Here is a 57,671-nt window from a genome sequence, read left to right as displayed (position 1 = left end):
AAACCGGAGAAATTATTGGATTAACTAATATTCCGCATCAACTCGGAATTGATCCCCGTTCACCTCAAGAACCTACTGCATCAAGTCTAACCGGAGATCCCTATTGTACTCAAGGGTTTACCTATACCTTTGCAATGGAAGCAACCGCCGATCCCCAAACCCACGAAAAACCCTCCTTCTATGAACAATATGCACCTTATTATAGTTATGAATTACCCCGATTAGCAAATTTTAATTTAGTCTATACCTATCGGCGAATTCATAGTATAAAACCCAAACAAAAACGCTCTACGAATCCCCGTGAATGGCCGATTTATCCAGGGGATATTTCCATGCAAAATTGGACATGGGGAAATGATTATCGACCCGGAACATCGCAGGATAATTTAATATTAACACAATCGCAATTAGAAGCAACAGGTCAACGGCAACCCGATGGCTGGAAAGGCGGGTTAAGAACAGAAACTTTAAGAAAAGGGGAAGAAAATGCTTTAGGTTTTTTCTATTGGTTAGTAGCAGGAACAACAGACTCCCAACTGGGTGAAGGTGTTAAAGAAAAACATCCCAATTATCGCTATTTATTCGGCTTAAACTCTCCAATGGGAACCGTTCATGGCTTATCTAAATATCCCTATATGCGAGAAGGAAGGAGAATTATTGGTCGTCCCGCTTATGGTTATAAAGATGGATTTATGGTATCAGAAATTGATATTTCTCGAAATAACTTTCGCCAAGATTGGTATAGTGATAATTTAACCCCAGAAGCCTATCGTTTACTTTGGTTAAACTTAGGAGGATTAGATAGTTTACCCGTGCTTTCAGGACAAGAAACAATTGCTGATATTCAACCCCGTTCTAGGGCTACAATTTATGCAGATACCGTTGGAATTGGTCATTATGCGATTGATTTTCACCCCTGTTTAACCCAAAGTCCACCGGAAATTCCAGGGAATACAGAACGGGAAGGAGAACGTCGAGGACAAGGACAAGCTTATCCGTTTCAAATTCCGTTAAGAGCCATGATTCCGCAAAAAATTGATAATCTATTAGTAGCGGGAAAAAGTATCGCTACCACTCATATTGCGGCGGCGGCTTATCGGGTTCATTCCTTTGAATGGTCTGTTGGGGCGGCGACGGGAACAACCGCAGCCTTTAGCTTAGAAAAACAACTTTTTCCCTATCAATTAGTGGATAATTTACCCTACCGTGAACCCTTATTAGAGGAGTTACAACGGTTATTAGAAAGCAATAATAATCCGATTTTATTCCCAGGAATGTCGATTTTTAATCAGTCTTGGGAAGATTGGAAATAAATCTTGACTATATTTCTATCTATTGAAACTATCAATAAAGGAACAAGAGATAGTATCCTAGTAATAGCAACGATATAATTAAACCATCATGAGATTAGAAGAAGCGGTTGAATTTGCAGAAAATCCAGAACCTCGGTGTCCCTGTGTGCTGTTGTTGGATACCTCCGCATCGATGCAAGGGGTTCCCATTGACGCCTTAAACGATGGACTGATGGCGTTTAGAAATGATTTAATTCGGGATGAACTCGCTAAAAAACGAGTAGAAGTGGCGATTATTTCCTTTGATAATCAAGTTAAAATTGTACAGGATTTCGTTACCGCCGATCAGTTTGAACCTCCAGTATTAACTGCTCAAGGTCAAACCTTTATGGGGACTGCTATTAGCCAAGCGTTAGATTTAGTAGCGGCGAGAAAATCAGAATATCGGAATAATGGGATTACCTATTATCGTCCTTGGGTGTTTATGATTACCGATGGTGAACCTCAAGGAGAAGCTGACCGGGTGACAGAACAAGCTACTAGACGCATTCAAGAGGAAGAATTGAAAAAACAGGTCGCATTTTTTGCCGTTGGCGTAGAAGGGGCAAATTTAGATCGGTTGGCTCAAATTGTCCAGAGAACCCCGTTAAAATTGAAGGGGTTAGACTTTCGAGAAATGTTTATTTGGTTATCAACAAGTATGCAAACAGTTTCTCATTCTAAAGTCGATGAACAGGTGGCTTTACCCCCGCCGGGATGGGGAACAGTTTAAGAATAGAAAATGTGAGTGTTTAAACAAGTTAATCATTAATAATGAATCAGGTTTGTAATTGGAAAATTATATCAGCATCAGTGACAGGAAAAAGTCATGAAAAGCAGGATCTTCCCTGTCAAGATGCTCACGGTTTTAAACAGTTATCCCCAGATTTGATAATTCTGGCGGTTGCAGATGGGGCGGGTTCGGCAAAATTAGCAGATTTGGGGGCAAATATTGCTGTCAAAATAGCGTTAGAAACTCTGGAAAAACAGATCAATTTAGGTGATATTAATACTGAAAATATCCCTTGGCAAGAGTATTTAAAAGAGGCTTTAAATAATGCTAAGGTGGCTATTGAGTCGGAATCTGTTACCCAAGAAACGGAAATTCGAGAGTTAGCAACTACCTTAATTATAGGCATAGCAACACCGAAATTAGTCGCCGTTGCTCAAGTAGGAGATGGGGCTATTGTTGTGGAAGATAAGAATGGAACTATTCTGGAATTAACCATACCTACCAGTGGAGAATATCTGAACGAAACAGTCTTTTTAGTTTCTCCTAATGCGGTTGAAAATGCCCAATTTAACCTCTGGTCAGGACAACCTAAATATTTAGCTGCTTTTTCCGATGGCTTACAAATGTTAGCCTTAAAAATGCCCGAAGGAAAACCCCATCATCCCTTCTTTTCTCCTCTGTTTAAATTTGTAGAAACCATCACCGATGAAATTGATGCTCAGGAACAATTAATCGGGTTTTTGCGATCGCCTCGTGTAACCGGACGAACCGATGATGATCTAACCTTAATCTTAGCGAGTTTTAACTCTTAATTATGCTTAATTACGTTAATATAATTCAGCAAGCCCTAAGTTATATTTTCTAGTTATTGAGGTTTTTCAATCACTTTAGCTGGTATTCCCACCGCAGTAGCACCAGGGGGAATATCACAAAGAACCACTGCATTTGCTCCTATTTTGGCATGATCTCCAATACTGACAGGCCGTATAATTTTCGCACCGGCGCCAATATCAACATGACCTCCGATTTTTACTCCTCCCACAATAGTTACTTGTTGCAAAATCAAACAATTAGGCCCGATCATTGCGCTAGGATGAATCACAATTCCATTGGGATGAATTATAAGTAACCCCCCCTGAATTTGGCAGTTTAAAGGAATATCCGCTCCAGTTACACAACTCCAAAATCGGTAATTAAGGACATTCCAAGCACAGAATAAGTCACCCAATAACCCGCCATAGGATTTCCACTTTTGATATTGACGTATTGATTTCAGTAGTTGACGGCTAGGAGACCACCATTGTTTTAATTTTTCCCGTTCCCAATCTGGTTCTGTACTAGAAATTTCATTAGCCATATAAAATCGATTGAAAGCCAATTGCCAATTTAAAAACTCTATCTCTATAATACTAAAATAGCTCCCCACTCGCTAGGGGAAATTCCGTCTTCTTTCCATTGTAAATAGGAACCTCGTTTTCCTTTGGGTCTTCCCAATACCACTAAAACATCCGGTGCGTTAACAATATGCGGTTTTCCTTCCACCGGATACCAGAATAAATCTCCCGCTACAAATACATTAGAATTATCAGCAAATAACCATTCTAAATTCTGTTCAATTGCCACAATCCAGTTAAATTGTTCTGTGTTATTTGCCATCGGTTTTCCATCACTTTCGGGATAGATAATTTCCGTTAGGTTGACAGTTGCAGGTTGAGAAACCATAACTTCAATCAAAACAATAATCAGGATAGTCTAACCGTAGCATAATTTCTCAACCGTCAACAGCCAACCGTCAACCGTCAACAAAATTACAAAACGCCTTTANGTTCATGAACGGTTATTACTGGTAGAGTCTATTATTCATTCATTGTCTCAAGAATTGCGTCCTCGTCCTGATGTTCCTGATGGAATTACAGAACGTCTGCGGGGAATTTTAAAAACAGATATAGCTCCACCTAATGATATTGAGGGAGAAACGCTAAAAGAAGAATACTTGACGGAGAAATATTTAAAATGAGAGTGCTGCTAGATACTAATATTATTCTTGATCATTTACTAGAGCGAGAACCTTTTGTTAACTCCCCGATTACTATTTTATCCGCAGGAGAAGTATTAGCTCGTTTATCTTAAATTAAACTTTATTAAAATCTATTTAAAATTATTTGTAGGGGTGGTTTCTGAATTAAGATATAATTGAATAAACAAAGAGGAAAAATCAACCATGAATTTACAAGAATTAAAAAATGCCGCTNTTTCAACCGCCATTCTTAACGCTCTCGCAAAAGCTTTAAAGCCAGCTTCAATAATATGATGGGAATTAATTCCATCTAATTGACGTAAATGTAAGGTCATTTGACTATTATTAACAATAGCCACAAAAAATTCTCGGACTAATTGAGTATCATAAGTTCCGACTCGTTGCGTCGGAATTTCTAACCCATACGTTAGATGAGGACGACCGGAAAAATCTAAAGCAACTTGAACTAAGGCTTCATCTAAAGGGGCGATAAAATGACCAAACCGAACAATTCCTTTGCGATCGCCTAACGCTTTAGCAAACGCTAAACCCAATGTAATTCCCACATCTTCATTAGTATGATGATCATCAATTTCAATATCTCCAGTGGCTTGAATATCTAAATCAATTAACCCGTGAGACGAAATTTGATGCAACATATGATCTAAAAATGGAACTCCTGTAGACACATTACAGGCTCCAGTTCCATCTAAATTAACAGTAACATTAACATCCGTTTCTCCCGTTTTTCGGTGTACCGTTGCAATTCTAGGAAGAACATCTAAATTAGAATTTGAGTTAGTAATAGAAGAGCGATCGCTAATTTGCATAATCAGGGAACAGGGAACAGGAGGGAAATTGTAGGGTGCGTAAGCGATAGCGCACGCACCAACAGTCAACAGTCAACAGTCAACAGTCAACAGTCAACAGTCAACAGCCAACAGTCAACAGTCAACAGTCAACAGTCAACAGCCAACAGTCAACAGTCAACAGCCAACAGTCAACAGTCAACAGTCAACAGTCAACAGCCAACAGTCAACATCCTACATTCCCATGATGCAATAACCCGAATCGACATACAGGATTTGGCCCGTAATACCACTGGATAAATCACTACAGAGGAAAGCCGCAGCGTTACCGACTTCGGTTTGGGTCACAGTCCGTTTCAGGGGAGCAATTTCTTCAACGTGGTGAATCATATCTAAAATGCCGCCAACTGCTGAAGAAGCTAAAGTCCGAATCGGGCCAGCCGAAATGCCATTTACCCGAATCCCCAATGGCCCTAACTCCGCCGCCAAGTAACGAACATTCATTTCCAAAGCCGCCTTAGCAATACCCATGACGTTGTAATTGGGAATCACCCGCACACCGCCGAGATATGTTAGGGTAACGATACTACCGCCCTGGGTCATTAAAGGTTTAGCAGCAGCGCTCAGTTGTACCAATGAATAAGCACTAATATCTAACGTGCGGGTAAATCCGCCACGAGATACATTGCTAAAGTCCCCTGAGAGTTCCTCTTTTCCAGCAAAAGCCAGACAATGAATGAGGATATCTATCCGTCCCCACTGGTCGCGGATGGCGGTAAAAAGCTCCTCAATTTGAGCATCATTCTGGACATCACAGGGCAAAAATAAACTAGGGTTGAGGGGTTCAACCAACTCTTTGACCTTTTTTTCAAAACGACCTTTCTCGTCAGGAAGATAGGTCACTCCGATATTAGCTCCAGCTTCGTGAAGCTGTTGGGCAATGCCCCACGCAATTGAGCGATTGTTGGCAATGCCCGTAACCAGTGCGTTTTTTCCGTTCAAATTCAGCATAATAGATTATTCTATATGCAACTGGTATCCTTCTCAAAGGCATTCATTTGTCCATTCCCCCCAAGGGCTTTCCTCTGAATCCTTCGCCAGAGCAGGACTAATCGGAGTAGCGATTTAGCGGGAGTTGACCGGGGGAAGAAAGATGATGCAATTAGCGTAAACTGAAATACGGAAGATATATTAGGGCATTGTTAGTGCAAGGGATCGGGTCGTGACGTATGATAGACCGTTAGCAGAAGTGTTCCGCAGCATCGGCGGAGGGGCATTCCCACCCGTCGTGGAAAGCTTTGAACGGGGCAAGACGATCTTCTTTCCCGGCGATCCGGCGGAGCGCGTCTATGTTCTGATTAAAGGTGCGGTAAAACTGTCCAGAGTCTATGAAGCTGGAGAAGAGATTACTGTTGCTTTACTTCGAGAAAATAGTGTATTTGGTGTTTTATCTTTAATTACAGGTCATCGGTCAGATCGGTTTTACCATGCCGTCGCCTTTACCCCTGTAGAACTACTCTCGGTTCCCATTGAACAAGTTGAGAAAGCCCTAAAAAGTGATCCCGAATTGCCAATGGTAATGTTGCGAGGATTATCATCTCGAATTTTACAAACAGAGATGATGATTGAAACCTTAGCTCACCGAGATATGGGATCAAGATTAGTCAGTTTTCTTCTAATTCTTTGTCGAGATTTTGGTGTGCCGGGTAAAGATGGGATTCGGATTGACTTAAAGCTCTCCCATCAGGCGATCGCAGAAGCCATTGGTTCAACACGAGTGACTGTTACCCGTTTATTAGGAGATTTGCGGCAAAAAAACATGATCTCGATTCATAAGAAAAAGATCACAGTCCATAATCCCGTTACCCTAAGCCAACAATTCACCTAGTCTATTCAAGGTTTTGCTGATGAATCTTAAGATGATTCAGGTCTTTTCCTGAAAATAGAACCAGAGAGAATTTAGCTGAAGTTCAGAGGAAAAACTCAGAATTAGAGGGGGTCAAATCCATTTAAACTACAGTGTTAAATTTTTGATATGACCGCAGGAATTATCCTGGTTATATCTATCTTAGTTCTGGGAGGCGTAATTGCCACTGTCAGTGATCGCCTGGGAACGAAAGTTGGAAAAGCCAGGCTGAGTTTATTCAATCTCCGCCCCCGTAACACTGCTATGGTCGTGACAATTGTAACGGGCAGTGTGCTTTCGGCATTGACGTTAGGGATTTTATTTGCCTCCAGTAAACCCCTACGTCGGGGCGTTTTTCAAATTGATCAAATTCAAACTCGACTCAATGATGCTCGTAAAGATTTAACTCGCGCTGAAGATGAAAAAAAACGAGTAGAAACCGATTTAGCTAAAGCCAGAGTCGAACTGAATACCGCAATGACTCAGTTGAATGGGATTAATCAATCCCTACAAACCGCTCAGTCTCAAGCGATTCAAACAGCAGAAGAATTACAACGAACTCAAAGTCAATTGGGAGATCTTCAGAAACAATTGCAGGGGATTCAATCGGAAAAAACAGCAACAGAAGCTGAACTGAATCGGACAGAAAATCGTCTCCAAGGGGTGTTTAAACAAAAACAAAGTTTACAAGCAGAAATCGCTAAACTCAGAACTGAACGTCAAAACCTAATTCAACAACGAGAACAAGTTAAAGCTCAAATTCAGGCTCGTGATCGGGAAATTGCTAAACGAGATCAAGAGATGAAACAGCAAGATCAAGAACTCGAACAACAGGAACAACGAATTACGGAACAGGATCAAATTATTGCTAAACGAGAATCTCGTCTGCAAGAATTGGAAACGGAACAGGAAAAATTAGAACAGCAAAAACAAGTTTTAGCCCAGCAAGTAGAATTGGTTGAACGCGATTTTCAACTGTTACGAGAAGGCAATGTTGCTTTAGAACGAGGACAAATCTTAGCCAGTGGATTAGTCAGAATTAATGACCCCAAAACCTCTATCCAAGCGGTTAATAGACTCTTACAAGAAGCGAATATTCAGGCGATTGAATCCGTACAATTGGCGAATAAAAATGCCAATCAATCACGGGTAATTCAAATAACTAAAGTAGAAGTTGAAGATTTAATTAATGAAATTGATGATGGTCGGGATTATGTGGTGCAAGTGATTTCGGCTGCTAATTATTTAGTCGGTGAAACCAAGGTTTCTGTTTTTACCAAAGCCGAACCTAATCGCTTATTATTTACGACGGGAGAACTGATTGCTGGAACAACTTTTGATCCCTCCACTTTATCGAATAGTCAGTTACAAAAACAATTGCAACAATTGTTAGATGCCTCCAGTTTTCGGGCGCATTTTGTTGGGGTTGTCAATGGAACAGTGCAAATTGGGAATGATAGAATGGATACATTAATTCGTTTTTTCCAACAATTGCAAGACCATAATCAACCCTTAGAAATTCAAGCCGTTGCCGCCGAAGATGCCTATACGATTGGGCCGTTACGACTGGATTTATTAGCGCGTCGCAATGGTGAGGTGATCTTTAGTACCCGTCAACAGGAATCGCTTAATAATCCCAATGAATTGCCAAATCTATCGCCGGAAAAACAGAATGATTTAGAAAATTCGACCTCTCAATCTAATTCTATTGAACAGGAGAAAAAATAAGATGATTTTAGGTTTTGATCCCGGTCGAGAAAAATGTGGAATTGCGGTGATGGGTAAGGATTCACAATTATATTATCATCAGGTAATTTTAGCGTCGGATGTTTCTACCATAATTCAATCTCTGTGTCAACAATTTGCGATTGAGATAGTGGTGATGGGAGATCAAACCACCTCAAAAATGTGGAAACAAAAACTAACTGAAATTTTACCAAAATCTCTATCTATTATTCAAGTTAATGAACGATATTCTACCTTAGAAGCGCGCGATCGCTATTGGCAAATGTATCCCCCCAAAGGCTTAACTCGTTTAATTCCTAAAGGAATGCGAACCCCACCCCGTCCGATTGATGATATTGTTGCGATTGTGTTAATTGAACGATATTTAAACCGGATTTAAGAAATTAAGCCATGCTATCATTTAATCATAGATTCCTAATTCTTTCGCGTAACTGTATTAGATCGGGATGTTGATTAATATCAAGATTCTGAATTGCCCATTTAAAAAATTCTTTATTTAAAGAAATATATTTATTCTGTTGTCTTTGCATTTCTTTCTGAATATCTTTACCATGAAACCAAATTAAATACTGTTTCTCTATCCAAAACTCTTCTTGATCAAACTGTTGATGATACAAATTAAGCCTGTTTTCAAATTCTTCTGGTGTGACCGTCTCAACAGCTTGTCTAAATTCGCTAATCATTTCTAAAGCTTGAGTTTTGCAATCTTGTAGAGTTAATGAATTCGGAAGTTGACCACTCTTTCCTGTCCAGGTGGTTCTAAGCTGTCTCCGTGCTGCACCCATATTTGTTAAATCGCCTAAAGCCCATCGTACTGATTGATAATTTTTTAAGCTCATAGCACTATTTTGAATCCATTCTGAAATTTTGTCAATTCCTGGGGAGTCTCCATATGCCCATGTAGTGGTAGGATTTTCTTGCCTTCCTTGGAATTTTTCTAACCAATAGTTATGAATCAAATCAGCATCTAAGAAATAATTTTCAATACAAGCACGATAACTTAAAAACCTTGATTGATTATTGGCAAATAGAAGTAACTGAATATTAGAAGTGGGTTTAACATCAAAATCTCGATCACTAAAAAAGATATAGGGTTGATTTATGGTTTCATATCGAGCAAAGTATCCTTGAGAAAAAAGTGAAAAATTAAACTTACCTCCAACAGGAACAATTGTATTAAAGCCTGATATATCTGCAATTATTTTGCTCAGTAATTGATAATCTAAGCTGGTATCTTTTCCCTCACAAAAAATAATCTTTCCACCACTAACAACACTCATAATCACGCCTCCAAACGAATAATATATGCTTCAGGAACTAACTGCTCTATATAATCAGAGTGAGTTGTAATAATAAATTGATTATTTTTGCCCAGTTTGGGTAAAGCTCTGAGTAACGCCTGTTGCATGGGTGGATGTAAGTGCAATTCAATTTCATCAATTAAGATAACCGAGTTATGAATATTCCAACTGGCAAAGTCGATCAGCATTGGAAAAGTAGCACGCTCACCCCCAGACATCTCTGAAATTTCATACTGATTTCTGCCATCATAGAGATAAAACCAGGGCTCACTGAGAATATCATCAACCCCTTCTCGTAGAATAGGGCCTTCAAAACTACGTTCTGGGAAAAGGGTTCGATAAATTTGTTCTATTTCAGCATATAAATCTTTCTGTCCAGGCCGTAATTTCTCAAATTTACCATTAACAAAATCCTGATGAAACTGTCGCCATTTGGATAAGCGATCGCGGATAATATCATGAGTAATTTCGATTTTTATATCGGGATCTTCTGGTGTTAAGCTTGTTGAGGTTCGCTGTTCTGTATACCAAAGAATTGTGCCAACTCTTTCAAAAACCTGAAAACCTTCAGATCGAAGCAATTGTTTAGCATATTGTCGTCCTTTAAATTGAAATAATTCAGCAGCAGTATCCGCCTGAACTCTTCTATCTCGCCACTTGAGATTTACAATAGATTTCTCAGTCGGAGACATTAAATTACGCCCCATCTCTTGCAATTTCTGGGTGAATTCTCGAACTGCTTGCAATTCTGATCGAGAAAATTGTACTTTTAAACTAACTTCCGGGTCAAACTTGCCCCAATTAGCCCCTAATAATTCATAATTAAATCCTGGCCATTCTAAATCTGAAAGTGTTCGTAATCGCCCTGTTGCTTCCCCTAACGTTGCTGCAATTGCCTGTAAAAGACTGGTTTTACCAGAACCATTCATTCCGATAAGAACGATCAGATCCCGTGCTAATCCCGTTTCGGGATCAGTAAAATCAAATACTGGAGAAGTCCGAAATTTTTTAAAATATTTTAACTCTACAGATTGAACTTTCATAATAAAGTTAAGTTGTTATTTCGGTTTAATACCCTAATATCTGTCAAAAATACCACCAACAAATCGGGTATGTCAAGTTCTACTCCTCTGGTTGTTTTTGTGAAGTTAATGCTTTTAACGCTTTAACTTCCTCCTGTAATAATTTAACTTGTTCTAATAATTGTTGATTACTTTCGGTTAAAACTTTCGTTTGACTGCTTAAATAAGGGTCACTTTCCCACCAATTAATCCCAATTTCTCTAGCTTTATCCACCGAAGCAATTAACAGCCGAATTCTAATATTGAGGAGTTCCGTTGAACCAACAGAAATAGAAATATCCCCAGCGATAACAATACCTTTATCTAATACCCGTTCTAAAATATCGGCTAAACTCGATCCTTGAGTCGATGTGGGAACACCGCGTTGCAGATTTGAGGGACGTTGCTGTGAGTTCATGGCTGAATTAATTCTCCTTCTTTTTGCACAGCAAAGAAACGGTTATCCTGCTGTTTGAGATAACCTTGTTTTAACAGAGTGCGTAACACATTGGTTGTTTGGACTCGATTTAATCCTAACGCAACTTCAATTTCCGAAACCCTTGCTCCTGTAGATTGTTGTAAATATTGATAAACTTGTTCCTCAATTCCTAAGTCGTTTTTTTCCGTTAATAACGTTTCCGAGGATAGCAAAGCACTATTAGCAGAAAAGTCGCCATTAGTGAATACGGTTTTGATCACTTGTTCTAATTTTTTTTGTGCTTCCATTGAGGATAAGGCAGTACGAGATAATAATATATCTGCACAAACTTCGATAAAATCTTGACTATCTGCCTCAATAGCAATTTCATGTTCATGGCAGATTTTGGCAATAATTAATCCGGGTCTTAAACCCGATGATTTATCAATATGGGGACGGGGAGATTTTCCATTTTGAACAGGTTTAATTTCTTTTTTATGGGTGGTTATTTCTAAATAAATTTTGACTAATTTAATAATTTTTTGAGCATCCTCTGTAGAAATGCCGATTTTCTGGACTAAAATTTCTTGCTGGGTTTCGTCATCGGGTTCTGGCATATCAATGGTAATTAACCGATCTAATAACGCATCTTGAGTACCATAAACCCCACAATATTCTTCCGGGTTGGAGGTAAAAATGGCTCTAAAATGAGGGTTAACCCGAATATATTCTGAGCGACTATTATTAGGAGGTAAGACTAATAATTTTTCTTCTAAAGCCGAAAGTAAAACGTTATTAACTTCGGGACGAGAACGGTTAAACTCATCATAAACCAGGGTAAACCCTTCTTTACACGCTAAGGTTAGACGAGAATCAATCCAATTTTGGCGTAATTCGTCTTCTAATTTAACCACACTATGAATAAAGTTATCAACAACTTTTTTGCGAGTATAGCCGAGTTGGTTGCCAATTAAATCAGAAGACTTGAGTTCGTCATCCCCAAAAATTAAGACAATAGGACGATTTAATAAATCCGCTAAGTGCATGGCGAAAGTCGTTTTTCCGGTTCCGGCTGGCCCCCGTAAATGCAGAGAAAAGCCACTTTGAAGATACCTCAACGCTCGAATGGTAAGTTGTTCAATTGCTGGAGTATTGACAAAGCCTTTAGGACGAGCTTGAAGCACAGTAGTCATATTTTTAATACAATTAACAGCTTAAATGCTGCCGAGTTCAGACGTGATCGGCAGGCTTAATAAAATGTTATCGCAGGGAACAGGGAATAGAAACTAGCAAGGGTGAGGAAACCTCGCTCCTACTATTTTTTAGAGGAAATATAAACGCGATCGCGTTGAGAAATACGTCCCTGTTGTAATAATACCCGAATCGCATCGACGGTCTGCACCCGATTAATTCCTAGAGCTTGTTCTATTTCCGCTAACCGAGCGCCGTTTTGATGGCTTTGGATATAGTTGTAAACCTGTTGATCGGGAGTCACAGGTTCAAGCTGAAAGGCGGGAATAGTGGGTTGGGGTTGCACCGAACGGGGTGCAGCTTGGGGTTTAGAGGTGAGCTTGGTTTTTAAAGGAGGTTTTGAAGATGGCGCAGATTTGCGAGTAGCGATGGGTTTTTTCCCAGGAATAGACCGCTGGGGGGTGAGAACTAGGCGAGGTTCCCGACGGGAATTTCCCCAAACACTTTGTTGCAGTTTCTGGTGATAGTTTTGCAGTTCTGAGCGAAATTCTCCCAGATCTACAAATAACGCCTTCACACTTTCTTGTCTATCTGTCCGACTCTGTTGCAGTTGTTGCTGTAACCCTTGCGCCATTTGCTGGTGCAGGCTGTCTAACTCCCCCAAATACCGTTGTACCTCCTGGGATAGGGTTTGACGAAACACAGCTAAGTCCTCAAGTAAGGGTTCTCTGGCTTCAAGTCGCTGTTGCTGATAGTCTGCTAACAGGTCGGTGACGGTGTTTCCCAGGTCTTCCCGAAATTGGGATAACCGTTGATGCAGGTGACTTGCTATTTCAGAACGTTCCTGAGTGGTGTGTTGCAGAAACTCCGCCACCTCTTGGGATAACTGCTGAATAAAGTCTTGGAGTTGCTGCTGAATTTCTTCAGCGACTAACAAACGTTCTTCTCGATGGTTTGTTAACAACTCTTGGGTTTGTTGTTGCAAATTCGTGACAAACTCTTGTCGAACTGCTTGATCGTCTAAGGCTTGATTTTGGCGCTCCTGTTGCCACAGTTCGAGTGTTGTTTGAACGTGCTGTTGACGTTCTTGAACCGTCTGTTGGCGCCCGATCCGTTCTTGTTGCCAGTTGTCTTTTAAAGCCATAATTTCCAAACCGATACTTTTTTGCTAACATTTGCTAACAAACACATAAGTTAAGATACTCTCTCAACCAAGGCGTATCAACCAATGCACGAAGGAAGATCCCTCGCGCACCATTTAGATCTCTGTCCATTTTTAACTGGGTGGAGTTTGACTTAATCGTTTTTGCTCCACCTAAATTATTGATAATTTCACCTGTCCATGACACCGTTTTAGAAGTATAGGCTTCGTTACAATCAATCACAACTTTATGGTTTTCCCAAGCCTTCCACTTCAGAAATTGCTTAAACTCATAATGGCTTAGAGTCAGCATTTGCCTGACAGATTTGTTTCTAAGTTTACGTCTGGACTTAGAAACCATCTGTGATGTTTCAAACGTGGGAAGTAAAATTACATCAAAGTTTTCCACTAAAAATCTAGCTGTTTTATGATGTAATTCCTTGACGAAGTTCTGGATTTTACAACGAAGTCTACTCGCTGCTTTTTTGAGATTTCTTTTCTGTTTACACTTGGCTTTTGATAATTGGGAAACTAATTTGTCTAACTGGAAACATAATTTCTGAATCTGCAAGTTAGAGTCTTGACCTAGCCAGCCAAAAGATGTTTCAGAAAAAAATGTCATGAATGTACGAACACCAGGATCTAAGGCAACAACTCTCCCTTGATTCTCGGAATTTAGTTGTTGTACTTTTGTGGAGATGGTCAAGTAATACTCGCCATAAATTAACGTTAATCGACCATCGCTAAAATTGTCGGGAAGTAATTCTTTAAATTTACACCCTCCTAATATACTGTGGTAAATTCCACAATCTTTAATCGCTGATTTAGGGATGTAAATTGATTGCTTTACATCTTTACGACTGCGAAATTTGCATTGACGAATCTTACCATCTGCCTTAAACCCTTTTTTAGCGGCTTTGACAGCTAAACAAGCATCTTTGATGGCTATTGATTTAATTTGATAAGGGACAGGTTTAGCCCATTCAGGTAATCCCTTTAAGATTCCTGTTTTAATCGCCATCCAGTTCGCTTTTGTGTCAGGTTGCTGCAAATATTTAAGGGTTTCGTTGTAGACAAATCTACTAACTCCGAACCATTGTTTGAGCAATCCTTTTTGTTCAGGGTTTAGGTAGATTCGGATCTTCTTTGATTTTTTGGCTGTAACTTCTGAGTCCGTGCATCCGACCAGAAAAGACGTGAAGGATGGAGAGAAGATCCCCTGTGAGTTCGGCTTCTGGACAATGTACAGAGTTTTCGAGAACCATGATGCTTCCACCGTTTTGTTCTGCCATAAACTCGAATAGTTCAAATCCGAATCGACATAATCTGTCTCGACAGGCAACAACAATTGTGAGCTGATCACCTCGCATAAGTCTGACCAGTAACCCTTGCAATCCTTTTCTTTTGAAATTAAGTCCTGAACCGATATCTCGGACAATTTCTGCGTCTGGATAAATGGATTGCATATAGGCGACTTGTCTGTCGAGATCATCTTGTTGTTTTGTTGAACTGACTCGGCAGTAGCAAACAGTGGTAGCGACCACTGTATCCCGGACATAGGATTCAACATCGTAGAGCCTTTGCCCTGCTGGGTTTTTGATGCTTTTGATCTTGCCTTCATCGGCGTATTTTCTCAACGTATTGGGATGCAGACCCAGAAATTCGACCGCTTTCCTGAGTGGTATGTATGCCATGGCTTAAACTATAGCATACATGAGCGTCTGTTAACAAAACTTACACTGTTGAATAACCCTCGTGTCGCTGGGTTGTGTAGTATTGGGCATTGGGTATGGGACGAATGATCCCGTTAATTCAACTTACACCCTGACTCGCTCAACCGTATAAAACGTTACCCTAGCCAACAATGACCAGCTAAAGGAGTCTTTGATGACTTTAGCAGATCACTGTGCTTTTTTTGGCTCCATACCCGTTGCCGATTTCGTCAATCTTAAACCGCAGGAACAGCCGCTTGTGCGGTTAAACCAACGGCTTCTGCATATTTCAGATAGGTTTCTACAGAGGCGATCACGATTCTCGCTTCTATCGCTATAAGTTCGATCCCAACCAGGGAAACACGCACCCAAGCGTCAATGACAATACCTTTATCTAAGATCCGATCAATCACTTCAGCCAGACTGGAGGATGAGTTCACTTTTTCAACAGCCATGAGTCTATTGCTCCTTTTTGGTTTAAAGAACTGGGTATATCCTGATACAGCCCTTTACGATCATCATACCCTGAAGAGGGACAGTTTTGAGTCCTGTTTGTTACTTCTTTTTACAATTGCTGATATGGGGGTGGCCTTTTGTTCATCAAACTTTACATTTTCCAAAATGTTCTAACAAAAGTTTAAAATTTTTTACTATTCTATTATGGAACCCAATTCACTTACACTGTGAAGACCGTAGCCCAAATTACTAGAGTAAATGATGCCCCGGATATTAGTCATAGATGATGACCCTGCGATCGCGGAACTGGTAGCCATCAACCTAGAAATGGCTGGTTACGAAGTTAGCCAAGCAGAAGATGGCATAAAAGGACAAGCTCTGGCAATGCAATTGTTGCCCGACTTGATTATATTGGATTTGATGTTACCCAAAGTCGATGGGTTTACCGTCTGCCAACGTCTGCGTCGGGATGAACGCACCGCAGATATTCCCGTCCTGATGTTAACCGCTTTGGGACAAACCCAAAACAAAGTCGAAGGGTTTAATGCGGGTGCGGATGATTATCTAACCAAACCGTTTGAATTAGAAGAAATGTTGGCACGGGTGAGAGCACTGTTGCGACGAACTGATCGCATTCCGCAAGCGGCTAAACATAGTGAAATCCTGAGCTACGGTTCTCTAACATTAGTTCCTGAGCGGTTTGAGGCGATTTGGTTTGAGAAGACCGTCAAGTTAACCCATTTGGAATTTGAACTCTTACACTGCTTGCTACAACGTCATGGTCAAACCGTTGCTCCCAGTGAAATTTTAAAAGAAGTTTGGGGTTATGACCCCAATGACGATATCGAAACGATCCGAGTTCATATTCGTCATCTCCGCACCAAGATGGAACCTGATCCTCGTCATCCTCGATATATTAAAACGGTCTATGGTGCAGGGTATTGTCTGGAACTTCCGGGGAATGGAAAAGGCAAACTAGATGACCCCGCCATCCCTACAGAGTCTTCTGTTGATGGAAATGGAACCAAGGGGAAGAAGAAATAGGGAGCAGGGGGAGCAGGGGTAAATCATTAACTCCTGTCTCCTGTCTCCTGTCTCCTGTCTCCTTCCTATATCTAAAGTTAGTCTCCAGTGATTTGTTCTTTGTAGGAATTAAATTCTTGAACTAATTCTTGACGGGTTGAAGCTTTTAGTAAGTAGCGGTAAACAAACCAAGCAGTATATCCCATGCCAATTAATTCAAAGGTGGGAGCTAAAAGAGGGACATCATTGAGAGCATCAATGACCGCAAATAATACCTTGAGGGTGACAATAGTAGCTAAAATCAGAACAACGGTAATAATCGGTTTTTGGTAGGAGCCAAAAAAACTAGAGATATAACCCGGAAGTTCCGATAAAACCACCACAACTTTTTCTTTAATTTCATCAAACTGGGCATTGGCTGGAGTGGAGGTAATTGCACCGCCAGTTTCCACAGTCACGTCTATTTTTGCTCCGCTAGACGTGGATGTGTCCGTGATCTTCGTGGGTTCTTGCATTTTTCGTCTCCTTGTTTAAAAAAATGTGCAGTACCAATCGATTTTAAGCGAGAGAGAACAGGTTTTTGTCAGAATTAGACGATTTGGGACTCAATTTTCAGCCAATTGACAGACGGGGACTGTTTCAGAACGCTTAATAATCTAACGGTAAACCACACTGTTCTAGGGTATAGCGATCTTGCAACAATTCTTCAGTGGGTTGATCAACCTGAATAGTTCCCTGTTTGAGAATCATAGCCCGTTGGGTGACTTGGGAAATCCATTGTAAATCGTGGGAGGCAATTAACATGACTTCAACGGGAAGTTGGGATAAAATTTGTGCCAGTTCCCGACGCCACCAGGGATCAAGGCCATTGGTAGGTTCATCCAAAATTAAAATAGCAGGTTCTAAAGCTAAAACCGCCGCTAAAGCCGCCAGTCGTTTTTGTCCCCCCGATAATTCATAAACGGAGCGGTTTACACAGTCAGCCAGCCCAAAATCGGCTAACAGACGAGAGGCTTGCGCCAAGGCTTGCTCAGGGTCAACGCCATAATTGCCAGGGCCAAACATCACATCTTCTAAAATAGTAGGCATAAACAGTTGATCATCAGGATCTTGAAAACAAAATCCCACCCGTCGCCGGACTTCGGGTAAAGTAGTCAGTTGAACAGGAATTCCTTGAATCCAAATTTGGCCGGAATTCGGTTGTTTTAACCCAATTAAATTTTCCATTAAGGTACTTTTTCCGGTTCCCGTTTGTCCCAATAAGGCAATTCGTTCTCCGGCGGTTAAAGAAAAGGAAATCCCTTGCAAAATTGGATCTTGCTGTAGATAACCAAAGACTAAATCTTGAACGACAACGGCAGGAATAGGAGGTTTAGGATCTCCTACCACAGAAATAGAGGAGTTTAAATAAGAATAACTCAAGGTTATATATCCACTAAAGGAACAGTTCCAATCCAATTAAGCTAGAGGCTATTAGTAAGGTGAGCAATAGGGCGATCGCACTATAACCATCTAGGGTAACTTTTTTTTGAGTTCGAGGTTGAGTTGGGGTTCCATATCCTCGTAATTGCATGGCTTTGTAAACTTGTTGGGATTGTTGATAACTTCTGATTAACAAACTTCCCGTTAAAGCGGCATAAATTTGTAAATTCCTCCAACTTAAATTCCGAGGTTGAAACCCTCGCAATTGGGTTGCCCGTTGCATTTTTTGGAATTGATGTCCTAATTCAAATAAATAACGATAGGAAATTAACATGATATCCGTTATTATCGGAGATAAACCGAGCGATCGCAATCCTTTTATTAAGGTTAAAAAAGAACTGGTTCCCAATAAGACTAATCCTAACGTAAAAATCGCTAAAAATCGACTTACAATTAACAAAAGGGCTAGGCAACCTTCCTGCCTAATGGTAATAATCCCTCCCTGCCAAATAATTGTATTTCCTGACAAAAACGGTAATAATCCCACCACCCCTACTAAGAAAAAACCCGGATAAGTTAACCGACGCAGGAGAAATTCTAGGGGAAGTTGGGACAGGGAATAAAATAAAACGGTAATCGTTAAAATGACTGGGACTAACCGCAAATCCTCCACTGAAGCAAAGGCAAACATTAAGGCTAATAGCCCAATAATTTTGGTGCGGACATCCCATCGATGCACCGGGGAATTAAAATTGGCATAGTCATCAAAACTAAAATTCATGGAGATAACCACAGAAAGAGATCAATTAATTAAGATTTCGGGTTTAACTCGCTGTAAAAAATTCACTACCATTGTTGTAAAAATCCCCTCAATAAAAATCAACGGGACATGAGCTAACATTAATCCATAAATCGCTACTTTTTCAGTTTCCTGATCCCAAGCTGAGGGTAAATGAGTAATCACAATACTAAAAAATAAAAGAGCCGATAAACCGACCCCCACAGTACCCGATAAAAATCCAAACAAATTTAAGGATAAATTTTCACTCAGTTTCAGCTTGATTTTGTTGCGGATATGAAAAATAAAACCCGCAATTAAAGCTGGAATTCCCATAATTATTGCATTAATTCCGAGGGTTGTTAATCCCCCATGTCCAAACATCACCGCCTGAAATAATAAACCCACAAAAATAGCAGGAAACGCATACCAACCTAATACCGCTCCTAACAGTCCATTTAAGACAAAATGCACACTTGCAGGGGGGATAGGAAGATGAATTCCCGACGCCACAAAAAAAGCGGCTGTCAGTAAAGCAGCTTGCGGAATTCCCTCACTGGGATTAGATTGTCGATTGAGTTGTCGGAGGGAATACCACAGGGTTAAACTGGTGATTGCATAGCCACTAATTAGAATTTTAGCGGGAAGAATTCCTTCGGAAATGTGCATAAAATCTCCCTCGATAAATATAGTGATATTCCATTTTATTCTGACCTCTATTTCAGAATATTTAAACCGATAATAAAATTCTACAGATTAGGATTGAATTTTCCTCTATCTAAAGAATTAATTCGGCTCTTAACGTTGGGATTTAGCGTTAACTATATCTCTCCCTGGTTCTGAGGATAAAGGGGATGCTTTTGTTCGCTGGAAGAATAAAGCAGTACCAATACAACCCCAAATTACAGAAGCAATCATTACGCCTTTTTGTAGAGGACTAAACTCGGCGTTATTTTGAGTTAAAGGGGTAGATTTTGAAGAAATAGAATTGTTAGATTCAATCGGAATAGTGATTAATGCTCCATGACCCGCTTGACGTACTTTTACTTCCCAATATCCTGTTTTTGTGGTATCCGGTGTAAAGGTAAAATTGCCTTGTGCATCGGTTATTCCTTCTTTCCAAGGTTGGGTAGGATTATCGGGGGCATAAATCGTGACCTGGGCATTTTTTAGGGGAAATCCTGAATCATATTCAGCTTGAATTTCAATGGCTGAAGTGATTTTATATTCTGCTTTTGCACCATGAGCGATCGCTCGTTCTTGTCCCGTCAAAATCGGAAACAAGAGGATGACAAAAATCCATTTATATTTCATCTATTAGATCTCCTAAATTAAGCTGCTAGACATCTAAATTTCATCCCCAAAAATCCCCCACACCTGAAAATAGATTTTACTGATTTAAAGTTAATCCTTGACAATGACCTTCCCCAACATGACCAATATTGGATAAAATCACCATTAATTTTTGATAATCCGCATCGGATAACTTCTGTTTAAGTGTCGGTAAATCCGCCGATAATTCTCCCTGATCAGCAATTGCTGCTAAGGGTTCAAAACCCAAAGCCGTTGTATTCAGTTCCTCCGTTGCTGCGATTTTGCCATCTCCAAATAAATGATCAAAATGGAAGGTTGCTTCTAAATCGGCTTTTCCTCCGGGTGGCAAAACTCCCTTGCGTTCTTCTCCGACATAATCTCCACATAAAAACTGCATTTCTTGATCAAATTTAAGGATAAAAGGAACTTGTTGATCCCCTTTTTTTGCCACCCCTTCTAATACCATAACTTGACCTGCTAATATTCCTTCTGTTCCCTTGTTCAGATTCCACGAAATTGCGTTATACTTGCCAGGAGGAGCCGGAACTTCATTAACGATAATAGCCTGAGCATTTTCATCCCCTTCTGCTAAATCAACGGTTTTCTTATCCACTAAACTAATATTAGTTTTAGCCATCGGTTTTCCTCCGGCTTCCGCATTATAGGGGGGATCAGATTGATAGGCTATTGCTTCACCAAAGTTGAGATAAACATGATCAAAATTGATCTCCCACCCATCTTTAGAAACCAATCCTTTTCGCACAAAATCTTCTCCATTAGCCCGAAATTGCATTGATCCAACTTCCCCGATTGTGGTTTGATTTGGAGTGATTGGAGTTGTTTGGGGAGGTTCCGGTGTGGACGTTTGAACGGTTGGAGTCTGAGGTTGAGAACAGCCGATTAGGGTAGCTACCATGAACCCCATTAGACAACTGCGCTGAATTTGTTGTTTTTTCATCTAAATTGGCTCAATATAATCCTTTATTCTATAGGAAACAGGTTTTTTCTGCCATTGGCAATACCCCCCTAGGGCATTAAAATCTGAATTAAGTCTTAAGAATTAATTCCCAAGATAGAGAACAATTTTAATTTTTTCTTCCCAAGGGAAGAAACTCTTGTCATAATAAGTAAAGTATTTTCAGGTTAAAGACAAACCATGAGAGAGCTCGATCAAGGGAAAGCCATAGAATTGCTCAACACGATTATGGAGTTTGAATTAGCTGGAGTTGTGCGTTATACCCATTATTCGTTAATGGTAACAGGGTCGAATCGTTTGCCCATTGTACAATTTTTCAAAGCTCAAGCCACAGAATCTTTACTTCATGCCCAACAAGCGGGAGAAATTCTTACCGGTTTAGAAGGACATCCGAGTCAAAAAATTGCCCCGATTGAGGAAAGTTATCAACATTCCGTTAAGGATATTTTACAGGAAAGTTTGGCTCATGAGCGCAAAGCTTTAGAATTGTATAAAGATTTGCTGGGAGTTGTAGAAAATGCGAGTATTTATTTGGAAGAATATACTCGTACCATGATTGGTCAGGAAGAGTTGCATAATATTGAAATCAAAAAAATGTTGCGAGATTTCAGTTAAGTAGAGAACCTCCAGATTTATAGGCGGGAAAATTCAATCCTATAAATCTGGAGAATTATTAACTTATTTTGAAGCAAATGATCATGAATTTGACGGAAGCATTACCTACATTTTTCATTACTTTAAGAGAAGGCTTTGAAGCTACTTTAGTTGTAGGAATTGTTCTAGCTTGTTTAAAAAAAGCTGAACAAAGTTATCTCAATTCTTGGGTATTTTATGGGGTGATAGGGGGGATCATTGCCAGTACCTTTTTCGGAATATTATTTGGCTGGTTAATTCAAGGAATTGCTACTTCTGAACATCCTTATGCTCCAATTTTTGGGGAATTTTTAGAAGCGGGAATTGGAATATTTGCGATCGCCATGTTAAGTTGGATGTTAATTTGGATGACCCAACAAGCTAAATCCTTAAAATCGGAAGTCGAAGGAGCCGTTAAAGCTGCCATTGCTCAAAATAAAACCGCCGCAGGTTGGGGAATTTTTGGATTGATTTTTATTGCGGTTTTACGCGAAGGTCTGGAAACTGTTATTTTTATATTAGCTACATTTGAACAGGGAATTATGCCTGCTATTGGGGCAATTTTAGGCTTGTTTGTAGCCGCAGGATTGGGAATATTACTCTTTAAATGGGGTGTAAAAATTAATATTCGGTTGTTTTTTCAAGTCATGGGCGTTTTTCTATTATTAATCGTGGCGGGATTAGTGGTTTCAGTTCTTAAACATTTAGATGCAGGAGTCGGAATATTAGCCCAAATTAATCCTGAATATGCGGGATTATGTTTAACTCAACCTGCGTCTTGTTTATTAGGAAATTTGGTCTTAAATGCTCAGGGATTTTTACCCGATAAACAATTTCCGGGGATCGTTTTAAAAGCATTATTTGGCTATCGAGATCAATTATATTTTGTGCAGGTGGTCAGTTACTTTCTATTTTTAATAACCGTTGGAGGGCTTTATTTACAAGAGGTGAATGGAAAAGCGATCGCACCCCAAAAAATAGAAAAAACCGTTTCTTGATAGAATCCTATTGGAGATTAGGCAATGTGATCACTTTTTTGAACTCAAGGGTATAATAATAGTAGTCCTCAATTTAAGAACAAAGAGTAAGTTATGCTAAAGTTTGTGCTTGCAGCTTTAGTGGCTTTAGAAATCGTGTTGCTGAGTTCCTGGGTTCTTCCTCCTGCTAATGCCACATCCCCGAATTCAGAAGTGTATATTTGGGATTATGCTTCTGTCGGGAGTAGCCAACTCGTGTGTAAAAAAGTGGTTTTCCATCTTGAAAATCGCCCTCTCCCTCCCGGTGTTGAAGTTCAACCTGCAAGGATTGATTCTCGGATTGTTAAGGATGCGGATTGTCATCATTTAACAAAACCTATCTCCAAATAAAATAGTCAAGGAAAGGAAGTTGAAAACATCCTAAAATCAGGAAATCTTCAATTTTCTTTCCTTTCGGGGTTTAATTGTTAATTCTGTTTCAAATGACCACAATATTGTTTTAAACAAGTTTGTAACAGTTGAGCATCAAAAATAATCGGGACAAAGTGAATACTTTTGACTTCTCGAAAATAGAATAAAATCGGTACAGGAGTCCAAAAAATTTCCCAGTTTATCCAATCTTGATAGGGAAACCGACGCAGCAGTTTACCCGAACGATAGACATCTAAATCCGTTGGGGTAAATTGTAGACGAATGAGGGCGGTTTGGATAAAAAGAAAGAGGGCAAAAATTGCGATCGCTAAACTCACCCATCTTTGAATTAAAAATAGGGGAAAAGCAGTAATCAGCAACACGATCGGAATAATATAATTGGGTGGTAACTCAATAATATTAGACGTTTGGGTGGTGGGTGTTGTGGTCATGGGTTATGCCTAATTTGGAAAACTTTAAATTAATATTACCAAACTTATAGCAGGAAAAAGGAAATTGGGGTTTGTATAGCAATCAATATTCTTTTACATTGCTGATTCCCGATTACTCCTAGATAACTCTGATTCTGGGCGGGAGAACCCCGCCCCTACAAGGATAACTGAATTAACCAATAACAGCACTTCCCATACCTTGAAACATAATCCAAGATAGGAAAAAATCGAGGATAAAAATCGATAATAAAGCGGTAACAACGGCCGTTGTTGTTGATTGACCTACGCCTTTTGCACCCCCTGTTGTGGTTAATCCCCAACTGGTACCAATAATCGCAATAGTCGCCCCAAATACTAACCCTTTAACTAAGCCACTACAGACATCCCAAACTTGGATAAAATTTCGTACCGAATCTAAAAAAGCCGTTGGAGAAATATTGTACATACTGGTAGCAATTAATAATCCTCCTCCTAATCCTGTAATTAAACAAATAATCGTTAAAATCGGTAACATCGAACAACAAGCAATCACACGGGGAATGACTAAATAATCTACCGGGTCTGTTTTCAACATATAGAGGGCGTCAATTTGTTCCGTGACCCGCATCGTGCCAATTTCTGCCGCAAAAGCTGAACAAACCCGACCCGCAACAATCACGGCCGTTAACACCGGACTGAGTTCACGGGCCAAAGACAGGGCCAGAACTCCCCCAACAATATTGACAGCGCCCAAGGCGACGAATTCTCGCGCCACTTGAATGGTAAACACCATCCCCACAAAACTAGCGGTCAGAAGGGCAATCATTAAGGATTCAGGGCCAACAGTGACCATTTGTTCCAAAGTGTTACGACGGTGAATTTTACCCTGAAGTAAATGCACCACCACTTGTCCGGCCAATAACAGGGCGGCTATAAATCGCTGTAGCCAAAGTCCAAAGCTGGAACGAGTCTTAGAATTGCTCAAGGGAATAACAACTGTATAAAGTACAACCCATTACTAGAAATATACAAATCTTCAACAAGATTTATAAAGCAGAAAGTTTAATTTTTTTGACTTTATATTTAAGATTTCTCACAGATTAGATTAAAACGAGCGATCGCTCTTATCTTAGAAATTAGCAAGTTAGATTTCGCGTGATACCCCATCCAACTTCGGTAAACGGAACTAGCATCCAAATAAAAGATAGGAAATCCTTCTAGGGATAGATTTATGAGTATTTTACCTCATTTCATTCTTTCTTTGTTTCTGGCGATTACATTTAGTTTCATCGCTCCCTTATTATTGATCGCTATGGGATTAATTATGTTTGCCCTCATGAGTCACCTGCCTTTAATCCAAAACTTAGGGGAGTTTGGCTGTAACCAAATGCTCAAATTTCTCTCCACCTTTGGCGATGGACATCCGTTGCAAGGCTGTTTAGTCATTGCCCTAACCTTTAGTTTAGTGGGTGGGTTATTTGATACCTATGCTTGTTGTCAAAACTTCCGAAGCAATTAAAAATTACAATGATTAATATTTAATCATAAAATCAGGCTGAAAAGATTAAAAAACGAATTCAATTCGTATATTAACAATAGTTTATAAATAAATATATATCTAAATAATTTGTTGAAGAAATGATTAAGAAAAGAAAAGTCCCCTTTTTATAGAATTAAACTGTTAGAGTAGATATACTTAATGGCAACACGGAAAGGTTCATCTGCTTGGAAAGTCTCTTAGAAAGTCATATTTTTACCTAACCGTTTCACAAAATAACTTAGAACTCTAAAAAGGAGCATAATTGTATGTCAACGGTTCAAGATTTAACCATCATTTCCCCATGGAAAGCCGAACTCGTTAAAGATATTTTTCCGGCATCGTTTGACCTTTCTGCGGATAATTTAACAAATTTCAACAATACCCTATATTTTCAAGCCGATCAAACTGAATCTTATCGTTATTATGCCTATTCAGCCAAGGAACAGTTGTGGAAAAGTGATGGCACAGAAGCGGGTACTAATTTAGTTAAAGATCAAGGTTCATCATACTACAATACTTCTTCCCTGGATGTCAACAATAATACCCTCTATTTTGAAGTTTTGAATCAAGATCCTAACACAATGACCTCCAGCTTGCAGTTGTGGAAAACTGATGGCACAGACACAGGAGTTCAGTTAGTTAAAGACTTGGGAAGTTCCTTAGATATTAATAGTTTTATCCCCATTGAAAATAACCTTTATTTTACAGTAGGCTCATCTTATGACGCGACTGAGTTATGGAAAACCGATGGTACAGAAACTGGAACAGTCTTAGTTAAAGATTTCGACAATGTTATATCTAATGTCAGAGAAATTAACAACAGTTTGTATTTAGATGTTAATAAATACAATTATGGAGCCTCTACCTCTACGGCTCAGTTGTGGAAAACCGATAGTACAAATACAGGAGTTGAGTTAATTAAAGAATTTGATAATTTTATATTTGATTATGCTTATCAAGACAACACAGCCATTGTCAATAATACCTTATACTTTGAAGTTCGGAGTCAATACTTCGCGGATTCATCATTTTCTCAACTCTGGAAAAGTGATGGTACTGATACAGGAACAACTTTGGTAAAAGATTTTGGAAGCCTCAAAAATCTCAATGAATTTTGGGAAAAACTTAACAATAATTTTTACTTCTCTGTGTTGGTTACAGACTCGGAAGAACCCTATACAACAACCCATGAATTATGGAAAAGTGATGGCACAGATGCCGGGACAGTATTAGTTCAAGGCTTTGGTAATTATTACTTTGATTACTTAACAACAGTTAACAATACTCTGTATTTTACAACTAATAGCTATGACTCTCTGACCAATACATACAACAAGCAGTTGTGGGAAATAGATGGAGCTAATGGCAATGTTAGTGTACTCAAAGATTTAGGAGAATATTCGATCTCGCAATGGGAAGCTCTTGACAATAACTTATATTTTCAACTTTCCAAATATGATTCGAGTACCTATATCTCAACGACTCAATTATGGAAGACTGACGGTACAGATATCGGGACAACACTCATTAAAGATTTTCCTAACTCCAGTTTCATGAATGAGGACGAATTAGGAGTAATCAATAATACCCTTTATTTTCAATCAACTGATCCAACTTATGGCACAGAATTATGGATGAGTGATGGTACAGAAACAGGTACAATGATGGTAGCAGATATTAATCCCGGAAAAGGAAGTTCTAGTCCTTCCCTTCCGGTTGATGTCAATGGTACACTTTATCTACTCGCTAATGATGGTATACATGGGAATGAATTATGGAAATTAACCTCGACCCAATTAGGAAGTGATGTTAGGAGTTTAGCGATGAGTAATCTCAAGTCAATGTCTAACTTCAGCCACACTTACCAATTACCAACTTTTTCTAATCCTAGCAATGGGTTCTAATCCGGTTCAAAATTCGTTTACTATTTTTAGAATAACTCTTTTTTAATTAGGTTGAATTTGTTCAATGGCAGATATTGTTGATATTGCTGTAGGCGCAGGTTCATTTACAACCTTAGTGGCTGCTGTTCAAGCCGCAGGTTTAGTGGAAGCCTTGAAAAGTCCTGGCCCATTTACCGTTTTTGCGCCCCATGATGATGCGTTTGCTAAACTTCCCCCTGGAACTGTACAAACGTTAGTTCAAAATCCACCGCAGTTAGCCCGAATTTTAAAATTTCACGTCGTTTCGGGTAAACTGACAAAAGCCGATTTAGAAAAAATGGATTCTGTAACCTCTTTAGAAGGTTCACCCATTCCCATTAACTGTTCCGATGGTTTTGAAGTCAAAAATGCAACGGTTCTCGCCCCGGATATTGAAGCGGATAATGGCATAATTCATGTTATTGATACCGTAATTTTAATGGGTTAATTTTGTGTCCTAATTAGGAAATTAATAACCCGTAGGGGTGGGGTTTTCCCACCCATCCTAAAAGATATCAACTTATTCTTAGTGTCTTAGTGCCTTTGTGGTTCCTTCAACAATCCCCCATACCTTATTATAAAGCGAGGGTGTAGAAAAGTTAATGTAATAAACATTAAACAACTCATCCTACACCCTACATTCTAATTAACGATAATCAGAGCGTTGAATATCTCTTAATCGTGCTTCAGGACGTTTAAACCGATCTAATTGAGCTTCAAAAAATTGACGATTTGCGATCAAATGTTTAGGATTTTGATCATCTAAAGGATACAGTAAAGCCGTGCGTAACGCTTGAATGACCGCAGAAGTTACACAATACATTGAGCGTTGGAAACTATTCGCTAACTGAATCAACATATCATCCTCACCTCGACAATATTGTTGGTAATATTCCACTAAATAGGGAGGTAAGAAATGTAACATATCTTGCATTAATAATGTTGGGGGAATTCCCGCAGTCCCAACGGGGAAAATATCAGCATAAAGAATGCCATAATGGAATTCTTTTTGATCATCAGGAACTTGCTTTGCTTGAGCATTATAGGATTTTGTTCCTCGGAAGGGAGAAGTGCGATAAAACACCGCTTCAACGTAAGGTAATGCCGCCTCATATAACCACATAAACCCTTTAGATTTGGGGATAATTTCATAACATTCCCCATCAATATAAACGTGATGATAAATCGGACGACCTGCGATCGCAAAAATCCCATTAACCAGAAAATTCATCGCTTCAGGAACACTAGCAATTTTGCCTTCATCATAGAGATCACTCATTTCAAAAAACACTGGAGCCATGACTTCCCAAAACAGTCCTAAATTGCTATAATAGGACATCATTCTTACCTGTTCTATGAATAAATCTGGGAATAGTTTATATAATCCCATCATCATCGGATTTTTCTTAAAATAAGCTTTAATCGCTCGATCTGCATTAGCTTTATATTCATCCGTATCTAAATAAGGATCAAATAATCCTCCCATATCTCGATGCCAAAACATCGCCTGCATACAAGCTTCTGCAAATTCCATATTAACCCGATCATGCCATAAATGATGCAATAATTTAGGCATTTTTTTCGTTTCACCCTTTTCTATAAAGGCTAATAATTCCGGGTGTGCAGTTGCTTCTCCTCGCCATATTCTTAAATCAGCATCATCTCCCGCATAATGATTATGCAGGTCTAAATATTCTTGAGGAATGAAGTATTTTAAAAAGGGTAAAGGATTTAAAAATACCTGTTCAGCAATGTACAGTAAATCCCGCCAATAGAAATCCATCGGTACAGCATAAGCTTTATAAATCCCGATAATTTGCATTAGGTTTTCTGGGGTATCGGGTAACATTGCACCCCCCGCTTCTAAGCGGTGAATAATCTCGGAAAATTCATGGGTTGAGGGGGGTAATTTTGTTTGAGATAAAGTTGCAGTTGTCATGATTTTTTCCTGGTTTTAATTGTTGTTAAAGTGGGGAACTAGAAACCGGGTTTCTCAAGACAAATCCTGAATTTCATCTGAAAATTTAAGCTAGAAACCCGGTTTCTTGGATATTTTAGGGGTTTATTGTTTAATTGCAATTTGGGTAGGAACAGGGTTATTTAAGGCAATAACCATCGATTTTGCAGTGGGCTCCATCCATTGAAATAACCAAGTCGGTTGTATACCGAGAATGAAAATTAATGCGGCTAAAATTAAGGCGGGAGCTTGTTCTGACAAAGTGACTTTTGGATAATAAGCCAAGCTATTATCGAGTTTACCAAAACAGGTACGGTTGAGGAGAATTACAAAATAAACGGCTGTTAAACCGGATGCAATAATACACAATAAACTTTGAATGGGGAAGACTGAAAATGTACCTTGGAAGACAGGAAACTCTGCAACAAATCCGACTAAACCGGGAATACCAGCACTCGCCATTCCTGCCATAATTAATAAGGCGCTAGTGAGGGGTAAACCGCGAACGGGGTTCATTAAACCATTGAGAATATTTAAGTCACGGGTTCCAACTTTTTCTTCCACAACGCCGACTAATTGAAATAGAATGGCAAGGATTAAACCGTGAGCAATCATTTGAGCAATTGCCCCAATTAAACTCAGTTCATTAGCTGCTGCTGCTGCAACTAAAATATAGCCCATGTGACCAATAGAACTATAAGCTACCATGCGTTTAATATCCTGTTGAGCAATGGCAGTTAAGGCTCCATATAACACACTAATTACGCCAATTGTTGCCAGTCCAGGGCTAACAATATGCCAAGCTTCAGGAAACAGTTGTAAACCAAACCGAATTAAACCATAGGCTCCTAATTTCGCTAGAATTCCTCCTAATAAAATCGTCACGGGGGGAGAAGATTCAACATAGGCATCGGGCAACCAAGTATGCAAGGGAACTAAGGGAATTTTGATGCCAAATCCTAACAGTAAAACCGTGAGTAAAATTAACTGAGTATTTAACCCAAAGTTTTGGGTTTGAATGGCAGAATAATCAAAACTTCCGGCTTCACTGAGCCAAGCCATGCCTAAAAATCCGGCTAAAATCAGAATCCCTGAAAGGGCAGTATAAATCAGAAACTTCATCCCCGCATAGGCGCGTTTTTCACTGCCCCAAATACTAATTAAAAGATATACGGGAATCAGTTCGAGTTCATAAAATAGAACGAAAAGCAGTAAATTCTCGGATAAAAAGGCTCCAGCTATGCCTGCATTGACTAACAAAATCATGGAGTAATAAAAACGAGGGCGGTGAATATTTCCATGACTGCTGGCAATGGCAATTAAGGTTAATAAACCACTTAATCCAATTAAGGGAAAGGATAAACCGTCTATGCCTAAACTGTAAGATAATCCTAATTGCGGAATCCAATTCAAATATTCTTGTAGCTGAAAATTTGGATTGGTTAAATCAAAATCAAAGGCAAGTTTTACTGTCCAAACTAAAATGATACTGGTAATAACTAAGGCAATGGAACGAACTTGCTGGGTTGAAAATTGTTTAGGCAATAGTCCTATTAACAAAACTCCCAAAATTGGGATAATAATTAAAGCACTCAACATAAGCTTAGGGGATTAAAATCAGGGATATTTAAGTCAAGCCAAGGCTGGGTTTTAAATTCAGATTCCAAACTTTATTGATCATAACTTACCAAATTTAAAAACAGTGGAATTATGAGTTTTAAAGTTTGGATAATAGCAATAGAAATGATTTATCAGAATCCGAGCTATTCTGGGAATATCATTTCTATTGCCAGAATAGGTTTAGGCAATCAGTTTGACTTCTCCGGTCTCTAATTCATAGAAACCACCGACAACTTTTAATTTTTCATCGGCAATTAATTGAGAAATAACCGGAGAAGAATTTAACCGTTTTAGTTCTAGTTTGACATTAGCAATCACTGCTTCTTCCCAAGTGGGTTTACCTTTGATGGCAGGTTTAATGGCATCAATAATACTGCCAATTTGACCGGGAACCGCATTTCCTTCCAGGGTCGCTTTAATGGCTCCACATTTTTCATGACCTAGAATCATAATTGTTTTAATTCCTAATTCTAAAACTCCAAATTCTAAGCTTCCCATTTCTTCAGGAGTAACAACATTTCCCGCATTACGAACTACAAAAATATCGCCTAAACCTTGATCAAAAATAATCTCGGTTGGTACTCTGGAGTCAGCACACCCTAAAATAGCGGCAAAAGGTTTTTGACCTGCGGTAACTTCTTTCATCCGTTGCCGATTTTGGTTAGGATGTTTCTGTTTATTTTCCATAAACCGTTGATTTCCTAACATTAAGGTTTCTAATGCTTTTTCTGGGGTGATTTCTGGGGGTTCACAACTGGAAGTTTCTCCGAGAGTTTTCTTTTTTTCTCGGTCTAAAACTTTTGTTGTAATTCCAGCCGTTAATAAGGCTGTTCCCACAATGCAAACTCCATATTGTAATAAATGTCTGCGGGTATAATTGGGTGTATTGTAGTCTGGGGTCATGTTGTCCTTCCTAGCTGATGGAATATCACAAAAAAGCAAGCTTATCTCTGATTCAATTGAATTAATTATAAACTTGCTTTAAGCAGCTTTAAGCAACCACTTTTACCCGTCCCGTATCTAAGTCATAGTAACCCCCGGCTATTTTTAATTTACCGTCTTTGATTAATTGGGAAATAACGGGAGAAGCTTGTAAACGAGTCATTCCTAATTTTACATTAGAAATGATGCTTTCTTCTAAGGTTTGATTGGGCTTAATAGCAGGTTTAATTGCGTCTAAAATACTGCCAATTTGACCGGGGACGGCATTACCATCAATGGTGGCTTGCACGGCTCCACAATTTTTATGCCCAATTACCATTAGGACTTTTGCTCCTAACACTAACGTTCCAAATTCCAAGCTTCCAATTTCTTCAGGAGTAGCAATATTTCCCGCATTTCTAACCACGAATAAATCTCCGAAACCTTGATCAAAAATAATCTCCGAAGGAACCCGTGAATCTGCACAACTGAGAATAGCTGCAAAGGGGGTTTGTCCTTGAGCAACTTCTTGAATTCGTCCCATAGTTTGATTCGGAGTTTTGCGTTTATTTTCGATAAACCGCTTGTTTCCTTCTAACAGTTGGTTTAAGGCTTCATTAGGGGTAATATTATTCTGAGCAATCGCAGGTTTAGTGTTTAACCAATCAACTTTTGTTCCTAAACCGACGGTTAAAGCGGCAGTTCCCGCAGCCACAGCCCCAAATTTTAATAAATTCCGACGAGAGACGTTGAGATTGTTTTGAATTCCGCTCATAATTTCCTCACACTTAATTCAAGGTTTAAACAGCCAGCAAAAGACTGCTATTTTTAAAACAGATTTAGGGAAAAGAACCCTAATAATAAAGTGACTCCGACAATAATCGTCAGGGCATAAAATTGGGTTTGACCGGAAACATTATATTTCAAACTTTGCCCACTAAAAACCGTTACAAGTCCCACTAAATTTACAAAGCCATCCACGATATAGCGGTCAACCCAATACATGATATTAGAGATGAGTCCTACTACAAAAATAATCGTGACTCGATACAATTTTGCCGTGTAAAAATCGTAAGCAAAAAAGTCTTGTAATTCTTGGGAGGGAAGTTTAACCGGTTTTAGCCAATTGCTATTGAGATAAATTAATCCACTCAATCCACATCCGGCCAGAGTTGAAACTGTTAATAATCCAGCAACGGTGAGATTAATTTGTTGCCCTTGGGGTAACAAATCCCACTGTTTTAATAATAAAGGAATATGCAAACAAAATCCCGCTAAAATTGTCATCGGTAATACCATCGCCCATAACACTTCCGGGGAACGGGTGGTCATTTGTTTGGGTTTTCCGGCAAAAATCAATCCAAATTCACGAGTTAAACTAAAAGCTGTTAAACCATTGACTAAAAACAAGCAAAATCCAATGGCGGGTTGAGTATTCCAGAGGGTTTCTGCTAACTCTAATATTGTCCAAAATCCTCCAAAGGGAGGAACTGCAATTAACGCAGCCATTCCTACTAAAAAACACAATCCCGAAATCGGACGTCGTGACCATAACCCGCCATATTGGGTTAAATCTTGGGTGACATTATTACTAATAATTCCTCCAGTGGTCATGACTAATAAAGCCATGGGAAAAGCATAAGTTAATAACAAAGATAAAGCCGCTTGGGTTTGTCCCGTTCCTACTGCTATAAAGGTGATACCCATATAGGCACTCACCGAATAGGAAAGGGCGCGTTTAATATCAATTTGAGCAATAGCAATACAACTCGCTCCCACTGATGTTGCTAACCCAATAAATACCGCAGTTGACATCACAAAAGGAGATAAAGCAATAACGGGCTCCATTTTGACTAACACCCAAGCCCCACAAGCAACGACAACAGAATTGCGTAAAATCGTACTAGGAAGGGGGCCTTCCATTGCTTCATCTAACCATAAATGCAGGGGAAATTGGGCACATTTTCCCAGTGGCCCTGCTAATAATGCTAACCCTAATAAGGTGGCAACTTTGGGGTCAACTTGGGCGGTTTGTGACCATTGAGCTAATTCTGTAAAATCCCAAGTTCCGGCGAGAGGAAATAGGGCAACTACTCCCATTAATAGGAATAAATCTCCAACCCGTTTGGTTAAAAAAGCATCTCTCGCCCCGGTGACAACTAAGGGTTGATTAAACCACAAACCTACTAATAAATAGGTTCCCAAGGTGAGAATTTCCAGAATAATGTAACTGTAGAATAGGGAGTTACACAGCACTAATCCACATAACCCCGCTTCAAATAAAGCTAAAAGGGAATAGAATCGTGCCCATCCCCAGTCCATTTCCATGTAACCGACGGCGTAAATTTGGGCTAATAAATTTAACCCGGTAATGACTAAGGTGGCGCCAACGGTGATAACGGAGATTTCTAGGGGTATGGATAAATTGAGGTCAACGATACTAAACCAAGGAATAATCAACCGTTGGGGAGGATGGCCCCAAATTTCCGTGAGGGCGAATAACCCATGCAAAAAGGCGAATAAGGTGGTGATGATATTGACGTATCCGGCGGGACGGGGGCCAGTGCGTCGAATAATAGACGGAAACCAGAGGGCGGATAACAAAGCTCCGATTAATGGGTAGCACGGTATCCACCAAATGGTCTTGAGAAAAAAATCAGCCATTGGTGTGACCTATTGATCAGTTTGTAGAAAGATTCCAACGGAGTAAAACCTTACTCCTGGGACTTTGTAGCTTTTTGAAGTCTCAGGGACTTCGGTAAACTACATAGATTTTTTACTGTTGAATATAAATATACCATAGATATTTGTATATGGATAGTCCTCAAAGTATATCAATATAAGATATATTTCTCATTATAAATATAGGTAAAACTTATAAATTAGTCTCAACGCCTAGCAACTATTTTTATTGGGAAGCTAGAATTCAAGAGTCAGGTTAATAGGAAATGAGTCAAGAAATAATACAAAATAGGAGCTTTTGTTCGGGGTATATTAGAATATTTTTTGTATTTTGGTGGATAAAAAACCCAGAAAAAAAATGAAGTTATATTACATTCCGACAACAAGAGCCGTGCGTCCCCGTTGGATATTAGAAGAGATCGGAATATCCTATGAATTAGTGTATGTGACGATGGCAATGACTCAGGAACCAGGGTATGAAAAATTGCACCCACACCGAAAAGTTCCTGTCTTAGTGGATGGCGATATCATCATGTTTGAATCCGCCGCCATTTGTGCCTATTTAGCCGATAAGTTTCCTGAAAAAGAATTAGCACCCAGTCCAATGTCTCCGGCTCGTAGTTATTACTATCAATGGCTATTTTATGCTTCTTTAACTTTAGAAGCACCCGTTGAACAATTTATGTTTAATGTTTTACCCAATTTACCTGAAAAACTTCTACCTCAAAAAGAAAAAACAAAAGTTTCGGCTGAAGAAGCCTTAGTTTGGTTTAATAAAGTTACCCAACCTCTCAACGAATTATTGAGAACTCAAACCTATCTGGTTGATAATCGTTTCAGTGCTGCGGATGTGGTGACAGGTGGTGTATTAATATGGGCATTACGATTAGGAATGCTCCCAGAAGATTGTCCAGTTAAGGATTATGTACAGCAGCTAATGGAACGTCCTGCCTTGAAAAAAGCGGATGAAGATTTTTATTCAAAAAAATTGACTTAGGAATTAATTTTTTAGGCGCTATAGTCCGCAAAAAAAAATACCCCTGTGGATCAAGAAGATTTAATGTTTAAGAATTTGGATAAACTCTTTTAATTTTTGTTCATAGCGATCGCCTGCGACTTCAATCACATTATTATGATTAGCTCCTTCTAGCCAAAAGGATAATTTAGGGGTTTTTACAGCTTTAAACAATCGTTGTCCATGACTAAATGGAATCACTTGATCAACGGTTCCATGAATCACTAAAACTGGAGCTTTAACTAAAGGAATTTTTCTAAGATTAGCAAACCGATCAAAAGGATATAAAGGAAAGTTTATTTTGACTCGAAAGGTACTAATAAATGTACTTTCCAGAATTAACCCCCCCACCGGTTGACGAGAAGCTAAATCTACTGATGGCCCCCCACCGACAGAACGGCCATAAACAATAATCTGATTGGGGGGTATTTTTAACTGTTGTGTGAGATAATTATAAGCAGCATCAATCGCTTGATAAGTTCCCTGTTCTGAGGGTTTTCCTTCACTGGTTCCATACCCCGGATAATCATAGGAAAAAACTGCAAATCCCATCTGACGAAACCGTTCTAATAAAAAGCGATTATCTCCTAAATCTTCGGCATTTCCATGACTGTAGAGAATGGTATATTTAGCTTTTGAGTTCGGTAAATATAACGCAGTGATATTCACACCCTGCGCTGTTTTTAGGGTTAATAATTCTGGAGTTAGTTGATAACTGGAAGGTTGAGGAACAAAAATCAAGCGTTCTGAATAGAAGTACGCCCAAACCCCAACCGCGACATAGAGAATGATCAGAAAACGGATCATGCGTTTCAGGGAAAACTCACCAATAATAAAGCGTTTGATTACAGTCTGGCGATTCATGAGGATTTTTAGAGGGCAAAGCTGTTTTTATTCTAATTTTGTAGTTTAATAGATTTGGTGAACAATTAATAGAGTTAAGGAATTGTAAGGAATCACTATGTCATACTATCCTGAAGACCTGAGATATTTAGATAGCCATGAATACGTCAGACTTGATGGTGAAATTGCCACTATTGGCATTACTGAGTTTGCTGTGCAGCAACTCGGAGAGATTGTTTTTGTAGAACTACCGAACCAGGATGCTCGGTTTGAGAAAGGGGATGAAGTTGGAACAATTGAGTCTGTGAAAGCGGTTGCACAAGTCTATACACCGATCAGTGGTACAGTGATTGAATGCAATACGACCCGTGAAGATTCCCCTGAAATTATATCTGAGGATCCCTATGGAGAAGGATGGTTAATTAAAGTTCAAGTCGATAACTTGAGTGATTTAGATGATACCTTATCCGCAGATCAATATCAAGCCTTAGTTGAAGGTATTTAACAGAAATTTTTGGGTTTTAGGTGTGTTCAAAGTCTTGATAAAAAATTGAATCAAAAAATATTTATGTTCAATTTATCCCCTCTATCAGTTCCCGAAAATATCACGTTTGATCAAGGAATGGAAATTACTCAAACGCTGTTGAATAAAATCGAAGAAAAACAGTTATTTGAGGCTGAAATTGAAAAGGTGATCGCTGAGTTAGTGAAAACTCAAAATGGAGCCAGAGGATTTTTTGTCACCTATTTAACTGACCCTCGCCCCTGCTGTGATCAACCCACTGCGACGATTATTGACGGGTTAAGAACATCGCCGAAAATTGTCTCAGAATTATTAGTAAAAAATGTAGCGATGTCCGCAGCAATGGCGGTGTATCATGGTCGGCAAAATAATTTAGAAATGGAGCAGAGTTCACAACGGGTTTCTCAACGATCTGCTGATTTAATTCAACAGTTGAATTTACCGATTTTGCGATCGCTTGTTCAACAACTTTTTGACAGTGCTACAACTGGAGAAGGAACTTATCAAGAATTTTTAGAACGTTGGGGATATGATTTAGAACAACGGGCGGCTATAGTCAAGGTTTTAGAACCATTATTAGGGTCTAATTGTGAGTAATACCCATAAAGTAGAGACGTTATATATAACGTCTCTACAAGGTTTCTTTAACTCTAAAATCGCCAATTCTAAATAGCGGGTAAGGCGTAGAAACCAGTTCCTTCTGAGATAAATCCAATTGAACGTGCGATCGCACTATCCGCAGAATTTGTTGAATAGAAATGACCGTCTAAAATAGTATTGTAGAAGCGTTCTACAGGAATCGCATTAGCTGGACGAGTCAGATCATTAATCGGATAAACTTGGAAAGCGGTAGCATCATCTAATTGCCAAGCTTGTAAGGCTTGAACACTAGCGACATCTCCAGCATTTGTGGCATAAAAATAAGCCCCATTGTTAATATTTTTATACCGTTGGGCTGTGAATGTTCCACTGGAACTAAAGGGAGGAAATTCTTTCCGCAAAATGGGGTTGGTGGTTGCTTGTTGAATTTCTAAAGGATCAATGGTGTAGAAGTGACCACTAATTTGTGTATTTAAAAACCGTTCTACATTAGTCTGAGTTCCCAGATCACCCCCACTGTTTCGAGTCACACTTAAATTATAGGGCGTAGAAGCTCCGCCACCATCGGTAATATTCGTAATATCAGTGGTAACTTTGCCCTCAGTTGTAACGCGAATTAAATAGGTTCCTCCGGTCAGAGAATCTCTAATCACCTCGTTAATATTTCCGGTATTATCAGAGGATGTGATAAAAATAGGGTTGCCATTTTGAAGTTGATATAACTCCATTTTAGCATCATCTTTTAATCCAGATAAGGTGATTTCAACCGGACGTTGATCGACAACAATTTGATAGTAATCATCCAAATCTGAACGACCGACAAAACCAGCTTGTGTAAAATCAGTAACTCCTCTAGCATCGGATTGAAATGAAAAATTATTAGGAACTTCTGAGTCAACTTCTATTAAGTAATTGCCCGTTGTTGGTGGGAAGCCCGTGACATTCAGGGTTAATCCAGTATTCAGAGGAAAACCCGTATTAAAGTTGAGACTTTCAGCCCCTCCCACCTGAAAACTATCATCAACTTTAACCCCAGAAGGAAATCCAGCCACATTTGCAGAAGGGGTAAACTGAATATCTAAAGTTTGAGGTGCGCCAGGGCCAGCCACGATCGGGTAAGCCGTAACTCTAAGGGGTTGATTGACCGGAGGGGTAATATCAGAAGCCGGAACATTAATCGTTTCTGTAACACCAGCAGTTAACAGTCTACCTGTATATCGATTTCCAGCCATATTAAAGAGTCTCCATTACATTTTTAAACTTTGTCAACATGGATTTTAGTACAAACAAGAGTTGAGACAAAAAGTCTTCCGTCTTGCTATTTAGTCTCAAAAAAAGTCATAACTTAATATATACTTGATTTTATTTTTTTTGTTTTATTTTTAATATAAATTTATATTTTATATTTCTTAAACACATTAATCTTGACAAATCAATAAAATTGAGATAAAAATCTTTTATTCTATTTAAGTTACAACAAATCATCCTATGGACTCCAACCCCCCTCTCAAAATCCAAGGCTGTTTAGGGGACGTTACCCTTGAACAGGATCATGTTTGTTTGAAAGGATGGGTGACATCCATTGCTGGGGAACCAATAGAAGGCTTTAAACTCATTATTGGCGATCAAGAAATTACCCAATTTAAACTTGAAAATAACCTACCTAGCCCGGATGTTTATCAACTATTTCCCACCTTACCCAACTCTAATCAAGCTCGATTTTTGATTCATATTCCTTTAGAAGTTATTGCCCCAGAGCAATTTAATCATTTAGTCCAATTAATTCCTCTAGTGAATGGAGAAGAAGGAGAAATTTTATTTAATTTATTAGAATCTAGTCTTCCGGTTCCCGAAAAAGAAGATCGCCTAGGAGTAGGAGGAAGTTTTAAATTTGTCGCCTGTGATTTCTTAGGTCATTTTATTAATAAAGCCCAATTAAAACCCCATGAATCTATCTTAGATGCGGGATGTGGCGTAGGTCGTATAGCTTATTCTCTTGCCTATTATTTAGATGATACTGCCCGTTATGAAGGGTTTGATATTGTTGAAAAATGGATTAATTGGAATCAATCTGTTATTCATCAACATCGACCTAATTTTAACTTTCAATGGGCAAATATTTATAATAAACGCTATAATACCGAAGGAACAATTAAAGTAGAAAACTATTCTTTTCCCTATGCTGATGAACAATTCGATTTTGTTTTTTTAACCTCTGTATTTACCCATTTATATGCTAATGCCGTTCAAAACTATCTTAAAGAAATTTATCGAGTTCTCAAACCCGGAGGACGGTGTTTATGTACGTTATTTTTATTAAATGAAGAATCAGAAGCACTGATTAAATCGGGAAAAAGTTCTCAAAATTTAATCCATGAAATCGAAGATTCATTCTGTTCAGATTTAGAAATTCCTGAAGCTTCAATGGGTCATCGAGAAACTTCAGTAATGCAGTGGGTGGAAGCCCTCGATTTTACAGTTTCAGCTAAATATTATGGATTATGGTGTGGACGAACTCCCGGCACTAGCTACCAAGATATGTTAATCTTGAAAAAACCGAAGTAATTTCGTAGTAAGCTCTTGAGGAAATTTCAAACAACCGTTTCGTCAGCAGTTTGTAAGACAATTGCATACAACTGAGGACTAACCCGAAAGTTAGCCTGAGCTATTAATTGATCAATTAAGGGTTTAATAGCTGGAATTAGACCCTGTTTTTTGGCTTGTAATAAGACTCCCAATAGACCCGTGACATTTAATCTATATCGGGTCGCAACTGCTCGTCCTCTCCGTTCATCTATTAACAGTAAATCAGCTTTCAATTCTAGGGATAAAATAATGGCTTCGGCTTCTCCTAAGTCAATATTATCCTCCTGCTCCTGAATTTCTGTAACTTGTTCAATATTAACAACAGCCCTCGTCTGAATCCAGGATAAAGTTTGTACTTCTACTGCACCTGAAACAACCTTAGAAACACCGACCATTTCGTTATAGACGGCTTTAGGAATGGTAATGCTACTATACAACTGACGCAATAAATCTAACTGACCAATTGCAGCTAAGTTGGTGATAGGTGATGTATCACTAATGATAATCACAACAAACCCATTGATTGTAGTGTTCGTACATCGGATTGGAAATCTTCAACATCATAGTTAATATATAAACCCCGTTTAGCTAGTTCATGCTGAAATTCAATGACTGTGATTCCTGTCCAGGCTCGGACTTTACCACTGCTAATTTTACCTTGTTGATAGAGTAAGATGGCGATTTCTAATTTAAGTTCATCCTCGGTTAAGTTTGATGCTCGGAGGATATCATCAGGAATTATGACACTCATAGCAGAAAAACTCCCAATCATAGGTTGATTCTATTATTTTAATCCATTCAAGGCTGACTACAGGTGGAGAGACGAGTAAAAAATGATAACAAATTTTCGTCTGGGGTTGTAGTTCCTACACCATAACAGGCTCGTTTTCGCCAAGCAATAATCGGTAAATGTCCTGGGGGTGCATTTAGGGTAAAATCTAATTCTTCATAATAAATCCAACTTTCTCCCCGTCGCCAACCGACTTGATCACAAAATTTTGCATAATCTCCTTCTAAATTATAGAAAATTTGCCATTGATTTGTTAAACTAAATAATCCCTGACTATAATATTCCCAGAGCCAATTTAGGGTGTTTAAATCCGCACAGGGAAACCGTTCAATATCTTCAGATCTTAACCATTTTTCGGCTTCTCGTTCTCCCATATATAAAATTAATTGCCAGGTATATTCATCTGCTGTTTTCCAATCTCCATGAGCTAATAATTCAATCAGTGAACTATAGTCTATCCCCACTTCCGATAAGGGGGAAGTCGAATTAAAGTTAGAGTCACAATTGGGAGGGGATGGGGGAGTTAGATCAACTAATAATTCAGGGTTTAAAGTTTCTAAATAATGTAATATCCAGTCTAAGGAATTTTGTAAGTTTTGTCGTTCTAGGGTAGCTTGTTGAAGTTCTAATTCTAAGGTTTGTAACCGAGGTAAAAGATCGGCAATTGTTAATCTTTTTTTTGAGGTTGAACCAGTTTTGGGTTGAGAAACTTCCAGCGTTTGTAAGCGTTTCCAGGTTTGTTTTGCCCAGTCCAAACGTTTTTTATCCGGTTCTGAACCTGACGGTATTGATAGATTGAATTGTAAATCCCATCCACAGACTAAACAAGCTTCGGGAATTGGTTTTTGATACGAAGAGTTACAAACGGGACACTGAAAGCTCATGGAATCAATGGGGGTGATGTCGGTATTAGCGAGTTTGTGGTATGTTAGCAATTAGGGAACCTTCGAGTTAATGAGTGAGTTTTATCCCCCTCTGAATCGAATCCGATTAAGACAAAGGCATTAAGACAAGCTCAAATTGCGATGATTCAAAGCAAGTAGCGATATGGAAGTGGGAGCGTTACAGGGGTCTTATTTACCATTTAAGGGTGATTTAGGGCGAGTTTTTGCGATTATCTGTGGAAAACAGAAATTTTGACAAAATCTACCCCTACAATTGTATTGAATATTTTACCCTCGTATCGGCGACGACTGAAAGATGATGACGGACTGTTAAAATTGGCTGTCTTTTCCTAACAATATTGTAAGATTTAACTATCAGGGGTAATCTTAAGGGACTGTAGGGGCAAGCCAGTTAAAAGAAATAATAAATTATACATCTTTTGAAAAGGTCAGTTGTCCACTCCCATGTTTAAACAATGTTTCAAAGGCAATAACAGTGGGATTTGCCTATCAATTGGGGGACAAAAAACAATGAGTCAGTCTGACTTAACCACTATCTTAATTGTTAATAATCAGTCAATAGACCTCCAGGAAGTATTGGATTTATTCAGTCAAACAGAGGTTGATTTATTGGTTTTGAATCCAGATGAAGCGGCTCTTGTCATCAATAAATGTTTTCTACCGGATTTAATTTTTATAGCCGTTTCAATACCCGGTGAGAATGATTTTCTATTTTGTCAACAGTTGAATACATCTCCTCTGACTGAAAATATTCCGATTGTTTTTATTACTGAATCTCAAGACCCAGAAATGATCAAAAAAGGGTTGCGTTTGGGGGTAATTGATTATCTATTTACTTGTTTAGAAACAGAGGAATTTTTACTCAAAGTCAAAAACTATTGGGGAATGGCTCAATCTCGAAAAAGACTCGTTCACGGCTATCATTTATTAGAACAGGAATTAGAACTTCAAAAGCAAGAAAAGTTACAGCTTAAAAAGATTAATAATAAATTAGAGGTACAACTTGAATGTTATAGTCAAGAATTAGCTCAATCCCAGGAAAAATTAAAACAAGAAATTGCCGAATGCGAACAGATAAAAAAGGCTTTAGAACAGTCTTTAAATCAACTTAAAATTACTCAAACCCAATTGGTTAATAGCGAAAAAATGTCGGCATTAGGGCAAATGTTAGCGGGAATTGCCCATGAAATCAATAATCCTGTTAATTTTATCTATGGGAATTTAGCCTATATTCAAGAATATATCGATGATATTTTAAAGATTGTTGAACTTTATCAACAGTATTATCCTGATGGAAACCCTGCAATTGAACAGGAATCTGAAGCGGTGGAATTAGATTTTATTTTGGAAGATTTGCCCAAAATGTTAGAATCGATGCAAGTTGGAGCCGAACGAATTCGAGAAATTGTGTTAAGTTTACGCAGTTTTGCCCGTCAGGATGGCTCTAAAATGAAAGCCATTAATATTCATGAAGGCATTGATAGCACGTTAATGATTTTACAAAATCGCTTAAAACTTAAATCGGGTCATCCTGCAATTCATGTTATTAAAGAATATAGTCCTTCTTTACCTTTAGTCGAATGTTATGGAGGAGAGATGAATCAAGTTTTTATGAATATTTTAGCTAATGCGATTGATGCTATTGAAGAGAATAATCAACAGAAAAATATCGAAGAGTTACTGGTTAAACCGAGTCGAATTTTGATTAAAACAGAGATTGTTAATGATCATAATGTTTCGATTAAAATTACTGATAATGCGGGCGGAATATCAGAGGATGTGCTTGATCATTTATTTGAACCTTTCTTTACGACAAAACCCGTTGGTAAAGGCACAGGGATAGGTTTATCGATTAGTCAACATATTGTAATTGAAAAACATCAAGGCAGTTTACGATGTACTTCTACCCCCGGAGAAGGAACAGAATTTATTATTGAAATTCCGATTACTCAGGAAATGCCAACTCAAAAGGATATGTATAAAAAACAAGTTTCCATTTCAAATCAGGGAAATTGATTAATCGAGAATCTAAAATAGCATCTATAGTAGGGAATAGGGAACAGGGAACAGGGAACAGGGAATAGAAAAAAGTGATTAGCTACCCGATCAAGTATTTGTAGCAAATATTAAAGGATGGAATATTACTATTTCTTGTTCCCTAGCGGGTAGCACTACAGTCAAAAATCGAACCCTTAATTAAAGGTATAAACATGAAATTTTCAGCTTTTCAATACCAGATTAAAAATCATCAATTTTTGTTAAAAATAACGTTGATTTTGGTGATATTTCCCTTAATTAATAGTGGAAATTCATCAAAAGCGATCGCCCAAATTATACCCGATCAAACTTTACCTCAAAATACCCTTGTTACCCCCGATGGCAATATCATCAAGATTGAAGGAGGAACCGAAACGGGAATCAATTTATTTCATAGTTTCCAAGAGTTTTCAATTCCCGAAGGCAGTGCCGCCTTTTTCAATAATTCTGTTACTATTCAAAATATTATTAGTCGGGTTACGGGCTCTAATATTTCTAACATCCAAGGCTTAATTCAAGCCAATGGAACCGCCAATTTATTTCTAATTAATCCCAATGGTATATTATTCGGCCCTAACGCGCAACTCAATATTGGGGGTTCCTTTACAGCCAGTACCGCTAACAGTATTATTTTTGATAATGGCAGCGAATTTAGCACCACAAACCCCCAAGCTCCACCTTTATTAACCGTTAATGTTCCCATCGGGTTACAACTCGGAAATCAACCCGGTTCAATTACTAATCAATCCCAAGGTTTAGGCATCGGAATAGATGGAAATAGTGCCAATACAGGATTACAAGTTCAACCCGGTCAAAATATTAGTTTAATCGGCTCAGATGTAATTTTAAATCAAGGAAATCTTACCGCTTTTGGAGGTAAAATAGAATTAGCAGCCCTACGGAATGGTACTTGGTCGTTGCAACCTTCAGCTTATGGCTTTACTTCCCCAGATTTTCAGTTAGGTTCAATTCGACTGTTTCGTCAAAGTCAAATTGATGCGAGTGGAGCCGGAGGAGGATTAATTACCCTGCAAGGAGGAGAGGTTTCCTTAACCGATGGTTCCCGAATTGTTTCTAATACCTTAGATAGCTTAAATGGGGGAGGAATTCAGATCGAAGCCGAACAATTTCAATTAGACAATCGGGCTTTTATCTCCTCATCAACAATTGCCACAGGGAATGCTGGTAATATTAGTATTAATGCTAAAAATTCGATTGATTTAGTCGGAACTCAACCCCTAGTTTTTTTGGAACAATTAGTATCAGAAGAGTTCAATCCCCAAAGTCTTGCTGATGGTATTTTTAGCCTGAGTTTGGGCACAGGTACCGCCGGAACTGTTACCCTCGATACCGCCCAATTGCAAATCATGAATGGGGCAGGAATTTTAACATCTACTTTGGGGAGTGGCTCAGGCGGAAATGTTACTGTGTTGGCATCTCGGTTCGCTGATATTGCCCAAGGTTCAATTATAATTACTGGAACCGTTGGTACAGGAAATGCCGGAGATATTAATATTTTTACTCCCCAATTGCGGCTATTAAAAGATTCCCATATTATTACCAGTCCTGGACTTTCTGGGGCTGGGAAAGGAGGAGATCTCAACCTCAATGCTGATATCGTAGAAATCCGGGGTGTGAGTGTCGGTGTTGTCGTCCCGACGGGATTGTTTACCGCCACCTTGGGAACCGGAAGTGCTGGAGATCTCACCGTTAACGCCCGTCAACTTACCGTTGCAGAGGGGGCGCAAGTGTCTGCATCGGCGGCGGGGGCTGGGAAAGGAGGTAATTTAACCGTGAATGCCGATCTCGTAGAATTGCGGGGGGTGTCGGAGGATGGACGTTTTTTAAGTGGGTTATTAACGTCTTCTTCCCTATTAACCGTCGAGGGAGAAAAAGGCACCGCCCCGGCGGGGGATTTAACTGTAAATACCCAACGGTTAGTTGTACAGGATGGTGCTCAAATTTCGGCGGCGACCGGAGGCGAAGGGTCGGCGGGTAATTTAACGTTAAACGCCTCGGAATCTATTGATGTGATTGGGTTTGCCACCAATGTTGATCAATCCGTTGAATCCGTTTCCTTTGGGACAGTTGGCGATGGTATTGTTCCGAGTGCTATTGAATCTAACACCAGTGGGGCGGGAAATGCGGGGGATTTACGGATTAATACCGGACGCTTAACGGTGCTTCAGGGGGCAGAAATTGGGGTGCGAGGAACCAATGACGGGGCGGCGGGTAACTTAGAAATTCAAGCGAATCAGGTTTTATTGGATCATGAAGGTACCCTCAGTGCCGCTACGGTTGCGGGTACGGGGGGAAACATTCGCGTCACAGCGCAAAGCGTAGAACTGAGGCGGGGGAGTCAAATTACCACCAATGCGGGAAACGCTGACGGGGGGAATATTACCCTGGGGACTTCCAATTTAGTCGCTTTAGAAAATAGTGATATTACGGCGAATGCGGAGGCGGGGAAAGGAGGACAGGTGATTATTAATGCTCAAGGGGTGTTTGGGACTCAGTTTCGAGAGTTTGAAACTTCTCAAAGTGATATTACCGCCACCAGTGATTTAGGAGCCGAGTTTAGCGGGGCGGTGGAAATTAGTAGTCCAGAAGTTGACCCCAGTGCGGGGTTAGTGGAGTTACCAACCAATTTAGTTGACCCCACCACCTTAATTGCGGCGCGATGTTCGGGAGATCAGGGGAATCAATTTGTGATTACCGGACGGGGGGGTTTACCTCCAAGTCCTAATGATGCGTTAACCTCTGAACCTACTGTCATGAATTGGATTAATTTGGTTGACTCTGTAGAGACGTTGCATGCAACGTCTCTACGGGGGGCTGGCGCGTCTCTACGGGGGGCTGGCGCACCTCTACGCAGTATGGCTAACCCCCAAATTCGGGAAGCTCAGGGGTGGGTTGTCCGGGCTGATGGGGCGATAGAATTAGTTACCAATCCCCCCCAAGGAACACCACAGCCTACAGGTGTGTTACCGCCTCAATGTTCTACGCTGTAGGGGGTTCGAGGGATAAAGGTAAGGTAATTACAAAGGTACTCCCTTCTCCGTTTTGAGAGGTACAGAGGAGTTGACCTTGATGTTTTTCTACCACAATTTGATAACTAATCGCTAAACCCATTCCGGTACCTTGACCGACGGGTTTAGTGGTAAAAAAGGGTTCAAAAATTCGGGTTCTCACGGTTTCAGACATTCCTAAACCGTTATCAGAAATCTGAATTTGTACCCAGGTTTTTTGTTGGGAGTCGGTGAGGGTTTCTGTATGAATAGAAATTTGAGGAGGCGTTTGGTTTGAGGCTTTGAAATACCCAGTCTTTTGATTCATTTCCAACGCATCAATAGCATTGATTAAAATATTCATAAACACTTGATTCAGTTGACCTGCATAACATTTAATTAAGGGAATATTCCCATAATTTTTGCTAATTTTAATTTCCGGTCGAGAAGATTGGGCTTTGAAGCGATGTTTTAAAATCATCAGGGTATTGTCAATATTTTCATGCAAATTAACGGTTTTGAGATCGGCTTCATCTAACCGAGAAAATGAACGTAAGGATTGTACAATATCAGCTATTCTTTGACTTCCGACCCGCATAGAATTAAAGATTTTCTGGAGATCAGATTCTAGAAACTCTAAATCTAAATCATCAATTTCGGCTTGAATTTCGGGCACGGCTTGAGGATAACAGGTTTGATAGAGTGAAATTAAATTGAGTAAGCTATCTGTATATTCTTTAGCATAAGTGATATTGCCAAAAATAAAACTGACTGGATTATTAATTTCATGGGCAATTCCCGCTACTAATTGTCCTAAACTAGACATTTTTTCACTTTGAACTAATTGAGCTTGAGTCTGTTTTAATTGAGTCAGAGCTTTTTCTAATTCTGTGGCTTTTTGTTGCAATTCGATTTGAGATTGTTGTAAACTATAGGTGTCTAATTCAATTTGATCCGCCATTTGATCAAAGGCTATAGAAATTTGGGCGAGTTCATCGGAACCGGGTAAACGACTGCGATCGCTTAAATTTCCCTGTGCTAAATTTTGACTAACCAATACTAAGCGAGAGACTCGTTTCGTTAAACTCAATTCAAAAAATAACCACACCAATAGACAAACACCTAACACTACTATATTCATTTGTAGCGATCGATCTAAAGCCTCTTGATAGGCTTGTTTTTTCAATTGAGTTAGGTCATAAATCGATAGAAATATCCCCACTTGAGAACGTAATTCATTGGGTTTAGGGGGGAGAATTACAGGAGTAGTTACCGTTAAAGATTTCCGATTTGCAGACCAAACTATCTGTTGAGTTTGAGTCTTTTTAACCTGTTGAATTTTAGGGTAAAGATAGGCAAAATCCGTATCAAGTATGGGTTGCTTTTGTAAATTATATTGGGTTGATAGGATAATGGTAGAATCTTCATCTAGGAAAGCAGATAATTCTAAATTCGGTTGTTCTCCCGTTTCACCAATTACTAACTTAGCAGTGTCTAAACGGCTATTATAACTTGTGAACCGTCGGAAAATAAATTCCAACAGGTCAACGGTTTTTTCACTATAAAAATCCGCCTGTTGAAAAATTGCGAGTTCCTGATATTCATAGGTTTTCTTAACTTCTGTTATGAACCCATATAAACCCAGTCCACTACTCATCAACAGTAATAAACTGGGAATAGCAAATCGTAGGGGTAAAGTAAAAGCTAAACGTTTCATTGCTGGGATTTAGAAAGTTGATTCACAAAACGATCATCCAACAAAGATGAAAATCTAATATTCGAGTTGAGTAGTTTCTTTTCTTTCATCAATTTTGCTAATTCTTGAGAAGAATAAACTAGCCTCGGATCAGTTTGAGAGAGGAGTTTTTGATTCTCTGTGGGAGTAAAGAATTTTAGCAGTTTCAGAGAAGATAAAAATTCCGTTGGCTTGATTCCTCCCCGTTTTGCCATAATTTGAGCCGCACTTTCCGGTTGATTTTTGAGATAATCTAAGGCCATAAACCAACCGCGAACTAATTGTTCTAAATCTTTAGGCTGAGTCTTTAAGATATCTTGACGCACCACCAATACATCAATAATTTCACCCGGAATTTTACTACTGTCAAATAAAACGTTAGCCCCAGTTTCGATTAATTTAGAACGAGTAGGTTCAAAGGTAACAACGGCATCAATTTCACCCTCTTTAAACGCTGATTCATGTTCAGAGTACCCTAAAGAAACAATGATAATATCTTGCACCGAAAGTCCCGCTTGATCAAGTCCCCGACTCAGCATATAAGCCCCTAATGCTGTATTTTCTACCCCGACTTTTTTTCCTTGAATATCGGATAGAGTTTTTAACTGCGGTTTTCCCAGGATAACATCAGCACCATTAGATAAATCAATCAGCAGAATTAGCCGAATTTCTGGAAAAGTTTCGGCTAATAGTAATGTTTCATCAAGACTGATTCCTCCGACTTGTAAATCCCCACTGCGAATAGCACGATTAATTTCAGTTGTGGAAGGATAATCTACAATTTTAATAGAACTGTTTTTATAATAACCTAACTGCTCGGCTAAATATAAAGGCGCGAAACCGGGCCAATTGTTACTACCGACGAGAAGGGGTGTTGTCGGTTGTTGAAAACAACTGACTAATATTCCTAAACTCATACAGATCAAGATCCCGATTAAAAATAAATAGATTTGCTTTTGCATTTTTTCCGCGTGAATTTTATTTCTGTTCATTGACTAATTCCTTGGCTTTTTTTTCTAAGATTAGACTTTGAATTAACTGAATTAATTGTCGAAGTTGGACGGGTTTAGGAAGATATTCATTAACGCCAGCCGCTAAACATTGTTCTCGATCACCCTGCATGGCTAAAGCTGTTAATGCAATGATGGGAAGGGTCGCCAGTTGTGGATCAGCCCGAATTTGGCGTGTGGCTTCTAAACCGTCCATTTCGGGCATAGAAATATCCATTAAAATCACCTGCGGATGCAAATCACGAGCTTTTTGAACCGCTTCAATCCCATTTCGAGCCACTTCTACATCAAACCCTTTTGCTTGTAAATAATTAAGCAAGGTATGAATATTATCAGAATTATCTTCAGCTAATAGAATTAAAGGACGTTTTAAGCCCTTAGAAGCACTTCGAGAAGCAGGAGATTTATCTAAAAGTTCTGTTGGAGTTAATATTGGATATTCTCCCCAAGATAGAGGAGTCCAAGGAAGCGTGAGCGTAAAGCAACTGCCTTTTCCCAATTGACTGTCAATCTTCACTGTACCCCCGTGCATTTCCACCAGTTTTTTTACTAACACTAATCCTAAACCAGTGCCTTCATAACGTCGAGATAAACGGCTATCAATTTGAATAAAGGCTTGAAACAGTCGAGATTGATCTTCGGGTGTAATCCCAATGCCATTATCAATTACAGAAAAACTAATCGTTTGTTCCTGAAGATCTCCTCGAACTTCGAGTCGAACTCGCCCGCCTTCGGGGGTAAATTTTACCGCATTATTGAGTAAATTAATTAACACCTGACGCATTCGACGTTCATCAACATTCAGTGCTTCTGTAACATCTTCAATTTGATAACTTAGTCGAATATTTTTTTGATGGGCTTGTTGTTTGACAAAGCTTAAACTGTTTTGACAGAGTTCATTAACAGAAACGGGAGAGCGTTCTAAGTCGAATTTTCCGGCTTCAATTTTGGAGAGATCGAGAATATCATTAATTAGTTCGAGTAAGTGTTTTCCATTTCTGTGAATCATTGCTAAAGCTTGATTTTGTTGGTCAGTTAATTCTCCAAAGGTTCCTTCTTGTAAAACTTCTGACATTCCTAAAATTGAGTTGAGGGGTGTTCGCAGTTCATGACTCATGTTCGCTAGAAATTCATCTTTAAGACGGGATGCACGGGCGAGTTGAGCGTTAGCGATCGCTAATTGTTCATTGGTTTGACGCAGTTGATTTTCAGCATTTTTGCGTTCTCGTAGGGCAGCTTGTCGTTCACTAATATCTTGAAAAACACAAATATAATCCCCATCTTCTGTCACTGTTAAGGAAACTTCTTGATTAAATGTTGTACCATCTTTTCTTAAGGCAATCGTTTCTCCTCGCCAAAATTTTTGTTGTGTTAAAAGGGGAAATACATTTTCTTCAAACCATTCTACCACATCCGGTGTGTAGAGAACTCGCCAACTTTTACCCAATAATTCATCAGGATGGCTATACCCAAAGAGTTTTAAGTGGGAATTGTTGACATAAATATATTCTTCATTTTTTAAAATAGAAATGCCATCGATTGAAGCCTCTACCGCCGCTAATTGACGTTTTAAATTATCTTCGACTTTTTGATGCAAGCGTTCAATTCTATCCGCTTCAATAATATTACTACAAGTGGCTAAGAAAGGTTGCAAATAATTAATCAAATTTTGATCATAACCTCCGGGTCGGTTGGCGACACAAACCACTCCCAATAATTCCTTATGAGTATAAAAGGGTATCCCTAAAAATGCTGTAAAAGACAGATAATCTTGAGGTAAATTTTCGGTGGATATTGAGTTAATAGGATGGGAATTAATAACCACAGGTTTACCCGCTAAAATTACAGTGCAAAACAATCCTTTTATATTAAAATTTTGCGCCTGTTTTTCCCCTTTTCCAGGGTCGAGTTCTAGGTGACAGACTCTATGAGTCATGGGATGAATCTCTAAATAGGGATTTCCTTGTTTTTTCATATAATATTCTTCCAGATAAGCTTCCCCATTCTGGCGAGAGAAGACTTCTCCCATAAAAGCATACTGACTTTCAGTTAATTTTAAGACGGAAGATAGTAAATTTTCAAAGAGTAAATGGGAATCTCCATCGGTAATAAATTGAGCTTGAGCATAACTAATGGCTTCTAAAATTTGATGGCTTTGATATAAGTCTAATTCGGCTTGTTTGCGATCGGTAATATTTTGAGCGACCCCTAAAATTTGTTGAGTATTACCTTGTTGATCTCGTTTAAAAACAGTCCCATGACTCGAAAACCATAACCATTCTCCATTTCGATGCTGAATTCGATACTCAATATAATCAGTTTCTCGATCCTTAAGTTGGGCGGTTTGTTGAAGATGTTGACGCACCGTTTCTTGATCATCAGGATGAAAAATCGTCAAGAAATCATCACCCATTTCAGATATTTCTAGGGTGGTATATCCTAGAATTGGGGTTAAAGATTGGCTACTATAAATAGTACGGTTTTGCGCTAAATCATAAATATATAAAATATTCGGGCTATTATCCGCAATCCTTTCAATAAATTGTTCTCGTTCTCGAATGGTTTCTACTAATTGAGCTTGTTCTAAAGCCACACCCACTTGATCGGCTATTTCTCGCATCAGTTCAATTTCAAATTCTGTCCATTGTCGAGGACAAGTACAGTGATGAGCAATCATAAATCCCCAAAAATAATCATTTTGTAAAATCGGAACTACTAATTTTGCTTTAACGCGCCATTCCTGTAGAAATTCGACTAAACAAGGTGTTACTTCTTGATAGGTTTGATCAATATCTGCAATGGCTTTTACAGTTCCATGACGATAGAGTTGTTGATACTCTGGGGGAAAAACTTCTTCGGGAAAGTTAACATTGAGAATGGAACGCCATCCGGGTAATACACTTTCGGCGATCGCTCGTCCTGTTCCATTAGAAAAAACGCGATAAATTAATAGGCGATCGCAATCTAAAATCTTTTGAACTTCGGTGACAGTAGTTTGTAAAATTTGGTTGATATCTAAAGATTGACGAATTTTTAAAGCGATTTCTGCAAATAGACGAGATTTACGTTCTTGACGTTCTAATTTAGCGGTTCGATCCAGAATTCTTGTTTCTAATTCTTGATTCAGAAGTCTTAATTTTTGTTCAACTTTTTGGCGTTCCTGAAGTTCGGTTTGGGCTGTTTGATAAAGTAATGATTGTTGAATTCCTAATGAAAGTTGAACAGCAATTTCATCTAATAATTCTAATTCTGTGGAATGCCAATTTCGAGGAGCAGAACATTGATGTGCAATTAATAACCCCCAAAGAGAATTCCCAGTTTCTCGATCTTGAGGTTGAATGATAATGGGTACAACTAGATTAGCTTTGACCTCAAATTGATTTAATAGCTGTTTATGACATTCCGTTAAATCAGCCGTTTCCAGATCATAAATAACCGTTTTTTTCCCCTGCAAATAATGGACAACACCTCCGGTTTTAAAACAAGTATCTTCCAAATATATCCCCAAACTAGACATCCAACCTTCAGCAACAGATTCCGCCCGAATCATGCCATTAAATAGGGGATCAAATTGATAAACAACAACCCGATCACAATTGAGAATACTGCGAATATGTACCACTGCATTATTGAGAATATCTGTTAAATTCAGAGATTGACGAATATGGAGAGCCGTTTGGTAAAAAAGCCGTTCCCGTTGTACCTGTTGCTGTAATTTTTGTTCCGCTTGTTTACGTTCAGTAATATCAAAACTAATCCCAATTAAACCCATTGGATTTCCCGCTTGATCTCGAATTAAAGTATCAAAAACATGAATCGGTAAGGTACTCCCATCTTTACGAGAGGTGGTAAATTCTCCTTCCCAATATCCTTTTTTTATCACTTCCTCAACAATTTCTTCTGCTAAATTTTGATAATCCAGGGGAACAAAAAAATCAATAACATTTTTTCCGACGGCTTCTTTCGCTTTCCACTGATATAAGGTTTCTGCGTATTGATTCCAATAGATGATTTTTCCGTTTAAGTCCGTGGCAATAATCGCATTTCGGACTTGATCTAAAAGTGAAGCTTGGAAGGCAATTTTGGCTTCAATTAAACTTCGTTCTTGGATCTCAGATTGCAATCGTTGATTCGCTAGTTTTAACGCTTCTGTCCGTTTTTGAATTTTTTCTTCAAGTTTGATATTTTGACTTTGGAGTAATTGCAGTTTTTCCGCTTCTAATTGAGTGACTTTTTGCTGTAATACATCAACTAATTGTAATAAATCAATCGGGTTAATTGCCTGTAAAATACTCGTAGGAGTAATAATTCCGATCAGTTCACCTTGATCACCTACAATTGGTATTCGATGAATGTGGCGTTGCTGCATCAACAGATGAGCCGATAATAATGTATCATTAGGTCGGAGACAACACAGAGGATTACTCATCACCGTTTGAGCTTCGATATTCCAACTTAAACCTAATGCTTGAAACTTGAGAATATCCCCTTCAGTCAGCAGACCCACAGGAAATTTTAATTCATCTCCATTGCAGATTTTTTCCTCAACTAAAACCACACAACTAACGTGAGCAGAACTCATTAATTCAGTCAGTTCTAATAAGGAAATTGTGGCGGGTGCTTGGACAACTGTTGAAGTCATCACCTCTTCAATGGTTCTTAGTTTTAATAAATCCGTCGGTTCTAGGGAATTTCGCAAATCTCGATGGGTGAGTAAACCCACCAATTTCCCCTCTATATCCACCAGAGGTAAATGACGAATTCTATGCTGGTTTAATAAGTTTAAAGTCGCACTCAAATTGGTAAATTCAGTTTGTTCAAGGGTGATCACAGGTTGAGTCATCACTTCCGCGACCGTCAGACCTTCTAGGGTGATCCGTTGAGCAATTAAACGCACAATATCCCGATGGGTTAATATCCCAATAGGTCGGTTATTTTCAGTAACAATTAAACAGGTTTTTCCCTGACTAACTTCTAAGGAATTCAGGCTTAAGGAACAGAAAGTTTGAGCTTGGTTGAGGATGGCGATCGCTTCAATTACCGGAGTTTCTGGCGTCACGATCAGAGGATCAGTGGTGATGGCTTTTTGTAGAGGAAAAACCAAAAGGGTATCAGAATCGCTAGACATAAATTTAAGAATTAAGAATTAAGAAGGGGCTGATCTTTTGCTTTCAATTCCAGGGTAAAAATCGCGCCGTTGGGTTGATTATCTGTAATTGAAAGCCAACCTTGATGAGCATCAATCACCATTTTACAAAAGGCTAATCCTAATCCAGTTTGATTAACCCCTTCAAAGCGTTGACCAATTTCATATTTTTCAAAAATATGTTGCTTGATTTCATCTTTAACTCCCCTTCCTGAATCCCGAACATGAACTTTAACGGTGTTAGTGTCTACTGGATATTCAACTTCCATTGAAACCCAACTATTTGAGGGGGAAAATTTAATGGCATTATTCAGTAAATTTTCCAGTACCCGCTTGATTAAATCGGGATCAGCAATTACTAACCGTTTAGCTTCTGGAATTGTAGCGGTGAGGTGGATTTTCTTTTTTATAGTTTGGGCTTCAAATTCATTGACAACAGCTTGCAGCATCACAGAGAGATTAACAGGTTGAGGATTGAGCAGTTCTTTCCCTGATTCTAGTTTCGCCATTAATAACAAGGAATTAATCAGGTTGTTCAACTGTCGTCCTGAACTAGCAATTTGATCCACTTTTTGGGCTTGTTTTTCTGTTAGATTTGTTAGGCTAAGGAGTTCACAGCCTAATCCAATCGCCACCACTGGATTTCTCAGATCGTGAATCACAGCATAAGCCATATCTTCGCGTAATTGTAACAATTGTTCTAACTTTTGACGGGCTGTTTCTAACTGATCATGCTGTTTTTTGAGTCGTAGCATTGAACGAACTCTGGCTCTAACTTCTAGCGCACTCATTGGTTTTCCAATAAAATCTTCTGCTCCTACATCTAAACATTGTGCTAACGTTTCTTTGCAATTTAGTGCCGTAATCATAATAATTGGAATCGGATTCAATTCAGGAATTTGTTTAATTTGGCGACAGATATCCATGCCATCACAATCGGGCATCATCACATCTAATAAAATCAGATCCGGTAAACTAGATGCTAAAAAATTAAATACCTCAAAACTATTAGAGGCATAATGTAATTGATATCCTTCTCGGAACAGAATTCCTTCCAAAACATCAAAAACATCCGGTTCATCATCCACAATCAGGATTGAATTAGGCTTGATCATGGTTATTTGTGAATTGTTGATCAAAAGTTATAGCAGGGAATAGGGAATGAAAAACTCCTGAACACTTTTTCAAGAGAAGTTTGGATGACATCGAACTATTAAGAGCGTGTGATTAAATTGATGGAAAAATATCAATTTTAGTAAAAAATACGGTTGTTCCTAGAATTAATAATACAGGCATGAGCCAATCTCCCCAACGTACATAGAGGGTTTGAGTCTGATTACGATAAATTGTATCAGCATAGAGTTCATAAGTATTGTGATTTGAAATCCATCGAGTTCTCCCCTGGGGGTCAACAACGGCTGAATATCCTGTATTAGTTGCTCGAATTGTCCAACGATGATTTTCAATCGCTCGCATCACATCGAGGGCATGATGTTGAGTTAACATTGTAGAGGAGTAGTGAGCATCATTAGACGCCGTAATTATAAATTCTCCCCCTGTGGCAGTTTGGCGACGAAAATGGTTCGCAAACGCAGAATCATAACAAATTCCTACCGTTACTTGACCAAAAGGGGTTTGAAATTCTTGACCGGGTTTGCCATGAATTAAAGTGGCTTCTAAAGGAGATAATCGGCGAATAAATTGTCCTAAAATTTCACTAAAAGGAATAAATTCTCCTAAAGGAACCAAGTTAACTTTATCATATTCACTAATAATATCACCTCCTCCATCTATCGCAAATAAACTATTTGTATATCCTCCTAATTTTGAGGCAAAACCTCCGACTAAAGCCGGAACTTTTTTGTTTAAAATTGCTTGATAAAAAGCACTATTTTCTCGGAGGTTAGCATCAGTCCAAAAAAAAGGTAGGGCTGTTTCGGGCGTCACTACCAGGTCTACGCCTTGATTAGCTAAGGTTATATATCCAGTCGTATACCCATTTAAAGCTTTTAAATATCCTGAATAATTTAATTTAATTTCATTGGGGATATTTCCTTGAATAATCCCAATTTTTAACGCCTGTTCGGGGTTATTTTGCAAAGGGCGATTATACAAAGTTAATCCGATTCCATGAGTTATTAGGAGAATAAATAACGCTAAACTGGATAAAAAATAGGATTTTTGATGATGATGATTAATTCCTAAAATTCCAGATTTATTCTGATTTAAGATTACACTTTCGGCAATTAACCCATTCACAATTAATAATAGGGCGGTAATTGTTGTGGGGCCAGAAATTTGACCTAATTGTAAAATTATTAAATTCCCGAAGCTTTGGGTATAGGATAAAGAAGACCACCATAAAGCGCCTGAACTCCACAAAGATTCTAAGCCACACCATAACGCTGTTGCGATTAAAACTCGTGTGAAAGCGAGGGAAATTGTAGAGACTCGTTGAGAAAGTTTACTCGATAAAATTAAAAATAATCCCGCCCAAATAATAACTAAAGCCGTGCCCCAAAGGGTAATAAAACTCCAAGCAAATAAAGCAATAGCTAAACTGGCTAACCAAGTTACTCCTAACCAGGTCATCGGGTGAATTCCAGTAATCCAAAATAAGGCGATTCCGTAATAGCAAATTCCCCAAACAAACGCTAATATTAACGGGAATTTTAGAGTCGCACCCTGGCGCGTTTCTACGGGGTTAGGAAGGGTAAAAAAATTAACCCATAAAGGAACTAATGCTACCCAAGCAAACCCCCAAAACCCCCAGGGTTCTGTAGCGAGCCCCATTAAAACTCCGCCTATTCCTGTTAATAATAAACGTTGAATTATTTCGTATTTCTTCATAAAAAATCGTAGTCAGGCGTTCACCGTTTAAAAATATTTCTAATATATAGCAAGTCTAAATCAGTTGTACATCAGACTTAAAATCCAATTCCTCGTAGGGGCGAGGCGCGCCCATCCGTGTCAACTTAACGCCAAAAGCCTTGAAATCAATTTCAGGCTCAAAGCTAAAACCCGTTAAAACGGGTTAAGAAAGA

At 38.9% G+C, this 57,671-nt stretch carries 54 protein-coding genes and 1 pseudogene (1 of these 55 running past the window's edge); 20 read left to right on the top strand and 35 right to left on the bottom strand.

Annotation, left to right across the window (positions count from 1 at the left end):
• The 3 genes from PL8927_RS09430 to PL8927_RS09420 form a co-directional block, all read left to right on the top strand.
• On the top strand, window positions 1-1,313 hold the 3' portion of the coding sequence (locus PL8927_RS09430; RefSeq protein WP_083620295.1) for an FAD-dependent oxidoreductase. Its footprint begins 697 nt before the window's first position; the window shows 1,313 of its 2,010 coding nt (coding positions 698-2,010); its start codon lies beyond the left edge, outside the window; the stop codon is at window positions 1,311-1,313.
• Window positions 1,314-1,401: 88 nt separating this feature from the next.
• Window positions 1,402-2,064: a vWA domain-containing protein gene (locus PL8927_RS09425; protein WP_083620291.1), complete on the top strand. Its 663-nt coding sequence runs from the start codon at window positions 1,402-1,404 to the stop codon at window positions 2,062-2,064.
• A 41-nt stretch (window positions 2,065-2,105) separates the two neighbouring features.
• On the top strand, window positions 2,106-2,876 hold the full coding sequence (locus PL8927_RS09420; RefSeq protein WP_083620287.1) for a PP2C family serine/threonine-protein phosphatase: 771 nt from the start codon (window positions 2,106-2,108) through the stop codon (window positions 2,874-2,876).
• A 53-nt stretch (window positions 2,877-2,929) separates the two neighbouring features.
• Here PL8927_RS09420 and PL8927_RS09415 read toward each other — a convergent pair whose 3' ends face one another.
• Window positions 2,930-3,421 (bottom strand): serine O-acetyltransferase, encoded by a 492-nt coding sequence (locus PL8927_RS09415; protein ID WP_083620284.1) that lies wholly within the window; start codon window positions 3,419-3,421, stop codon window positions 2,930-2,932.
• Between the two features lie 74 nt (window positions 3,422-3,495).
• A pseudogene (locus PL8927_RS09410) lies at window positions 3,496-3,786 on the bottom strand (Uma2 family endonuclease); the annotation flags it as partial.
• Between the two features lie 145 nt (window positions 3,787-3,931).
• On the opposite strand from PL8927_RS09410, the gene PL8927_RS09405 reads away from it, so the two are divergent.
• A complete protein-coding gene (locus tag PL8927_RS09405; RefSeq protein WP_231505968.1) occupies window positions 3,932-4,081 on the top strand; it encodes a hypothetical protein in 150 nt (49 codons plus the stop codon).
• Window positions 4,082-4,212: 131 nt separating this feature from the next.
• Here PL8927_RS09405 and hisB read toward each other — a convergent pair whose 3' ends face one another.
• On the bottom strand, window positions 4,213-4,911 hold the full coding sequence (gene hisB / locus PL8927_RS09400) for an imidazoleglycerol-phosphate dehydratase HisB (protein ID WP_083620275.1): 699 nt from the start codon (window positions 4,909-4,911) through the stop codon (window positions 4,213-4,215).
• A gap of 213 nt (window positions 4,912-5,124) precedes the next feature.
• Window positions 5,125-5,901 carry an enoyl-ACP reductase FabI gene (gene fabI, locus PL8927_RS09395; RefSeq protein ID WP_083620271.1) on the bottom strand — a complete coding sequence of 259 codons (777 nt, stop codon included), beginning with the start codon at window positions 5,899-5,901 and terminating at the stop codon, window positions 5,125-5,127.
• A 211-nt stretch (window positions 5,902-6,112) separates the two neighbouring features.
• Here fabI and ntcA point away from each other — a divergent pair, with 211 nt between their 5' ends.
• The 3 genes from ntcA to PL8927_RS09380 all read left to right on the top strand — a co-directional run bounded on the left by ntcA (window position 6,113) and on the right by PL8927_RS09380 (window position 8,921).
• Window positions 6,113-6,778: a global nitrogen regulator NtcA gene (gene ntcA / locus PL8927_RS09390; protein WP_083620267.1), complete on the top strand. Its 666-nt coding sequence runs from the start codon at window positions 6,113-6,115 to the stop codon at window positions 6,776-6,778.
• A 147-nt stretch (window positions 6,779-6,925) separates the two neighbouring features.
• Window positions 6,926-8,524 carry a DUF3084 domain-containing protein gene (locus PL8927_RS09385; protein ID WP_083620262.1) on the top strand — a complete coding sequence of 533 codons (1,599 nt, stop codon included), beginning with the start codon at window positions 6,926-6,928 and terminating at the stop codon, window positions 8,522-8,524.
• 1 nt (window position 8,525) lies between these two features.
• Window positions 8,526-8,921 carry a pre-16S rRNA-processing nuclease YqgF gene (locus tag PL8927_RS09380; protein ID WP_083620257.1) on the top strand — a complete coding sequence of 132 codons (396 nt, stop codon included), beginning with the start codon at window positions 8,526-8,528 and terminating at the stop codon, window positions 8,919-8,921.
• Window positions 8,922-8,946: 25 nt separating this feature from the next.
• Here PL8927_RS09380 and PL8927_RS09375 read toward each other — a convergent pair whose 3' ends face one another.
• The 8 genes from PL8927_RS09375 to gvpA form a co-directional block, all read right to left on the bottom strand.
• Window positions 8,947-9,822, bottom strand: coding sequence for a DUF4435 domain-containing protein (locus tag PL8927_RS09375; RefSeq protein ID WP_083620254.1), 876 nt, complete (start codon window positions 9,820-9,822; stop codon window positions 8,947-8,949).
• Between the two features lie 2 nt (window positions 9,823-9,824).
• Complete coding sequence (locus PL8927_RS09370; protein ID WP_083620250.1) at window positions 9,825-10,886, bottom strand: AAA family ATPase; 1,062 nt, start codon at window positions 10,884-10,886, stop codon at window positions 9,825-9,827.
• Window positions 10,887-10,965: 79 nt separating this feature from the next.
• On the bottom strand, window positions 10,966-11,322 hold the full coding sequence (locus PL8927_RS09365; protein ID WP_083620246.1) for a gas vesicle protein: 357 nt from the start codon (window positions 11,320-11,322) through the stop codon (window positions 10,966-10,968).
• Window positions 11,319-12,515, bottom strand: a complete 1,197-nt coding sequence (gene gvpN, locus PL8927_RS09360) for a gas vesicle protein GvpN (RefSeq protein ID WP_083620242.1) — start codon at window positions 12,513-12,515, stop codon at window positions 11,319-11,321. The genes PL8927_RS09365 and gvpN overlap by 4 nt, the downstream gene beginning before the upstream one ends.
• A gap of 122 nt (window positions 12,516-12,637) precedes the next feature.
• On the bottom strand, window positions 12,638-13,657 hold the full coding sequence (gene gvpC / locus PL8927_RS09355) for a gas vesicle protein GvpC (protein WP_083620238.1): 1,020 nt from the start codon (window positions 13,655-13,657) through the stop codon (window positions 12,638-12,640).
• Window positions 13,658-13,691: 34 nt separating this feature from the next.
• The gene (locus PL8927_RS09350) at window positions 13,692-14,762 is read right to left on the bottom strand and encodes an RNA-guided endonuclease InsQ/TnpB family protein (RefSeq protein WP_231505967.1); all 1,071 of its coding nucleotides are present in this window, start codon (window positions 14,760-14,762) and stop codon (window positions 13,692-13,694) included.
• Between the two features lie 10 nt (window positions 14,763-14,772).
• Complete coding sequence (locus PL8927_RS09345) at window positions 14,773-15,348, bottom strand: IS607 family transposase (RefSeq protein WP_083620234.1); 576 nt, start codon at window positions 15,346-15,348, stop codon at window positions 14,773-14,775.
• A gap of 254 nt (window positions 15,349-15,602) precedes the next feature.
• On the bottom strand, window positions 15,603-15,821 hold the full coding sequence (gvpA, locus tag PL8927_RS09340; RefSeq protein WP_083620231.1) for a gas vesicle structural protein GvpA: 219 nt from the start codon (window positions 15,819-15,821) through the stop codon (window positions 15,603-15,605).
• A gap of 262 nt (window positions 15,822-16,083) precedes the next feature.
• Between gvpA and PL8927_RS09335 the strand changes: the two genes are divergently transcribed.
• Window positions 16,084-16,866 (top strand): response regulator transcription factor, encoded by a 783-nt coding sequence (locus PL8927_RS09335; protein ID WP_083620226.1) that lies wholly within the window; start codon window positions 16,084-16,086, stop codon window positions 16,864-16,866.
• Window positions 16,867-16,943: 77 nt separating this feature from the next.
• On the opposite strand, the gene PL8927_RS09330 is transcribed toward PL8927_RS09335, so the two are convergent.
• The 6 genes from PL8927_RS09330 to PL8927_RS09305 form a co-directional block, all read right to left on the bottom strand.
• Window positions 16,944-17,360, bottom strand: coding sequence for a CAAD domain-containing protein (locus tag PL8927_RS09330; RefSeq protein ID WP_083620217.1), 417 nt, complete (start codon window positions 17,358-17,360; stop codon window positions 16,944-16,946).
• A 133-nt stretch (window positions 17,361-17,493) separates the two neighbouring features.
• Window positions 17,494-18,234 carry an energy-coupling factor ABC transporter ATP-binding protein gene (locus PL8927_RS09325; RefSeq protein ID WP_197047380.1) on the bottom strand — a complete coding sequence of 247 codons (741 nt, stop codon included), beginning with the start codon at window positions 18,232-18,234 and terminating at the stop codon, window positions 17,494-17,496.
• Window positions 18,235-18,280: 46 nt separating this feature from the next.
• Window positions 18,281-19,048, bottom strand: a complete 768-nt coding sequence (gene cbiQ, locus PL8927_RS09320) for a cobalt ECF transporter T component CbiQ (RefSeq protein ID WP_083620211.1) — start codon at window positions 19,046-19,048, stop codon at window positions 18,281-18,283.
• 21 nt (window positions 19,049-19,069) lie between these two features.
• A complete protein-coding gene (cbiM, locus tag PL8927_RS09315) occupies window positions 19,070-19,714 on the bottom strand; it encodes a cobalt transporter CbiM (RefSeq protein WP_083620208.1) in 645 nt (214 codons plus the stop codon).
• Window positions 19,715-19,843: 129 nt separating this feature from the next.
• Complete coding sequence (locus tag PL8927_RS09310) at window positions 19,844-20,359, bottom strand: carboxypeptidase-like regulatory domain-containing protein (RefSeq protein ID WP_083620204.1); 516 nt, start codon at window positions 20,357-20,359, stop codon at window positions 19,844-19,846.
• 76 nt (window positions 20,360-20,435) lie between these two features.
• Window positions 20,436-21,317, bottom strand: a complete 882-nt coding sequence (locus PL8927_RS09305) for a DUF4382 domain-containing protein (RefSeq protein ID WP_083620199.1) — start codon at window positions 21,315-21,317, stop codon at window positions 20,436-20,438.
• A gap of 198 nt (window positions 21,318-21,515) precedes the next feature.
• On the opposite strand from PL8927_RS09305, the gene PL8927_RS09300 reads away from it, so the two are divergent.
• The 3 genes from PL8927_RS09300 (at window position 21,516) to PL8927_RS09290 (ending at window position 23,335) form a co-directional block, all read left to right on the top strand.
• Window positions 21,516-21,950 (top strand): ferritin-like domain-containing protein, encoded by a 435-nt coding sequence (locus PL8927_RS09300; RefSeq protein ID WP_083620195.1) that lies wholly within the window; start codon window positions 21,516-21,518, stop codon window positions 21,948-21,950.
• A gap of 83 nt (window positions 21,951-22,033) precedes the next feature.
• Window positions 22,034-22,966, top strand: a complete 933-nt coding sequence (locus PL8927_RS09295) for an FTR1 family iron permease (RefSeq protein ID WP_083620191.1) — start codon at window positions 22,034-22,036, stop codon at window positions 22,964-22,966.
• A 93-nt stretch (window positions 22,967-23,059) separates the two neighbouring features.
• Window positions 23,060-23,335: a hypothetical protein gene (locus tag PL8927_RS09290; protein ID WP_083620186.1), complete on the top strand. Its 276-nt coding sequence runs from the start codon at window positions 23,060-23,062 to the stop codon at window positions 23,333-23,335.
• Window positions 23,336-23,412: 77 nt separating this feature from the next.
• Here PL8927_RS09290 and PL8927_RS09285 read toward each other — a convergent pair whose 3' ends face one another.
• Both PL8927_RS09285 and PL8927_RS09280 read right to left on the bottom strand, forming a co-directional pair.
• Window positions 23,413-23,808: a DUF3119 family protein gene (locus PL8927_RS09285; RefSeq protein ID WP_083620182.1), complete on the bottom strand. Its 396-nt coding sequence runs from the start codon at window positions 23,806-23,808 to the stop codon at window positions 23,413-23,415.
• 172 nt (window positions 23,809-23,980) lie between these two features.
• Complete coding sequence (locus PL8927_RS09280) at window positions 23,981-24,772, bottom strand: MlaE family lipid ABC transporter permease subunit (protein WP_083620178.1); 792 nt, start codon at window positions 24,770-24,772, stop codon at window positions 23,981-23,983.
• Between the two features lie 246 nt (window positions 24,773-25,018).
• Here PL8927_RS09280 and PL8927_RS09275 point away from each other — a divergent pair, with 246 nt between their 5' ends.
• The 3 genes from PL8927_RS09275 (at window position 25,019) to PL8927_RS09265 (ending at window position 27,697) form a co-directional block, all read left to right on the top strand.
• The gene (locus PL8927_RS09275) at window positions 25,019-25,306 is read left to right on the top strand and encodes a hypothetical protein (RefSeq protein ID WP_083620174.1); all 288 of its coding nucleotides are present in this window, start codon (window positions 25,019-25,021) and stop codon (window positions 25,304-25,306) included.
• A 287-nt stretch (window positions 25,307-25,593) separates the two neighbouring features.
• Window positions 25,594-27,231, top strand: coding sequence for an ELWxxDGT repeat protein (locus PL8927_RS09270; RefSeq protein ID WP_083620170.1), 1,638 nt, complete (start codon window positions 25,594-25,596; stop codon window positions 27,229-27,231).
• A 64-nt stretch (window positions 27,232-27,295) separates the two neighbouring features.
• Window positions 27,296-27,697: a fasciclin domain-containing protein gene (locus PL8927_RS09265; protein WP_083620165.1), complete on the top strand. Its 402-nt coding sequence runs from the start codon at window positions 27,296-27,298 to the stop codon at window positions 27,695-27,697.
• Between the two features lie 198 nt (window positions 27,698-27,895).
• Here the strand turns inward: PL8927_RS09265 and PL8927_RS09260 are convergent, their stop codons facing one another.
• The 5 genes from PL8927_RS09260 to PL8927_RS09240 all read right to left on the bottom strand — a co-directional run bounded on the left by PL8927_RS09260 (window position 27,896) and on the right by PL8927_RS09240 (window position 34,411).
• Window positions 27,896-29,188, bottom strand: a complete 1,293-nt coding sequence (locus tag PL8927_RS09260; protein WP_083620161.1) for a CO2 hydration protein — start codon at window positions 29,186-29,188, stop codon at window positions 27,896-27,898.
• A 123-nt stretch (window positions 29,189-29,311) separates the two neighbouring features.
• Window positions 29,312-30,805, bottom strand: coding sequence for an NADH-quinone oxidoreductase subunit M (locus tag PL8927_RS09255; protein ID WP_083620157.1), 1,494 nt, complete (start codon window positions 30,803-30,805; stop codon window positions 29,312-29,314).
• 201 nt (window positions 30,806-31,006) lie between these two features.
• A complete protein-coding gene (locus PL8927_RS09250; protein WP_083620152.1) occupies window positions 31,007-31,729 on the bottom strand; it encodes a carbonic anhydrase in 723 nt (240 codons plus the stop codon).
• An 88-nt stretch (window positions 31,730-31,817) separates the two neighbouring features.
• Window positions 31,818-32,522, bottom strand: coding sequence for a carbonic anhydrase (locus tag PL8927_RS09245; protein ID WP_083620148.1), 705 nt, complete (start codon window positions 32,520-32,522; stop codon window positions 31,818-31,820).
• Window positions 32,523-32,575: 53 nt separating this feature from the next.
• Window positions 32,576-34,411, bottom strand: a complete 1,836-nt coding sequence (locus PL8927_RS09240; RefSeq protein ID WP_083620143.1) for an NAD(P)H-quinone oxidoreductase subunit F — start codon at window positions 34,409-34,411, stop codon at window positions 32,576-32,578.
• A 376-nt stretch (window positions 34,412-34,787) separates the two neighbouring features.
• On the opposite strand from PL8927_RS09240, the gene PL8927_RS09235 reads away from it, so the two are divergent.
• Complete coding sequence (locus PL8927_RS09235) at window positions 34,788-35,426, top strand: glutathione S-transferase family protein (RefSeq protein WP_083620923.1); 639 nt, start codon at window positions 34,788-34,790, stop codon at window positions 35,424-35,426.
• 60 nt (window positions 35,427-35,486) lie between these two features.
• Here the strand turns inward: PL8927_RS09235 and PL8927_RS09230 are convergent, their stop codons facing one another.
• Entirely contained in the window at window positions 35,487-36,308 is an 822-nt protein-coding gene (locus tag PL8927_RS09230) for an alpha/beta hydrolase (RefSeq protein WP_083620139.1), read from the bottom strand.
• Between the two features lie 97 nt (window positions 36,309-36,405).
• Here PL8927_RS09230 and gcvH point away from each other — a divergent pair, with 97 nt between their 5' ends.
• Together gcvH and PL8927_RS09220 are read left to right on the top strand one after the other, a co-directional pair.
• The gene (gcvH, locus tag PL8927_RS09225; protein ID WP_083620136.1) at window positions 36,406-36,792 is read left to right on the top strand and encodes a glycine cleavage system protein GcvH; all 387 of its coding nucleotides are present in this window, start codon (window positions 36,406-36,408) and stop codon (window positions 36,790-36,792) included.
• A 63-nt stretch (window positions 36,793-36,855) separates the two neighbouring features.
• Window positions 36,856-37,407 (top strand): hypothetical protein, encoded by a 552-nt coding sequence (locus tag PL8927_RS09220; protein WP_083620133.1) that lies wholly within the window; start codon window positions 36,856-36,858, stop codon window positions 37,405-37,407.
• A 68-nt stretch (window positions 37,408-37,475) separates the two neighbouring features.
• Here the strand turns inward: PL8927_RS09220 and PL8927_RS09215 are convergent, their stop codons facing one another.
• Window positions 37,476-38,642 (bottom strand): hypothetical protein, encoded by a 1,167-nt coding sequence (locus PL8927_RS09215; protein WP_083620128.1) that lies wholly within the window; start codon window positions 38,640-38,642, stop codon window positions 37,476-37,478.
• Between the two features lie 256 nt (window positions 38,643-38,898).
• On the opposite strand from PL8927_RS09215, the gene PL8927_RS09210 reads away from it, so the two are divergent.
• Complete coding sequence (locus tag PL8927_RS09210; RefSeq protein ID WP_083620124.1) at window positions 38,899-39,975, top strand: class I SAM-dependent methyltransferase; 1,077 nt, start codon at window positions 38,899-38,901, stop codon at window positions 39,973-39,975.
• A 26-nt stretch (window positions 39,976-40,001) separates the two neighbouring features.
• On the opposite strand, the gene PL8927_RS09205 is transcribed toward PL8927_RS09210, so the two are convergent.
• The 3 genes from PL8927_RS09205 to PL8927_RS09195 are packed head-to-tail and all read right to left on the bottom strand — an operon-like array spanning window position 40,002 to window position 41,721.
• Complete coding sequence (locus tag PL8927_RS09205) at window positions 40,002-40,505, bottom strand: DUF3368 domain-containing protein (RefSeq protein WP_083620120.1); 504 nt, start codon at window positions 40,503-40,505, stop codon at window positions 40,002-40,004.
• Complete coding sequence (locus PL8927_RS09200; RefSeq protein ID WP_083620920.1) at window positions 40,502-40,747, bottom strand: UPF0175 family protein; 246 nt, start codon at window positions 40,745-40,747, stop codon at window positions 40,502-40,504. Before PL8927_RS09200 ends, PL8927_RS09205 begins: the two co-directional genes overlap by 4 nt.
• Window positions 40,748-40,794: 47 nt before the next feature.
• Window positions 40,795-41,721 (bottom strand): GUN4 domain-containing protein, encoded by a 927-nt coding sequence (locus tag PL8927_RS09195; protein ID WP_231505966.1) that lies wholly within the window; start codon window positions 41,719-41,721, stop codon window positions 40,795-40,797.
• A gap of 480 nt (window positions 41,722-42,201) precedes the next feature.
• Here PL8927_RS09195 and PL8927_RS09190 point away from each other — a divergent pair, with 480 nt between their 5' ends.
• Together PL8927_RS09190 and PL8927_RS09185 are read left to right on the top strand one after the other, a co-directional pair.
• Window positions 42,202-43,707, top strand: coding sequence for an ATP-binding protein (locus PL8927_RS09190; RefSeq protein WP_083620918.1), 1,506 nt, complete (start codon window positions 42,202-42,204; stop codon window positions 43,705-43,707).
• Window positions 43,708-43,901: 194 nt separating this feature from the next.
• Window positions 43,902-46,739: a two-partner secretion domain-containing protein gene (locus tag PL8927_RS09185; protein WP_083620113.1), complete on the top strand. Its 2,838-nt coding sequence runs from the start codon at window positions 43,902-43,904 to the stop codon at window positions 46,737-46,739.
• On the opposite strand, the gene PL8927_RS09180 is transcribed toward PL8927_RS09185, so the two are convergent.
• From PL8927_RS09180 to lnt, 5 genes are all read right to left on the bottom strand, one after another.
• Window positions 46,729-48,453: a sensor histidine kinase gene (locus tag PL8927_RS09180; RefSeq protein WP_083620109.1), complete on the bottom strand. Its 1,725-nt coding sequence runs from the start codon at window positions 48,451-48,453 to the stop codon at window positions 46,729-46,731. The genes PL8927_RS09185 and PL8927_RS09180 overlap by 11 nt on opposite strands.
• Window positions 48,450-49,463, bottom strand: a complete 1,014-nt coding sequence (locus PL8927_RS09175) for an ABC transporter substrate-binding protein (RefSeq protein ID WP_083620104.1) — start codon at window positions 49,461-49,463, stop codon at window positions 48,450-48,452. The genes PL8927_RS09180 and PL8927_RS09175 overlap by 4 nt, the downstream gene beginning before the upstream one ends.
• Window positions 49,450-54,609 (bottom strand): PAS domain S-box protein, encoded by a 5,160-nt coding sequence (locus tag PL8927_RS09170; protein WP_083620101.1) that lies wholly within the window; start codon window positions 54,607-54,609, stop codon window positions 49,450-49,452. Before PL8927_RS09170 ends, PL8927_RS09175 begins: the two co-directional genes overlap by 14 nt.
• An 11-nt stretch (window positions 54,610-54,620) precedes the next feature.
• Window positions 54,621-55,742, bottom strand: coding sequence for a hybrid sensor histidine kinase/response regulator (locus PL8927_RS09165; protein WP_083620098.1), 1,122 nt, complete (start codon window positions 55,740-55,742; stop codon window positions 54,621-54,623).
• Window positions 55,743-55,854: 112 nt separating this feature from the next.
• Window positions 55,855-57,477: an apolipoprotein N-acyltransferase gene (lnt, locus tag PL8927_RS09160; RefSeq protein WP_083620095.1), complete on the bottom strand. Its 1,623-nt coding sequence runs from the start codon at window positions 57,475-57,477 to the stop codon at window positions 55,855-55,857.
• Window positions 57,478-57,671: the final 194 nt, after the last annotated feature.

Source organism: Planktothrix serta PCC 8927 (assembly GCF_900010725.2).
In the GTDB taxonomy this organism is placed as follows: Bacteria; Cyanobacteriota; Cyanobacteriia; order Cyanobacteriales; family Microcoleaceae; genus Planktothrix; species Planktothrix serta.
Note: the sequence above shows the minus strand (reverse complement) of the source record. Positions and strands in the feature narration are given on the sequence as shown.

Coding starts and splice junctions, on each gene's coding strand:
- PL8927_RS09275 (WP_083620174.1), top strand. CDS start 25,019: ATGAGTATTTTACCTCATTTCATTCTTTCTTTGTTTCTGGCGATTACA.
- PL8927_RS09260 (WP_083620161.1), bottom strand. CDS start 29,188: ATGACAACTGCAACTTTATCTCAAACAAAATTACCCCCCTCAACCCAT.
- fabI (WP_083620271.1), bottom strand. CDS start 5,901: ATGCTGAATTTGAACGGAAAAAACGCACTGGTTACGGGCATTGCCAAC.
- PL8927_RS09175 (WP_083620104.1), bottom strand. CDS start 49,463: ATGAACAGAAATAAAATTCACGCGGAAAAAATGCAAAAGCAAATCTAT.
- PL8927_RS09300 (WP_083620195.1), top strand. CDS start 21,516: ATGAGAGAGCTCGATCAAGGGAAAGCCATAGAATTGCTCAACACGATT.
- PL8927_RS09270 (WP_083620170.1), top strand. CDS start 25,594: ATGTCAACGGTTCAAGATTTAACCATCATTTCCCCATGGAAAGCCGAA.
- PL8927_RS09345 (WP_083620234.1), bottom strand. CDS start 15,348: ATGGCATACATACCACTCAGGAAAGCGGTCGAATTTCTGGGTCTGCAT.
- PL8927_RS09380 (WP_083620257.1), top strand. CDS start 8,526: ATGATTTTAGGTTTTGATCCCGGTCGAGAAAAATGTGGAATTGCGGTG.
- PL8927_RS09375 (WP_083620254.1), bottom strand. CDS start 9,822: ATGAGTGTTGTTAGTGGTGGAAAGATTATTTTTTGTGAGGGAAAAGAT.
- gvpN (WP_083620242.1), bottom strand. CDS start 12,515: ATGACTACTGTGCTTCAAGCTCGTCCTAAAGGCTTTGTCAATACTCCA.
- PL8927_RS09385 (WP_083620262.1), top strand. CDS start 6,926: ATGACCGCAGGAATTATCCTGGTTATATCTATCTTAGTTCTGGGAGGC.
- PL8927_RS09305 (WP_083620199.1), bottom strand. CDS start 21,317: ATGAAAAAACAACAAATTCAGCGCAGTTGTCTAATGGGGTTCATGGTA.
- gvpA (WP_083620231.1), bottom strand. CDS start 15,821: ATGGCTGTTGAAAAAGTGAACTCATCCTCCAGTCTGGCTGAAGTGATT.
- PL8927_RS09335 (WP_083620226.1), top strand. CDS start 16,084: ATGCCCCGGATATTAGTCATAGATGATGACCCTGCGATCGCGGAACTG.
- PL8927_RS09415 (WP_083620284.1), bottom strand. CDS start 3,421: ATGGCTAATGAAATTTCTAGTACAGAACCAGATTGGGAACGGGAAAAA.
- PL8927_RS09245 (WP_083620148.1), bottom strand. CDS start 32,522: ATGAGCGGAATTCAAAACAATCTCAACGTCTCTCGTCGGAATTTATTA.
- PL8927_RS09170 (WP_083620101.1), bottom strand. CDS start 54,609: ATGTCTAGCGATTCTGATACCCTTTTGGTTTTTCCTCTACAAAAAGCC.
- PL8927_RS09365 (WP_083620246.1), bottom strand. CDS start 11,322: ATGAACTCACAGCAACGTCCCTCAAATCTGCAACGCGGTGTTCCCACA.
- PL8927_RS09235 (WP_083620923.1), top strand. CDS start 34,788: ATGAAGTTATATTACATTCCGACAACAAGAGCCGTGCGTCCCCGTTGG.
- PL8927_RS09215 (WP_083620128.1), bottom strand. CDS start 38,642: ATGGCTGGAAATCGATATACAGGTAGACTGTTAACTGCTGGTGTTACA.
- PL8927_RS09210 (WP_083620124.1), top strand. CDS start 38,899: ATGGACTCCAACCCCCCTCTCAAAATCCAAGGCTGTTTAGGGGACGTT.
- PL8927_RS09220 (WP_083620133.1), top strand. CDS start 36,856: ATGTTCAATTTATCCCCTCTATCAGTTCCCGAAAATATCACGTTTGAT.
- gvpC (WP_083620238.1), bottom strand. CDS start 13,657: ATGGCTTTAAAAGACAACTGGCAACAAGAACGGATCGGGCGCCAACAG.
- PL8927_RS09180 (WP_083620109.1), bottom strand. CDS start 48,453: ATGAAACGTTTAGCTTTTACTTTACCCCTACGATTTGCTATTCCCAGT.
- gcvH (WP_083620136.1), top strand. CDS start 36,406: ATGTCATACTATCCTGAAGACCTGAGATATTTAGATAGCCATGAATAC.
- PL8927_RS09250 (WP_083620152.1), bottom strand. CDS start 31,729: ATGACCCCAGACTACAATACACCCAATTATACCCGCAGACATTTATTA.
- cbiQ (WP_083620211.1), bottom strand. CDS start 19,048: ATGAATTTTAGTTTTGATGACTATGCCAATTTTAATTCCCCGGTGCAT.
- PL8927_RS09295 (WP_083620191.1), top strand. CDS start 22,034: ATGAATTTGACGGAAGCATTACCTACATTTTTCATTACTTTAAGAGAA.
- PL8927_RS09370 (WP_083620250.1), bottom strand. CDS start 10,886: ATGAAAGTTCAATCTGTAGAGTTAAAATATTTTAAAAAATTTCGGACT.
- PL8927_RS09290 (WP_083620186.1), top strand. CDS start 23,060: ATGCTAAAGTTTGTGCTTGCAGCTTTAGTGGCTTTAGAAATCGTGTTG.
- PL8927_RS09330 (WP_083620217.1), bottom strand. CDS start 17,360: ATGCAAGAACCCACGAAGATCACGGACACATCCACGTCTAGCGGAGCA.
- PL8927_RS09200 (WP_083620920.1), bottom strand. CDS start 40,747: ATGAGTGTCATAATTCCTGATGATATCCTCCGAGCATCAAACTTAACC.
- PL8927_RS09255 (WP_083620157.1), bottom strand. CDS start 30,805: ATGTTGAGTGCTTTAATTATTATCCCAATTTTGGGAGTTTTGTTAATA.
- PL8927_RS09185 (WP_083620113.1), top strand. CDS start 43,902: ATGAAATTTTCAGCTTTTCAATACCAGATTAAAAATCATCAATTTTTG.
- PL8927_RS09310 (WP_083620204.1), bottom strand. CDS start 20,359: ATGAAATATAAATGGATTTTTGTCATCCTCTTGTTTCCGATTTTGACG.
- PL8927_RS09240 (WP_083620143.1), bottom strand. CDS start 34,411: ATGGCTGATTTTTTTCTCAAGACCATTTGGTGGATACCGTGCTACCCA.
- PL8927_RS09190 (WP_083620918.1), top strand. CDS start 42,202: ATGAGTCAGTCTGACTTAACCACTATCTTAATTGTTAATAATCAGTCA.
- lnt (WP_083620095.1), bottom strand. CDS start 57,477: ATGAAGAAATACGAAATAATTCAACGTTTATTATTAACAGGAATAGGC.
- cbiM (WP_083620208.1), bottom strand. CDS start 19,714: ATGCACATTTCCGAAGGAATTCTTCCCGCTAAAATTCTAATTAGTGGC.
- PL8927_RS09165 (WP_083620098.1), bottom strand. CDS start 55,742: ATGATCAAGCCTAATTCAATCCTGATTGTGGATGATGAACCGGATGTT.
- PL8927_RS09265 (WP_083620165.1), top strand. CDS start 27,296: ATGGCAGATATTGTTGATATTGCTGTAGGCGCAGGTTCATTTACAACC.
- PL8927_RS09425 (WP_083620291.1), top strand. CDS start 1,402: ATGAGATTAGAAGAAGCGGTTGAATTTGCAGAAAATCCAGAACCTCGG.
- PL8927_RS09285 (WP_083620182.1), bottom strand. CDS start 23,808: ATGACCACAACACCCACCACCCAAACGTCTAATATTATTGAGTTACCA.
- PL8927_RS09420 (WP_083620287.1), top strand. CDS start 2,106: ATGAATCAGGTTTGTAATTGGAAAATTATATCAGCATCAGTGACAGGA.
- PL8927_RS09230 (WP_083620139.1), bottom strand. CDS start 36,308: ATGAATCGCCAGACTGTAATCAAACGCTTTATTATTGGTGAGTTTTCC.